Raw genomic sequence first — 57,671 nt, 5'->3', positions numbered from 1 at the left:
GGAGTCCAGAGTGTTGTATAGGAAATGGGGTTTGATCTGGGCTTGCAGCGTATTTAATTCCGCCTTGCGTAGCGTGCTCTGCTCTTCAATAATTCGCTTCAGCATTTGATCGATCTGTTCGATCATATCGTTATGTCCTTTGTATAATTGTTCGAATTCATAACTGTTTAGCTCCACATTTACTTTGCGGAGATTACCGCTTGGCGCTTTGTTCATCGAACGCAAAAGCTTGTGGATCGGTTTAATGATGCTGCGTGAGATGAAGAAGGAGCTCACAAAAAATATGGTTCCATTGATCACAAGCAGAATCAGCGCCAATAGAACCAGTGATTTATTTTTGAAATCGACGGTTCCATATGAATTCACACTGATAAACTTCCAGTTGTAATTTCCGCCTGTCAAATAAGAGACGGTATATTTTTGTGAGCCTGAGCTTAGGGTAAGCGAACCGGGGCGTCCCTGCCTGAACCTCTCTTCAAGCTTGTCTTTATTGGCTGTCACGATCTGCTGCAGAACTGCCCCCTGTTGTCCCAATGCAGTATTCGCAACAATCATTTGATTGTTCTCATCCAAAATGGCAATCTCAAAGGAGTCTTCATTCAGCAGATCAGAGTAGGCCTGAACAAAGGAATCCGCCTTAATGTTCATGATCAGAACACCAAGCGAAGACGTGTTGTCGATATCGCGGATCAATCGGATAACGGATATAAAATTCCCGTCGGCCGTTCCTTCGGAGAAGACTCCGCTCCCATTCAGTCTCAAGATGTACCTTCCTTCAATTTGGACCACCTGTTGATACCATGGAGCATCCTTTACGTTCGCCTCTTTAAACGTCGGCATTTCCTGAGTCCCAACGGAAAAACTATGACCTGTATTGTCAAAAATATAAACGGAATCAATCGTTGGAACTGCTTGCATGAGATTGTACAAATAGGCACTAACCTTAGACTGGGTATCCAAATTAGCATATACATTCCCTTGCCTTAGCAAGTTTTGAAGATTATGATCGGAAAAAATCATCTTGGAATAGTTGTTAACGTTTCCAACCATTAAGTCGACATTGGTCTGTATAGACGTAATCGTCTGTAGCGAAGCCTCACTAATTTTCTTCTGTGCTGAATTCGAGGATATTTGGTTGAGCACCAAATAACTGAACCCTACGGTGAATAAGATCACTAGAAAATAGGCAAACGGGATTTTAAAAGACAGTTTCCTTATTTTACTGCGAAATAAGGACCTAATGCTCTTGATATGCAAGTTCACAGCTTGACCCTCCGATTTCATGATTGCTGTCTCTCCAGATTACTCCCTCCTATTTATGCAGAACTTCACAATTTTTTCAAGTATCAATCTACAGTGTTGTTATCGAATGTTTATAGTGTCTTAATAGTTCAGAGGTTTGCATAGAAAAGAGGGAATATATGTATAAATCCAAACTATGCAACAGCTTGTAATTACATACCACGTAGTATAATTTTAGCCAATGCATCACTTTCATGTGAATAACGTCGTTGCTCCGACACGTTGATGTTCATCAGGCTGCTTCTCCTACATTCTAAAAATAGAAGCTGTTGGAATTAAGTTAAGTGCAACTTTCCTTATCAATGAAATTGGTGAACCCAAGTTTAAATCGGAAATAGTACCATGTTCTGGTCCATTTTCGGCTTAAATTAGAAAACCCGCGCTGGGCGCGGGCAATTATGGGACTATATTCTTGTCTTCCGACATACCGCCCCATTCGACGGTAGGACAAGAACATAGTAAGCTATGACTTTATCGCGTTGGAAGGCTCCTGCATATGCACTCACCAATCTCTCTTTTTGAACAAAAATGTTTCTAACAGCAGTTATTCTTATTTAGTGCATGGATTAACAACTCCAGGCTCTCCGCAACCTGCTCCCTTTTATCTTCTGGGATATCCTTCATAATCGTTTCGAAATATGAATTCAAAACAGATATAATTTGTTCATAGAGCATCTGCCCCTTTGGAGAAAGCGTCAATTTCACATAACGTCGGTTTTCCGGCGTACCTTCCAGAATCTTTCCGGCTTAGACCACTCTTCATGCTCCGATATAATGTTAATGGCTCCAGCTCTCTGTAACATATCATTCCATTCCTCGGGCTCCAAGGGTGTCGTTCCATACCTTTCAGACAGCTCCTCCTTTTCCATATCCGATATCTGCTTCTTCCAAATGGACTCATGAATCACTACTGAACCTCCTGGCTTTACTACACGCACCATTTCATTAAGCACTTGCTGGGAGTCATCAGGAATACCAACCGCGCATTCGTTAATGACTGCATCAAAAGTGTTGTCACTGAAAGGTAATGCTTGAGAGTCCCCCAGTTGAAAAGAAACACGCTCTGTATTGCCTGACTTTTGAGCGGTCTCTTTAGCAGATAGGATCATCTTTTCAGAAATATCGATCCCGTAGCGTTTCAATTCCGCTGATCTCAATTGCATCCTCAATCGTAGGCCTATGTATTCCTTTTGTTTTCATTATCATCCCTCCATAGAAAGAATGCATCAAACAACAGTTGTATATTGCAACTCAATAGCAAAAAAACTATCTCCATTAGGAAATAGTCTTTTTTACATATACGTTTTGCTTAGTTGGATGGATATAAGCCCTTTAACAAATCACGCATATCCTGCTTAATGTTGATATCCGGGCGCTTTTCTTTGGCCAAGGCTTCAGCCTCTTCTACATTCGCAGCATGGCCAAGTTCAAGCAGGACTCCTGTAGCCACAGTCCCTGTGCGATTCCGTCCGCCGGCGCAATGGAAATACACAGTTTTCCCATCATTTACTGCTGCCGTAACCGCCTGGATTGCCGCTTGAACAGAATCTTCCTGGCCGCCCTCATCCTCCACAATCGGAAAATGATGACGGGTTACATGGTCAGGAAAGCCCTCTGCCTTCGTGCCGGTATCTCTTAAGTCAAATACATCGGAAATTTCTTGCTCCTGAAGGGCTTCAAGTAGTGCGTTCTCCCCGCCAATGTATACTTTGCCTTCGATCAGTTCATGATAATTTGCCATTATAGTTCTCCCCTATCTCTTTAGCAGCAGCCGCTTCCGCCACTTATAGTTAGTCCTTCACCGTGTTCGTCTCGCACAAAATCCAAAGTAAGGTCGCTGGTTAGCTCTTTGAGCTGCATATATCCTGTTACTTCACTTTGCTTCCACGGGATAATTACCGCATGACCTTCAGCATTTTGCACCACGCTCCGAATCCAATCCAGTTCTGCATGAGCACGGCCGCTAAGCACCGGATCCGTCGTTCCTGCAGCAGCAAAGCTTTGATTGATCGCCCACCATTTTGTCGGAATACCTGCACGCTTCAAATCCTGCTCCAGACGGGAGGCTTCATAAACCGGCGTTGCCTCTGCCAGAGTGACAATAACGACGCTTGTTTCCTTGGGATCACGGAGTCTCGGCAATAATTGCTGCACGGAATCCGGTATGACGCCGGAGGAACGTGCAATCTCCTTATGGTATTCTTGAGTGGCATCCAGCAATAACAGCGTATGTCCGGTTGGTGCTGTATCTATAACCACGATCTCATCCTCAGAGCACTCTACCAAGTCAGCAAATGCCCGAAACACGGCTATCTCCTCAGTACATGGGGATCTTAAATCCTCTTCCAGAAAGGCAAGCCCCTCTTCATCAAGGGAATCTGCATTCTGGCGGATCACCTCTTGCTGATATTTCTCCAATTCCACCTTCGGATCCACCCGGCTGACGGATATCTGATCGGAATGATCACCGAATACATATTCCAGATGAGCTGCCGGATCTGTTGTACTGAGATGAACTCGGTGTCCCCGTTCGGCCAGACCAACAGCTATTGCAGAGGCTACAGTAGTTTTCCCCACACCGCCTTTACCCATCGTAAAAATCACCCGCACTCCACTTGTCTCCAGATCAGAAATCAAAGCTTCAAGTGTTAAAATTTGAGTTTCTATCTTTACCCGTTCTTCAGGAGCCGGAGTTACTGGGGCAGGTTTAAAGAATGCACGCAGGCTTTCAATGCCCGTAACATTAAACGGAACTAACGGAATATGATAACTTGCCAGAGATTGAAGTTCAGCTGGCATCTGTGATAAAGCTTTCTGCTGCCGCTCTACAAAGTTCTCTGCTACTGCATCATTGTTTATAGAGGAAGTGAGTACTCCATTAACCACAAGCAGCTGATTTTTTAGTCCAGTATCTTTCAGTTCAGTCGATGCTCTTGCGGCTTCTTTTAAGGGTGAATACTCCGGGCGGGTGACCAGGATCAGAGTTGTCAGAGCACCGTCCGACAAAGACTTAACTGCTTCATGATATAGATTTTTTTTAGCTTCTAGACCCGCTAATGGGCCTAGACACGAAGCTCCGTGTGTACTTGTATCCAGAAACCCACTCCAAGCTGAAGGCAGCTGTAACAGGCGCAGCGTGTGTCCTGTAGGTGCAGTGTCAAATAGAATATGATCGAACTGAGATTTCAGTTTTTGATCCGTCAAAAGGGTAGTAAACTCATCAAATGCCGCAATTTCTACCGTACATGCTCCTGATAGCTGCTCTTCCATCGAAGTAATAACTGAATCAGGTAACACTCCCCGGTAAGGAGCAACCAGTTTTGTTTTATACTCTGCCGCGGCTGTCTCCGGATCAAGATTAGCAGCAAAGAGATTAGGAACACGCTCAATTGCAGTCGGATGATTAGAAAGTTCTATTCCGAAAACATCCTGTAGATTTGAGGCTGGATCGGTGCTTACAAGCAGAACCCGTTTGCCGGAGTCTGCCAGAGCAATGGCTGCCGCACAGGCTGTTGAGGTTTTACCTACCCCACCTTTCCCTGTGAAGAACAGGAAAGGGGTCGGCAGCATAGTTAACGGATCAAACAGAGTAGTCATGATAAGCCTTCTTCCTTTATTGTTTTTTCGTCTTGATCTCAAGGCGAATTCGTGGCTTAGCTATCAACTCAGCTGCAGTAATTCCCGTCCATTGCTCTAACTCTTCATTCGAAGGGTATCCTTGTTTCTTAACCACTTTCCCATCCACAAAAGTAACAGGTAATACTTCAGGCCCTTCAGCAGCTAGCAATTGTCTGACTTCAGTATTCGAAACAAAAGCATCCGGTTCACTTGTTAAATTAAATCTGGATACAGTTACTTCCTTCTTCTTCAGGTTATGAATCACAGCTGATATTCGGATTAATTCAGGATCAGCTACAGGTCCACATACACCGGTGGAGCAGCACATTGCCGGATCGTATATTTCAATCTTTTTCATGAGCTTCTTCTCCTTTGTTTAAAAATACAGCCGGGATGCTCCCGGCTGTATTGCTTCATTATTTTCCTGTTTCTGCGAATTGTTTGATTCGCTCGCCCACTTGATCACGAACCCGCTGGAAGACTGCCCATTTCTCTTCATCTGTTCCTTGGGCTTTGGCCGGATCGTCAAATCCCCAATGTTCACGTTTTACTTGAGGTGGGGTAATCGGGCATTTATCTGCTGCATCTCCACACAATGTAATGACGAGATCAGAGCTGTTCAGCAGCTGTGGATCAATAATATCCGAAGTTTGACTCGAGATATCAATTCCCACTTCGCTCATGGCATGAACAGCTTTTGGGTTCAAACCGTGAGCTTCTATACCAGCACTGTATACATTCCATTCATCACCTAAGTATTTCTTGGCCCAGCCTTCAGCCATTTGGCTCCGGCAGGAGTTCCCTGTACACAAAAAGTAAATCGTTTTCTTATCCATGAGTCGCATTCTCCTTTGAGTTTAAAATAGGGTTAGTGTGATATAGAGGCCAAGCAGCGTTATAAACAATGTAGGGATCGTGAGAATAATACCTGTTTTGAAATACGTTCCCCAGGATATCTTCACGCCTTTGGTCGAAAGCACATGCAGCCACAACAAGGTTGCGAGTGAACCGATCGGTGTTATTTTCGGTCCTAAGTCAGACCCGATAACATTCGCATAAATCAAGGCTTCCCTGACCAGTCCAGAGGTTTGTGTAGCATCAATCGCCAGGGCATCAATCATAACCGTAGGCATATTGTTCATAACGGAAGAGATCACAGCGGCAATAAATCCCATCCCCATTGTTGCGGCAAACAGTCCTTGATCCGCAACAGCTTGAATGACATCAGCTAATACATCCGTAAGTCCAGCATTTCTCAGACCGTATACGACAACGTACATACCGATGGAAAAGAATACGATCGCCCAAGGTGCGCCCTTCACTACCTCCATGGTGGGTACAGCAGGACTTCTTCTTGCCATGAGCAGGAAAAAGATCGCGATGATACCGGCCACTACGGATACCGGAATGTTCAGGAATTCACTGACAAAGTATCCTACCAGCAGAACCGCAAGTACAAACCAGGACAGCTTAAACATCTGCTTGTCTTTAATAGCCTCTTCAGGCTTTTTCAGCTGGGAGCTATCAAAGGTTCTTGGAATACTCTTTCGGAAGAATAGATAGAGTACTAAGATGCTTGCCCCTAAGGAAAATAAGGTAGGTATTAACATCCGACCGGCATATTCCATAAAGGTGAGTCCGAAAAAGTCAGCCGATACGATATTCACCAGATTACTTACAACCAGCGGCAAAGACGTCGTATCTGCGATAAACCCGCTGGCAATGATGAATGGAAAAACCTTTTTCTCATCAAAATTGAGCGCACGGACCATAGCAAGCACAATCGGTGTTAGGATGAGTGCTGCTCCGTCGTTAGCAAAAAATGCAGCTACAATGGCACCAAGAATGATGACATAGATAAACATTCGGGTTCCATTCCCACTGGCAGCCTTGGCCATATGTAAAGCAGCCCATTCGAAGAACCCAATTTTATCAAGGATCAGTGAAATCAGAATGATGGCAACAAAGGCCAGGGTAGCATTCCATACAATCAGCGTAACATCCAGAACATCATTCAAGCTGACTACACCAACAAGTAAAGCGAGTAATGCTCCGCCGCATGCAGACCATCCAATGGACAGGTTTTTAGGCTGCCAAATGACAAAAATCAAGGTAACTAGGAATATAGAACTTGCTAGTAGCACCGAAACCAATCCGCCAACCTCCAATTAATCACATGAAATTCTTAAGCCTTTTTTATCTAGTTCTTCCAATTCATGATCTTGTGAAGGAACGAAGGCAATTAGATTTTGAATTAATTCATGCTGCATACTATCTGGATTGGCCGAGTAAAATATCCATTGGCCTTTCCGGTTTTCTTTGACCAGACCTGCATCTTTTAGTTTCCGCAGATGCTGACTTACAGCTGGCTGACTTGTCTTAAAAATTTCAACTAGCTCACATACGCAGCATTCTTGCTTCTCCAGAAGCTTCATCATCGTCAGTCTGGTTTTATCGCCTAAAAGCTTTAAAGTCTGCGACACTTCATCCAACTCATCCAAATCGAAGCTCATCTTTCGTGCCTCCTTCCTCCATCATTATATAAGCATAAGCTTATATAATCAAGCGCTAATATAATGTATTTATTTGCTTCTTCACTTACAATCACATGGCGTATATTCGCCTTTTAATAAAAACAAAAGCGATTCGGTATCCGGTAGTGCATCCAATATGGTCTGAATATAGGAATCCTTTTCAATATCCAAAGCATAATATACCCATTGTGCGCGCTTTGTTTCTTTAACCAGTCCTTGTGCCTTTAATTTTCTTAAATGTTGGCTCACACTTGGTTGAGACATATTTAGTATGTCCACTAAATCACAAACACACCATTCTTTATCTTTTAGCAATCCCATAATGGTGAGTCTGGTCTTATCACCTAGTAACTTTAACTTTTCAGCCATTTCAGTATTGAGCATATACACTGTCCCTTCAAAATCCTAAATCAAATCTCACATAATTATATACTTATATGATAATTATCATTTGAATGGAAAGCAAGGAAAGAGCATCAGATGTTCAATTTTTAAATATCTGCAACCGGTATGCTCATTTCCTTTAAAAGCCCTACCACTACAATAAAAAGTTGAATATTTTCCTGGCTGCTGTAGATTCGTAACCTCATACTTGCTTAATCATTCATCCATCATACTTTCTGCTAAGACTTCTCTCTTTATATGAGGATCGTAATTAGCGACAATCAGAATATCCATATGCCTTGCCGTACGCAGCAGCTTTTGAATAACTGTACCTTCCCGGAAACGCTCCCACCAGGGACGGTCACACTGCCCCATAATAAGCTGAGTAGCATGATATTCATTGGCCTTGGTAAGTATAACGTCAGCCAGCACTGCGGATTGTTGCTTCAATATGACTTCAAAGTGTCCTCCGAGACGTATAACCAGACTTTCAATATTGTGTTTTTTCTTTAGCTCCTCTTCAGACAAGGCCTTGGAGGATTGCACATAACTGACAATCCATTTTGCCTTTAGACGAAAGGCCGTTCTGAACCCTCTGCGGATTAACCGCTCTGCATTAGGGCTAAGCTTGACACATACAAAGATGACCTCTTGTTTATTCCACGGGCCACGCAAGGAGCTCTTACGCTCCCATGCTTCAAGACGCTCATCTACATCATCCGCAATTTCCCTGAGTGCCAGCTCCCTTAAGGCAATCAGATTACCAATTTTAAAAAAGTTACCCAGCGCCTGATCTATTTTTTCAGCAGCGTATATCTTCCCTTCGCGCATCCGTACCTGTAACGCCTGAGGGGCTACATCAATCAGCTCCACCTCATCAGCAAGTCTCAGTATGGAATCTGGCACCGTTTCTCGGACGCGCACTCCGGTTATTTGTTCCACGGCGTCATTTAAGCTCTCCAGATGCTGAACATTGACCGTTGTAATAACGGATATACCGGCATTCAGAATCTCCACGATATCCTCATATCTTTTCTTAAATTTGCTTCCAGGGACATTGGTATGAGCCAATTCGTCGACGAGAACGAGCTCGGGATTTCTTTCGATAATGGCTTTTGTGTCCATTTCTTCAAGCACTGTACCTGCATATTTGATTTTTTCCCTGTTAATAAGCGGTAATTCAGCAATCTGCTGTCCGGTTTCCTTCCGGCCATGCGTTTCAAGCAGACCGACTACAACATCAATTCCTTTCTTTAGCAAATGATTGCCCTCTCTTAGCATCGTATAGGTTTTACCTACTCCGGGCGCTGCACCAATCAGAACCTTAAACCTCCCCCGTCTGATTCGGCCAATTTTCTCATCTACCTCCTGAGGATCTAGTCGGTGATAAAGCGGATTTGTTGGCGTGGCGGCCATTTTTGCCGGCATGATCCGTTCACCTTGATGTTCGGCACGATCAGCAACTATAAAGATATCCATATTTCTGGATTTTTTGATAAGCTCGTTAACGATGGATCCTTGCCAGAATTCCTGCCAGCGTGACTGCCTGGAATGACCTAGCATAATTCTGGTAACGTTATGCTCAAGCGCATACCGGACAAGCCGATCTGGCAGTCGTCTGCGGGAATGGAAAGACAGCTCTTCAAATTCAGCCCCTACCTTAACTGCAAGCTTGACCAGTGATTGCTTAAAGGCAGTCTGCTCCTTACTGAGCGGCCGCTTTTTATTTACAAAGGTTACAACAATAAGCTCACCATTTAATCTTTTGGCCACCTGTTGTCCGCGACGTACGTATATAGAGCCGTTCCAATGGTATTGGGTAGAGACCAGTATGCGCTCTGCAGCACCGGAAGGTCCAAGCATCCCCATCTCTTCACGATGCTTCTCCAGCGAGTCATTAACCCCCTCGGCGACAAGCCTCAATGCCAGTTCACGCAAAACACCAAGGTTGCCTCGTTTGAATAAGCCCGCTGTTGTGCTGTTCCGCACATGACCTTCAGAGAAGCGCTGCAGTAAGGTTTCTGGAGTAACATCGATCAAGCGGATTTCGTCGGCAAGCTCCAGCGCATTTACTTCTACCGTTTCCTCTACTTCAATGCCCATGTACTTCTGCGCAAGCTCCCTAACCCCTTCCAGCTCATACACATTGACCGTAGTCATCACGCTAATTCCAAGGCTAAGCAAGCAATGTATATCTTCCAGTCTCGTCTTATACTTTGCTCCGGGCCGGTTCCGGTGTGCAAGACCGTCTACAAGGACAACCTCAGGATTTCTCTCCATTAATATCTCAATATTCAAATCCTTTTTTTCTACTCCCCTGTCTGTCCAATGAATACTTGGTATACGCTCCAATTCCCCCAGCTGTTCAATCGTTTCCGGCCGCTGGAGGGTTGAAACCGCACATATCACCACATCAATTCCCTGTTGTTGAAGTGAACTGCCCTCCCGGAGCATATGATAGGTCTTTCCTGAACCGCTTACTGCTCCGATAAAAATTTTTAATCTGCCGCGATGCAGCTTGGATATGGAGAGCAAAATCTCCTCAGGACTTTTTCGCTTGAAATGATCCATTTAGCCCTTCCTCCTGAAATACACGGATAACCGGCAGTCATCCTGCAGGTTTTTTCCGTTCATATGTTATTGTCCGCTTACTAGCTTTTGTACATCTATATTTAGCAGCAGAACGTTAACGGTCGGTTCGCCGAAAACACCCAGCTCTCTATCTTTAGTATGTTTATCGACAAGCTGCTGCAGCTGATCCGCCGATATCCCTGTACTGGTGCTGACGCGCGGAATTTGAACCTCGGCAGCTCTTATACTGATATGAGGATCTAATCCTGAGCCGGAATTGGTAATCAGGTCAACCGGCAGTTCTGATACAGGCACATCCGGATTCTCGGACTGCCAAGCTACCACTGAAGCTTGTGTGCGATCAAGCATATCCGGATTGGAGGGAGCATAGTTCGGTGTACCCGAGGATGCTCCGTTATAGTCAATGCTTGATACCCGGCTGTGAAAATAACCGGGGGAAGTGAAATTCTGACCGATCAGCTCGGAGCCGATAATTTCATTCCGATTATTGTATATCAGACTTCCGTTTGCTTTCTCGGGAGCAACGGCTTGTGCGATCCCTGTCACAGCCAACTGATATGCCAAAATGATGACCATCAGGACGACACTTGCTCTTAAGGTAACAGCTATTGTTTTCATTTCGTATTCACCCTTCTACACCCAGAATTGAACAATCAAGTCTATCAGCTTAATTCCGACAAACGGTACAATTACACCGCCTAACCCGTAAACAATCAGATTACGGCTTAGCAGCTGGGAAGAGCTCATCGGCTTATATTTTACACCCTTCATGGCCAGCGGAATGAGCAGCGGGATAATGACGGCATTGAAGATCAGCGCAGAGAGAATGGCTGATAACGGTGAATGCAGCCTCATCACATTCAGTACTTCCATTTCTGGGATGGCTACCATGAACATGGCCGGAATAATCGCAAAATATTTAGCGATGTCATTCGCGATACTGAAGGTGGTCAAGGCTCCGCGGGTCATTAGCAATTGTTTGCCAATGGAGACAACTTCAATAATTTTAGATGGGTCAGAATCAAGGTCGACCATATTCGCAGCTTCTTTAGCGGCGACGGTTCCGCTGTTCATCGCAATACCTACATCCGCTTGAGCAAGAGCAGGAGCATCATTTGTACCATCTCCTGTCATCGCAACCAGCTTGCCTTCCGCCTGTTCACGGCGAATAACCGCTATTTTGTCTTCAGGCTTGCTCTCTGCAATAAAATCATCTACACCCGCCTCAGCAGCAATGGTCGCAGCGGTAAGCGGGTTATCTCCGGTACACATAATGGTCTTAATCCCCATTTTCCGCATTTGCTCAAAACGCTCGCGCATGCCAGGCTTTACCGTATCCTTCAGATAAATCAAGCCATATATGGTCTGATCAACAGCTACAGCAAGCGGTGTTCCACCGGCCGAAGCAATAGCATTGCTGTTTGCCTGCAAATCGTCAGGAATGAATCCGCCTTGCCCGGAAACCCATTGCTTCACGGCATCTACTGCGCCTTTACGGATCTGTCGTCCGTCCGGCAAATCCATGCCGCTCATCCGAGTTTCTGCTTTGAATTCAACAAAGTCGGAACCATCAATAATAGCTTTATCATAGGTGATGCTCTGCTGATTAAGAAGTTCCAGGACAGAACGTCCTTCCGGCGTTTCATCCTGAACGGAGCTTAACGCCGCCCAGGCTGCCACATCCTGTTTTGAGTGTTTGCCTACCGGTATGAATTCGCTAGCCATACGGTTCCCGTAAGTAATTGTTCCTGTCTTGTCCAGAATAATCGTATTGATATCTCCGGATGCTTCAACCGCTTTTCCCGACATTGCCAGTACATTAAACTGCGTTACCCGGTCCATCCCCGCAATCCCGATGGCCGATAACAAGCCTCCAATTGTGGTCGGGATTAAGCAAACCAGCAGTGCGATCAGAACAGGTACCTCCAAGGTTATATCCAGATACTCGGCAAAGAACGGCAGGGCAATAACGACAATCAGAAAGATAATGGTTAAACTTACCAGCACGGTATTTAGAGCAATTTCATTAGGCGTTTTCTGTCGTTTGGCTCCTTCAACCAACGAAATCATCCGGTCAAGAAAGGACTCACCCGGATCACTGGTAATACGAACCTTAATCCGGTCACTGATTACCTTTGTTCCTCCGGTTACAGAGCTGAAATCGCCTCCGGCTTCTTTAATGACAGGTGCAGATTCTCCTGTGATGGCTGATTCGTCAACCGATGCTAGGCCTTCAATCACTTCTCCGTCACCCGGAATCATTTCTCCCTGGCTGACAATAACAAGATCTCCCTTACGCAAATCGGTGGAAGGAATTTGTTTAACCGTTGTTCCGCTGAGCTTGTTGGCTGTAATTTCTTTCTTGGACTTTTTCAGCGAGTCTGCTTGAGCCTTGCCCCGGCCTTCGGCCAGAGCTTCAGCAAAGTTGGCAAAAAGCACAGTAAACAGCAGGATAAACGCTACTGCGAGATTAAAGCCTGTCGATACTGCACCGCCAAATGCATCCGGTACAAAAACTAGAAATAAGGTAATGATAAAACCGATCTCTACCACAAACATGATCGGATTGCGTACCATAATCCGCGGATCTAGCTTGATAAAGGATTGTTTGGTAGCCTGTGTGATGATTTCACTGGTTAATGCGCTTTTCTTTGAACTCATTTCATTTTCCTCCATCCGTAGCCATCTATGGTTTCAGTGTCAAGAATTCAGCAATCGGACCCAGGGCAAGTGCCGGGAAGAATGTCAAAGCCCCGACAATCAGTACTGCTCCCAGGAAGACAGTACCGAACAAAGCATTATCCGTACGGAATGTTCCCGATGTTTCCGGCACTGGTTTCTTAACAGCAAGTGAACCGGCTACCGCCAGCATGGTGATCACTGAGAAATACCGGCCAATGAACATTACAATCCCCGTTGTAATATTCCAGAACGGCGTTGCATCGCCAAGCCCCTCGAATCCGGAACCGTTATTGGCGGCTGAGGAAGTGAATTCATATAAAGCCTGTGTAAGCCCGTGAAAACCAGGGTTTGAGATCGTATCGGACTGAGTCATCACTGCAAGTGCAGTCGGCAGCAGAATCAGCAGCGGATTGATAATCAGAGTAACCGCAATCAGCTTCATCTCCTTGCCTTCAATTTTTTTGCCGAGAAACTCCGGTGTCCGTCCTACCATGAGGCCGGACAGGAACACAGCAATCATGGCATACATCAATACATTGATAAAACCAGCACCGACACCGCCGAAGACCGTGTTCAACATCATGTTGCCGATGGTAATCAGCCCGCCGATCGGTGTTAATGTGTCATGCATCGTATTGACTGCTCCGGTCTCAGAAGCTGTGGTAACGACCGCATATAATGCGGATTGGGCCACACCGAATCGGGCTTCCTTGCCTTCCATAGAGCCTTGATCATGCTGAATACCGAGCGCATTCACTACCGGATTGCCGGCATTTTCAGAAGCTAGTGTTATCCCCAGAAAAACGATAAACATCATAGCCATGGATACGAATAGTACCCGTCCCTGCTTTTTATTACCGACCATTTTCCCGTATGTGAAGGGTAAAGACGTACAAAGAAGGAGCATTAGTAATATTTGCAGCAGGTTGCTGATGCCGCCTGGATTTTCAAACGGATGAGCTGAGTTAACACCGAAGAATCCTCCCCCGTTGTTCCCCAGCTCCTTAATCGACAGGAATGAAGCAACCGGTCCGCGTGCAATTTCTTGTGTAACACCTTCCAGTGTGGTTGCTGCAGCTGTAGGCTCCAGTGTTTGTGGTACGCCTAGTGCAACAAATACTAATGCCAGAACGAAGGCTATCGGCAGCAGAATACGGGTGATACAACGGATCAGATCGACGAAGAAATTACCAAGCGGTTTCCCAGCCAGGCCACGAATGAAGGCAATTAAAACGGCGAGGGCTGATGCAGGTGCTGTGAACATCATGAAAACGATACCTATCATCTGCGATAAATACGATAGTCCGCTTTCCCCGCTATAATGCTGCAGGTTTGTATTTGTCATAAAGCTTATTGCAGTGTTAAACGCCAGCGTTGGCTCCATGGAAGCAATCCCGCTTGGATTGAGCGGTAGTACACCCTGAAATCTGAAAATCAGATAGACCAGTAAGATCATTACTGAGTTACTGAGCACCACCGCCAACGCATATTGCTTCCAGGTTTGATTGTCCTTTTGTATCCCCCCGATTGCATAAATCGGTTTCTCCAGCCAGCCAAACCAGCGGTCTAGCACTGATTTCTCATAATTGAATGCCTGAGCCATATATAAACCTGTAGGGCGGGCAAGCAGTAAGGAGAGTAGTAAAGTTATTGCAATTGCGGTTAAAGAAATCATGGTCACTTGAGTCCCTCCTGAAATCATTCCTAAAATTTTTCCGGATTAATTAGTGCATAGGTTAAGTACACGAAAAGAGCTGCAACAATGAATGCAAGCACCCAAATCATCCCTGATCACTCCCTTTATCGATTGTTCCTGTAGCCCACTGGCCTAGCCCAAGCATTAGCAAAGTAAGGATTACTAATGCTCCAATCATATAAATATCCATCATGTGAAAGCCCCCTTAGATATTTTCCTTTTCAATAAGAAAGAATACATTCCCGCTCTTGGTCCGGATTACAAAATCAGCACCGAGCGCCTTATAAATCATTTGCGGATAATGCTTTCTTGTAATTACAAACAGGATCCCGTTTGTCCATTTCCGTGTGTATTCAATCACGCCACAGCATAAACCCAGTTCTTCCTCAAAAATGTATACTTTGCTGAACGCTTTTTCTGCTAAATGAATACTGTAATTTTCTGTGATATCAACATCTATAATGCTTTTTACTCCCAATTCTAGATAATGCTGCTTCTGAACAGAACTGCATGCCAAGACTGAGAATTCTTTTCTTTTACTCAAAGCTAGAATAAATTCGTCACCTGCAACATTAGGTGAAAATATTAAAATCCCGCCATGACCGAGATACATAACCTTTCCTTCTTTCCGAATTTACCTGCAGGTATCCGTTACACATTAAGATTCTGTATAGCTCTCTGAGTTATAAATCCGTGTTCCTAACACATGGTTTACAGCTCTGATAAGGGCCCCGTACCCTCCTTCACTAGAAGCATAGAACTGTCAGAACAACTGATAACAAATCTGCCGAAATCAGAAAATCCACCAATTTTCATGCAACTTCCTCTCTTTCTAAAGCAGCTGACGTAAATAAAAATGCTTGTTTTCATCACTGTTTCAGAGTATCATTTTCAGCGTTGATTTAGGATTAGGGTTTACTAGATCGTGTTAAGATTTACTTAAGAATTAATCTGGATACTGCATAAAAAAGCCACGCTCTAAAGGAGCGTGGCTGATAGGAATAAATACACTCATAGCCGGAACGTCATAGGTAAGGCTGCCCCAGATCTCATTCAGAATAAAGTTATGGCATCATTGTATGATATAGATACCCTTGTGTCTGCAATGTGGTCGTTATCAGTTTGCGGATGGGCTTGTCATCCTCCGCTAGCAGAATAAGAGGGATATTCATGCATATTGGCCTCCTCAATATGCAAGGTGAAATAAAAAATAGTTCCTTTCGGAGCATTATCCTTGACCCCGATTATGCCACCATGGGCATGAACAATAGATTGACAAAGGGAAAGCCCCAATCCTAGTCCGCGGCGGCCGTCTCCGCTAACGTTATTTGCCGTGTAAAACATGTCAAACAGCCTTTCTTTATCATCATCCGGGATACCTGAACCATCATCAGCAACCTCAACTCGAATCTGCTGATTTTCTTTACCTGCAGTAATGGTAATATGTGAGCCCGTGCCGGTATACTTAATCGCATTATCCACCAGATCAATGATAACCTGCACAATAAGGCGTGAATCCATTCTGGCCATTAACAGTTCATCTTTGACTATTGCTTTAACAATGTGGTTATCTCTGTTGCGGTTAACATGGAGCAGCGCTTCCGAAATAACCTCCTCAATCATTTCTGCCTGAAAATTCAGGTTCAGTGTATCATTTTCAATCCTGCTGATGGACAGTAGATTTTCCACCAGATTAATCAGCCAGATCGAATCGTCATAGATGTCTGAATATAGCCCTCGTCTCAACTCTTCGTTCAACACCCCGGAATTAGCAAGAAGTATGCCTGCATTGCCTGAGATACTTGTCAAAGGTGTCCTTAGATCGTGAGAGATGGACCTGAGCAAGTTTGCCCTTAACTGCTCCTGTTGAATCTGCATGGAAATCGTTTTTTGTTTTTCATTTAGTCTTTCTTTTTCAAGCGCCAATGCGCATTCTCCAAGCATAGCTATCATTAGGCTTTTCTCAAAAACCTCAAGAGGCTCTTCATTTTCCATTACAATTGAAGCCACTCCAAAAACAACATCGTCTACACGCACAGCATGATACAAACAGCTCGCTCCAAAAAAAGTATCTGTTGTTGCCCCTGCCTGCTTGTTATTTTTGAAGACCCAGTCAGCAACAGCTCCCTCATTACTACCTGTGTACATTACTGGAACTGAATCCGATTCCTGTTTAGGGAACCATTGAGGTTCTGCCAGCTTGTCAACTTCAGCCGGGTAAAAGATAACCGATTTATCCAGAAGTTTGACTAGTTGATGTGCTACTGCATCAATAATTTCTTTAGCATTCTTCGCTTGCTGCACTTTCCGGCTTGTTTCCAGTAATACCTCTGTGCGGTAATCCAGCAGGATAACATCCGGTTTTCTGTCCGCTATTTAAGAGTTCAAGTATAAACACAATCAAAAAAACAGCTAAACAAAGAAATCTGTCCGGCCATAATGCGAACCCTTCAATAATTCAAAAAAACAGCCATTTCTGTCGGCTTCACCGGCTGATGTCTCAGTACCTCTTAATATGATAAGACAGCCTTCACATATGGAAAGCTCCTAAGTTTGTTTATCCTCTTCATTTCTTTAATTACGGTCACGCAGGATACTCTTCATTCGGTAATATTCTTCCTCGCTGATCTCACCTCTTGCAAACCGCTCATCTAATATCCGCTCCGGATTATTATCGTTATACCGGGTATTCATATACCCATCTCCCCGCACCCATTTGATTACCAAATAAATCACGCCCACGATCAGCAGGAAGTTTATGATTAATCCAAACATACCGAAGCCAAATCCATAACCCATCATCATATGAAATTATCCTCTCATCGTATTATTGGCAGACGAACTAGAACGGTCGTCCCTATATCGAGCTTGCTATGCACTTCAATGGTGCCGGCATGGGCTTTAATTATCGCATTTACAACCGCAAGGCCGATGCCGGCTCCGCCAGTCTTCCGGTTTCTCGATTTGTCCCCACGGTAAAAGCGTTCAAATATATAAGGGAGCTCGGTTTCAGCAATCCCCAGACCGGTATCGGAAATGGTAACAAGCCCTTCCAACTGATTCTTTGTTATCTCTATATGAATATTACCCGAGGGAGTGTATTTAAAGGCATTGCTAAGCAGATTGTCGAAGACTTGAGCCAATCTCGACCGGTCTCCGGTGATCCACACTTCATTAACGTTAATCAAATCTACTTCAAGATCGTTATGAACATATTGACCGGATACCGTATTTAACGATTGCCGGACAATATCACTTAGAGAGATCATTTCCTTCTTCAACTGAACCATCGGGTTCTCGACAGCCGCCAAGTTTTCCAAATCATGAATCAAATGAACCAAACGCAGTACCTGGTCATGACACACCTCCAGCTTGTCCGGTGTGGGTTCCCAGATGCCATCCTGAAAGGCCTCCAAATGGCTTTGAATTGTCGTGAGTGGCGTACGAAGCTCATGTGCCACGTCGGCAGTCAGGACTTTTCTTAAATTGTCCTGTTTCTCCAGTCCTTCGGCCAAATGATTAAGTGCCTGCCCGACCTCTTCAATTTCCGTACCAGGAACTGTAACTTCTACACGGGCGCTGAGATCTCCCTCTCTCATCCGTGTAGCGGCATGCTTAATCCGTAATAGTGGCTGACTGAGACTCTTTGCCGTATACCGGCTGAATAAGTACGTACCGATCATTACGATTACCAGTGCTGCACCTAGCAGCGTGTTAAACATGCGAAGGAACTGCTGACTCAGGCTTTGGGAGGATTCATTTATCGGTTGATATTCCAATGTTCCCAGCAGCTGATTGTCTCTTTCTATATTTGTCAGGATGGCAGGAAGCGTAGTATCGGTATTCATTTGTCCGTGCATCCCCATCCGACTCGTATCCCAAAGCAGACGATGACCCTTATCATACACGCGAACGATATAACCTCCAACGATCGCTTGGTGGGAAACGAGCATCCAAACGCCGGATTCCCACCCGGAATAGGATTCATCAAAAGCGGCTACAAGCTCATCAACTATTTGCTGGACTTCCGCCTTCTGCTGCTTCTCCCGATACAGATTAAACGAGAAATTCATCACCAGATTGACAAGAAGGACGATGGACAGCAGCGCGGCAAGTGCAACGCCGACATGCGATACGAGAAGCTTATTGCGTATCCCGCTTTTATATCTCATCCGGGCTCACCAAAAATTTGTAGCCTACTCCAAAAACGGTGCCGACAAATACGGGATGTTTAGGGGCATCTCCGATTTTTTGTCTAATGTTCTTAATATGGACGTCGATGGTCCGCTCAAATCCCTCATAGGTATCACCTTGAGTTAGATTTACCAGTTCAAGACGGGAGAATACTCTTTTCGGATGCTTCGCCAAAACTTCAAGCAGTTTAAACTCCATGGGGGTAAGGGCAATCGGCTCCTCTTGAACTCTTACTTCGTACTGTTCCAAATCTATCGTTAAACGGCCCTGAGCAAATAACAGCTTGGAGGTATTGCCTAGTTCGGGCTGATTTGTTCGTCTTAATAAACTAATGACACGGGCGAGCAGCTCTCTTGGACTGAAAGGTTTGGTTATGTAATCGTCAGCTCCGATCATCAGACCATTCACCATATCGTCCTCGCTGCTTTTTGCAGTCAGCATCAAGATAGGAACGTTTGACGATTTGCGTATCCTTCTACATATTTCCTCTCCGTTCATATCCGGAAGCATCAAATCGAGTATGATCAGATCGGGATGTAAAGTTTCAAATAGATGAAGTGCCCCTCTTCCTGTATTAGCTTCAAACACAATGTAATGATTTTTAATCAGGTAAGCCTTGATCACCTGCAGGATATGTTCTTCGTCGTCTACCACTAGAATTTTCACTGATCGATCACCTTCATTCATTAATTAAAAATGAGACAGACCCCATTTTGTTTGAGGTCTAATCTTATCATGATCGGTCTAGAAGTTCATCATACCTTTGCCGAATGGAGAATCCTGCATCTTTTCTGACATTCCGCTCCGGTTTGAATCACTGCAGTGGTCAACCATCTTCTTTAACTGCTCATCTGACAGACTAGGGTGCATTTGTTTCGCAAAAGGCAGCATCTCTTTGAAAAAGCCGCTGTTGCTCCCTTCATTATTTACTGTTGACGCGTATGCGCCTGCGGCCCCAATTCCCATAACCAGTACAAGAGCCGATAATCCAATCCAAAGTTTCTTCATTTGTATCTCCTCCTTATATTTACACTTTAAAGGAGAGTTATGAAGATTGAATTTGCAACTTGTTAAGAAGTGATAAAGGCTTTAAAGATGCATGGCGTCTGCTTTGGTCTTATGCACAGTCCCATGAGGGTGTTCAGGAGGAGCATAAATGACATACACCTTAAGAGGTACATTCCCCAGATTAGTGAGGTTGTGCCACTTACCTGCAGGAATCAGAATGGCATCATCGGCTTTGGCAGTGACCTGGAAATTCAGCTGGTCACGGCGATCTCCCATTTGCACCAGACCTTGCCCCTGTTCAATACGGATAAATTGATCCGTATTCGGATGAACTTCAAGACCGATGTCCCCACCGACCTCAATACTCATAAGGGTCATTTGCAGATATTGTCCTGTCCAAAGTGTAGTACGGTAGTTATTGTTTTGTTTTGTAGCCGCTTCTATGTTAAATACAAGAGGGTTTGGTCCAAAATCTTTTAGAACATGCTGTTCTTGCTTTATTAAAGATGGTCTTTGGGATTGAACATAAGGGAGGTAGACATTTCCATAGTAAGAATTGCAGAATACTGGATATGGGCTTGAGCATAAAGTTTCTCCATAATATCTGGGCTGGTTATAAAACATAAAAAATCATTCCCTCCGAGTTTGATATATCCCAGCATATGCCCATATCAAGAAAACGTACTTCAAATTACAGGTGTGAATTTAGACATGGAATAGCTTCGATAGCCACCTGACACATTCTTCACTCGGTACCCCTTTTGTTTCAGAATCCGGGAGGCAATGTAACCCCTCATTCCAACTGCGCAGTAAGCGTAAATTTCTTTGTCCGGATCTAGTTCCTGGCTTCTTGTACGGAGCTCATCGACCGGAATATGCAGTGCTCCTTCAATATGACCTTGATCATATTCTGCTTTAGTTCTGACATCCAGCAGGATCTGTTGATCGGGATTAATGTTCTCTACATCCCTTAGCGTAACCACTTCGGCTTGCCCGCTTAATACATTTTGTGCCAGGTAGCCTGCCATATTGACCGGATCCTTAGCAGAAGAGAACGGAGGCGCATACGTCAGTTCAAGCTCAGCAAGATCATTAACTGTACCCTTTAACCGGAGAACGGTAGCAATAACGTCGATGCGTTTATCAACCCCTTTTTCCCCGAATGCTTGTGCGCCAAGAATAGTGCCTTCATCGTTAAATAAAAGCTTTAGCGCTATAGGTTTGGCACCGGGATAATAGGATGCATGGGAGCTTGGATGAACATATACCGTACGATACGGAATGTTCAGTTTCGTTAGCACCCGCTCGTTACTTCCCGTACTTGCTCCGGTTAATCCGAAAATTTTGATGATGGCTGTACCTTGAGTCCCTTTATAAGTCGATTGCAGTCCGCAAATGTGATCCGCTACGATTCGTCCCTGTTTGTTGGCTGGTCCTGCCAAAGGGACTGCTGATTGTTGACCGGAAACGAAGTCCGTAATTTCAACGGCATCACCTACCGCATATACACCGTCGCAATTCGTTTGCAGTGAGGCGTTCACCAGGATATGGCCTCTTGCTCCGAGTTTGATCCCAGAGTCTCTCAAGAAGCCTGTATCCGGTGCTACACCAATGGCTAGAATGACCATATCTGTAGTAGCTTTCTTTCCGCTTTGCAAGGAGACTGTAATTTTCCCGTCCTTCTCTTCAAAAGATTGAACGCCGTCGCCTAGCTGCAGCCGTACCCCATTGTCTTGAAGCTCCTTCTCGGCAAATGTAACCATATCTGAATCGAATGGTGCCAGGATATGCGGAGCCGCTTCAACTAAGGTCACATCCAATCCCCGGTGCCTAAGATTCTCGGCCATCTCCACACCAATATAACCGCCGCCTATGACAACCGCGTTTTGGATGTCTTCCCGGTCAACGTAAGATTTAATTCGGTCCGTATCGGGGATATTTCTGAGCGTGAAAATCAAGTTGCTATCTATACCGGGAATTGGCGGCTTTAGTGGCTTTGCACCGGGAGACAGGATTAAATAATCATAACTCTCTGTGTATACGCCATTATCTTTGCTATTTACGGTAACGGTTTTCTCGTTCACATGGATTTCTGTTACCTCACTATGAATTCGAACATCGAGGTTAAAACGGGACTTCATGCTCTCCGGAGTTTGTACCATCAGCTTAGAGCGATCTTGTATCGATTCACCAACATAATAGGGAAGGCCACAGTTCGCAAAAGAGATGTGCGCATCACGTTCAAACATGATGATTTCTGCATCTTCGTCCAAACGTCTAAGCCGGGCAGCTGCCGAAGCACCGCCTGCAACACCGCCAACAATCAACACTTTCTTTTTCATTAAGATCACCCTTTTTTTTGAATTGTGTATAACGCTCTATTTTTGCATCTGACCCTTCCAGGTTATAATTCCCCCCCTAAGCTCCGCTACATTAGAATACCCTTTTCGAACAAACAGCTTTGCGGCTTGTTTGCTACGCATCCCGCTCTGACAATACAGCAAAACCGTACGATCTTTGGGGATATCATCTATATACTGCTGAAGTTGGCTTAGGGGAAAATTTACTGCTCCCTTAATATGTCCACGATTATACTCATGTACTTCCCGGACATCGATCACCTGGTTACCCTTGGCTTCCCTTTGAAACTGTTCTGGAGTCAGTGAGCGCAAGCCTTTCAGTGGCGCGAACTGTTTGAATAAAATCCAGAGTACAAAGGAGCCTAGTATTAAATAAAAAACAGTATTCATTTGTTCTCCCCATTCTGTAATTCATTTTTAAACCCCTGAGCCCCGTATATGCCCCTCCCAGTACTCATTCGCATCCCTAACGTCAAGGGTTTTCGCGTTAGGCCATCGGTCATCCAGATGTCCTTTCCATTATTAAATTGCTTAGACTCCTTCATCAATCCCGGACAAGTTTACTGGTCCATTCATTTAACCCCCCCGTCATATTGACTACTTTATATCCCTTTTCATGCAGCAGCTCGCAAGCCAAACCGCTTCGATTTCCGCTGCGGCACATGATAATGATCTCCTGGTCAAGGTCTAATTCCTTAAGCCGTCCAACTAATTGACTCAGCGGAATATGCTTGGCTCCTTCAACATGCCCCTCTACCCACTCGGCTAATTCGCGGACATCCAATAAATTAAGTGACTTGCCTTCCTCTAATTGATCAGCAACTTCTTGTGGTGTGATTGTGAATGGGATTTTAAATGCCATTTGATTCCTCTCCTTTTATGATTAGAACTGAATTCCCATGATTATAATACATATACCCCTATGGGTATTATAACGCTACACTGATTTATTATCAATACTTCTCGATGGTAAACATCGCATATCCATGAAAGAATGGCAGCAACTGCTAATAACTACAGTTGCTGCTAATGATCAGCAGTTTGTTTATCTTTCCTCACTCATCTGCTTTTAACAAGCAACTCCACAGCTTCTTTGACCATTTTTTCTGTATCTGGATTACCGTTGGCTTGTTCTTCTAAAATACATTGCTGCAGATTCTCCGCCACAATCTGAGCGAGCGCTCTGTCGGAGGCATTGCGAATGGCAGACAACTGTGAAACGACCTCTTTGCAGGACTTGCCTTCATCCATTAACCGCAGCACTCCGCGAATCTGTCCTTCGATCCTGCGCAAACGGGTTTTAATTTCATTGGGATAATTGTATTCCATATCTGTTCATCTCCTCGTATAAGCGATACCTGTATAGGTATAGTATAGAGCAAAACCATTAAATATACACGCTATATAAACAAGTTGACTTTCGCGATTGGACATTTTGCAATCCACCTAACAGCCCCTCTTAAAGGATAGAGGACCAAATCTTAACAGAGGTTAAGGAAATAAGGATGATTAAAGCATATCTCAGCACCTTTACATTCATTTTGGCGCTTATTTTTGAACCGAGCGGTGCACCGATCAAGCTGCCAATGACTGTAAATAGTGTCGGCCATAATGGAATAGCGCCTCCGGTAATTTTACCAACCACTCCTCCAATGGCTGAAATAAAGACTATCGCCAGTGAGGAAGCAATGGTCGTACGTGCTGGAATGTGGAGCAGAGTAAGCATGACCGGAATCAGAATAAAAGCTCCTCCAGCGCCGACAATGCCCGAAACGATTCCCACTATAAAGGCGGATATACTTGCAATCAAGGCATTAAATTGAAGCTCAGCCCTATTCTCTTCCGTTCCATTGTTTGGGATGAGCATAAGAATAACAGCTAGAACAGCCAAAATACCATAAATGAGGTTAATGATGCCCCCTTCAAGCAGTCCTGAGACAAAACCTCCGATCAAACTGCCAGCGAGTATGCTGGTTCCCATATATAGAACGAGCCGTTTATTTACGAAAGATGGCCCTGTTGTACTCTTTTTCCGAAAAGCCAATACTCCTGCTAATGAAGCAAAAAAAACCTGGAACATACTGATCGATGACACCTCATGCGCATTAAATTGGGCCGCACCGAGAAGAGATGGCACATAGAGCAGCAGCGGGTAGTTAATAATTGCCCCTCCGATCCCAAGTAAGCCTGAAAAGAAAGAGCCGACCAATCCAAGCACAATCATGATGATCATTAGAAAGGGATCCATAATCTGCCTCCTTCCGGTCTGAATTTGTTGTATACGATCCGTAACAGTCAGGTTATAATTAAAACATAGTTACCACATAGGAAATGAGGTATAAAAATGCTGGTGGTATTAAAAAAATGGTTCACTGATACATGCCCTGTATGCCAGGAAAGACTTCAGGCAGAAAGCGATTTCGCGTGCACTACCAAATCCTGTCCCCAAGGTCATTATAGAGAAGAAGCCTACTGTACACTTGGAGTGAGGGTTACCTATAAAGCCTTGAAATAAGCGAACACATCGAGCGTGTTCGCTTATCCTACTCTTATTTGTCATGAACCGCGCAGCGATTGGGACCGACTTCCATCTCCCGCTGCTCGTCTTCGCTTGGTGTGATTTTCCCCATGTTGGTCTGGCGGATTTCCTGATAAGCATTCGGCTGCGGAGGCAGATTTTCGGTGACTGTCCGGCGGAATTCTTCCTCCTGCTGAATGTTCAAGCCAGGATTATTCTGATACAGATCCGACAATTTGGCCATCACCCGGCCGCCTGCCCCCAGTTCGGTAACCTTGCCAAAGTGTGCAGGCAGAACCATAAGATCTTGCGAAAGTTCTGCATAACGGCTATAGAGCGTATTGCGCAGATCTCCGACCCAGTCTTCCGCTTTACCGGCCAGATCGGGGCGTCCGATCGACTCGATGAACAGGATATCGCCTGTCAGCAAATATTGATCGTCTACAATAAAAGAGGTGCTCCCGATCGTATGACCGGGCGAATATACCGGCTGAATCTGGATGGTCGCAGACCCTACGGAAATATCACGGCCTTCCTCAAGCTTCTCATAAGTGAAGGTGACTTCTGTTGCATCTTTAGGCGGTAGCCAATACGTGGCGCCTGTTTGTTCCGCGAGTCTGCGTCCGCCGGAAATGTGGTCAGCATGCAAATGCGTATCGAGCGTATGTTTGATCACCGCTCCCTTTTCTTTCGCAAACTGTTCAAATACATCCGTCATCCGAAGGGTATCAATAACGGCCGCTTCCCCTTGGGATACGACCATATAAGACAGGCAGCCTTTACCAATCCGGACAAACTGATACAAAGAGCCGCCGGTTTTCAATTCACCAATTTCCACCGGTTCCAAATGCTCGCTCCAAGCTTTCATACCGCCTTCCAGATAGTGCACATTCGTCCGGCCGGCCTCTACAATCTGCTCAGCAACAAACTTGGAAGAACCCTCTTTTGCACAGACAACGAGCAGTTTTTTGCCATCCGGTATTTGATCAAGAGCTTCGTCTACACCATCCAGAAGATTAAAGTAGGGGATATTGATGATATCCACGCTCTCACCTTCGATTTTCCAATCATTAAAATCACTTTCGTTACGCACATCCAAAATAAACAATTCTTCTTTTGCCAGAACGATTCGAGTTAATTCTTTGGCATTCATGATTTTTAAATTTGGTGCTGCTTTCATGTTTGAATCCTCCTTTGGATTAGAATGTCAGACTTACGTTGGCATCTTTGGCAAAATCCAGGAAAGTTACGGCCCCGCCTACTTCAATGCCTTCGATAAAGTCCTCTTTCTTCAAGTTCATTACATCCATCGTCATCTGACAGGCAATGATTTTCACACCCAGCTCCTGCGCCATTTCTACAAGCTGGGGAATCGAAGGAATATTGGCATTCTTGAAGCCCTCTGCGAAGTGTTCGGCTCCCGCCGGGAGCGGCAGTTGATGATGCGCCTGTTTGTGAATAAGGTTCAGCCCTTCAAAAGTGAAGAAGATCGCTACTTCCGCATCCGTTGCCGCAGAAGCCGTTGCGATGTTAAAGACTTTATAAGCGTCAAACAAACCAGCATTGCTTGCAATAATCGCTACTTTTGTACTCATGTTAATAACCTCCGTGTAGTTTAATTTGTAGATCTGTATTAGATGTTTTACTTCTCTGCATTTTCCAGAGGACCCGTCCAACCCGACATCCCCGGCTCGACATTCTTCACTTGATTGAATCCTTTTTCGCTGAGCAGACGGCAAGCCATATCACTGCGGTTTCCGGTCCGGCAGACAACATAAATTTCATCTTCCGGGTTCAACTCGTGAACATGATCCTCAAGCTCTCCGAGTGGAATCGAAATGGAGCCGGGGATTCGGTTGAACGAATATTCAGCAGGCTCCCGGACATCAATGACGGTAATTTTATCGTTTGCTGCCAGTTTTTTGGCTAAATCTTCATTGGAAACACAATGAGGATGCTTTTTTTCTTCTTTTACTTCAGCGGGTCTGGATTTACGGATGTAGTGTCTAAGCACATCTCCATCTTCTACAGTACCGAGATAATGATGGCCTGTATTCTTAGCCCAACCTTGAATGTCTGCAAGAGATCCTTTATCTGTGGCTTGGACCTCAATGACTTGACCCTCCTCCAGCTGATCGATCGCCTTTTTGGTCTTTACAATAGGCATTGGACATGCGAGCCCTTTACAATCAAGGGTCATGTTTGTTTTAATTTCCGGCAATGTGGCTCCTCCTTGTACTGGGTTATAGATTTAAGTGCAGTCTTGTTAGTCAGTCCTAAACCGGATGATAACTAGCGACTTTTGAAATATCGGATGCGGCGATAATGATATGATTTTTATCGCAATACCGATACCCCTATGGGTATAATACAAGGTCGAGTGTTTATTGTCAACAGCTGGTCAAGCTTATACGGATAACAAAAATTGTATCGAAGAGTCTCAAAGCATGTAAAAAGAGAAAATTCGAAAGCTAACGAACCGGACCTGGTCCATCTCCATGGAAGGAATAAGCCGATTAAATCAATATCTAATGGGCTGGCGAATCTGTGAACTCCGAGCACTTGGAGTGCCCGACCGGGCATGTTTCAAGATGGCCAACTCACGGCGAGGCGCATGGGAAATGTCTCGGAACACCAATAATGCCCTTCCCACTTCCTGCTGGGAAGGGAAAGGGCTGAAAAGTTTGCTTTCATGCTACTTAGGTCCTGAGAAAAAGGGATAATTCGGCTTTACAGAACAATGTTCACCGGATTGTTGTCAAATATCTCAAATGGTCCGGGTGTTACATTTCTTTCGGGGCGCAGCTTATGAAAAAAGTCGTGGTCGAAACGGTAAGGGGATCCATCCGGTTCCTCATAGAGCATTTCAGCATGATGGCTTCTGCCTAGAAGGGCTGTTGTGACTACCGCAGGAGCTGCAGCACTTATGATTTCAGAATTATGAACATGCACTTGTACCTTGCAAGTAGCCGGATCGATGTCGATTTTGATACAACTGCTATCATAAACCTTAGCATAAGGCTCATGAACACTGGGTACCGCGCCTTTCATATACAGATTGCCCTGTATCGAAACGGGAAGTGCCATCTTATCAGGCTGAAATGGCTTTCCGGATTCCTTATAAGCCGCAATTTCTTCCTTGGAATATTCCCACCACTGCTTTTGAGAAGCGCTTGGGTAATCGTTATAGCCGCCCAATCCGGCAGGATGAAGATAACAGCGGGAGTTATCGGGTACCCCATCCATCACCGCGTCACCGCCGTAATCCATATTCTCCCTTGGAGGGAGCGGAAGATGCTCGAAAAAGGTCAGAGGCTGCGGCTCTTTGTCCGGATCGCCGTCACCTATAAAGATGTTATTGTAATACCTGTCGTCGCCCCCTGTAATGTTGCTGAATCCGGCAACCGCTGTCTCATGAGGCATATGGTAGGGAGTATAGCGGGTAAGCTCGGAGCGCATCACAAATCTGCCGGTAAACAGATTGTGAACAAACGCACCGCCTTGAGCCATATTGCGGAAGTTCATAGGCGACAAGAACAGGTTATGATCAACCGTATAAGGGCCATGGCAGACCTCCACAAAGAGATCCTCAGACAGATTGTCATAAAAGATATTCCGGCTGATTCGGGTGCCCTGCGCCTGCCAATCCAGCCAAAGGGCCCGGTAGGAGCTATAGATGACATTCCCGCAAATCTGGGTATCCAGTGCGGCGTGGAGTTTAATTCCCCCCACTTCTGCGCCGTGGAAGATTCGCTTGTGGTGGATATTGTAGATGCGGTTTTGATAAATTCGGCTAAAAGCAGCACCTAAATGTCCAACAATCCCTGCCTGTTCACAATCATGAATGACATTGTTGCGGACAATATGGCTCCCTATATGATCTTGCTGCCAATCCTTGCGCAATGCCCGAAAAATAACCTCCTGCTCCCGTTGCGTTCCGCCTTTGCTCCGATTATTCGAAAATTCGTTATGCCCGGTACTTCTTTCTTTGCCCAGGCTGATCCCCGTACATTTGGATTCGTTGATTAGATTATTCTCTATAATCCAGCCTTTACTCCAGTGGGGACCGATAAGCCCTTCCTGCAAAGCTGTTGGAGGAGCCCACTGGGGGGACGCCTGCCGGAGAGTAAAGCCTCTGACGGTAATATAACTGCAGCCGGTCTTTTCAGGCCAGAAGCAGTAAGGACGCACATTGATTTCCACGTTTTCTTGCCGTGGGTCCTTGCCTCCGAAGTTCGCCCAGATGGTAGTGGTTGTTGAGCTGACTTCCGCATACCATTGCAGCAATGAATCCTCCGAATACTTAGCCTGCGGCCAAACCTGGGGATTGCGCAGCTTGTTGACGTTTTCACATTCATATAGAGATTTTCCGTCAAGGTACACATCCCCAAGATGCGGTTCGAAAGTACCATCAAACAACCAATCACCGTATAGCTTTGTCTGATAGGGGTTGCGAACGGTAAACAGGCTGTTTGGCACCTCTGTCCTCCAGACACCGTCCCCTTCTTCTTCCCAGTCAGCCACAGGCTCTGCGCCTGTGATAACCACTTCCCCATCTCCAGAAGACTGGTATACAATTCGCTGTTCCTTTGTCCCTCCATTAGCAGGATTCACCCATTCCCTGTAAACACCTGTATGTACGGTTATACTATCTCCCGGCTTTGCTAGAGCCGCAGCGCGGGAAATCGTGCGGAACGGTTGTGTCTCCGTACCCGCCGATTGGTCGCTTCCTTGAATTGCAACATGATACTCCACTGGATAAACACCCCTTTATGCCCATTATAATCATATTACATTAGATTATAATGCAACACTGCAGCAACTCCATTGATATTTACATAACTTTTGTTGATCTATCCAGAGATTATGGATAAAAAGCCCGCCTGCTTTGGCAGACCGGCCTCTTGATTGATTTAACTCAGGTCAGAAAGCTACGCTGAGATCCCATTGTCCCAGCCCAAGAAAGAGCATGCTGTTATAGATGTAATTGATATAAAAATAAGCCGATCCTGTGAGGGACCGGCTTACTTCTGAAGCGTCGCTAAAATCAGTCTTGTCTGTTCTCCACAGACTTCATACGGTTTTGATCATCAGGCAGCCGGTCATTACTGAATTCCTGGCCTGCTTCCACCTCACCGTGTTCGCTGACACTGCGTGCAAAATTGGTGAACTGTCTCTTTTGCTCATCCAGTTCGTGTTTTTTCTTCAGAAGCTGCTTCGGGTCCTGAGTGGTCATTCTTTTCCCCCCTTAACAATCAAATCATGAAGCTTTTTGTTCTTTTGAAGTTTTCCATTAAATCCAAGTGCTTATTCAAGTCATTTAATGTTAGCTCAAGGGGTCTGTGCGTGCTCCTCGAGCAGACGTTTCAGCTTTTGACGTTGACGTTTTTCCTTTTGGCGACGTTCCTTATCTTCTGCCTGGAGGGCCTTGAGCAGCGAGAAGCACATCGCAATCAGGACAATGGCAAAAGGTAAAGCCGCTACGATGGAGGCAGTCTGCAGGCCGCTTAATCCGCCGCTAATCATCAGAACTACAGCTAAGGCAGATTGCAGGATTCCCCAGGTTAATTTCACTCTTGCACTGGGATTGAGCTTGCCGTCTGTGGTCAGCATGCCCAGCACAAAGGTTGCCGAATCGGCTGAAGTGACAAAAAAGATCATAATCAGGAGCGTAGCAATAAAGGCAATGACGGTACCTAAGGGCAGCTGCTCCAGTGTGATAAACAGGGCAGTAGTCGTATTTTCTTTAACGGAAACTGCCAGCTCGGCAGCATCGAACAATTCCAGATGAAGGCCTGTACCGCCAAATACCGAAAACCAGACAAAACCAAACAGGCTCGGAATAATCATGACGCAGATGACAAATTCCTTAATGGTCCTTCCCTTGGATACCCTCGCAATAAAGGTTCCGACAAAGGGAGACCAGGCAATCCACCAGGCCCAATAGAATAACGTCCACGCTCCGACCCAGGTTCCCCTTGAAAAAGGAGTTAACCTCAAGCTCATATTGATTAAGTTTTGCATGTAGCTGCCTAACGTGGTTGTAAAGGTCTCAAAAATAAAGGAGGTCGGACCTGTGGCCCACACGAACAGCATCAATAGAACGGCTGTAACTAAATTAGTGTTACTTAGGATTTTAATGCCTTTGTCGAGACCCGTAGTAGCGGAGATCAGGAAAAGCACGGTCACTGCTGCGATAATAACAATCTGAGAGATTGTCGTGTTAGGAACCCCGAATAAATAATGCAAACCTCCGTTGATCTGAAGAGCACCGAGTCCGAGCGAAGTGGCTACTCCAAAAATGGTGGCGATAACCGCCAAAATATCGATTACCTTGCCTAACCAGCCTGCGGCCCGCTTTTCTCCGATCAAAGGGATGAAAGTCGAACTAATCAAGCCTTTGTAACCTTTGCGGAACTGAAAGTAGGCAAGCGACAAGCCGATGACAGTATAAATAGCCCATGGATGCAGTCCCCAGTGAAAAAAGGAATAGCGCATGGAAATCCTTGCTGCTTCTGTTGTGCCCCCCTCTACGCCTTCCGGCGGAGATAAATAATGGGACAAAGGCTCAGCTACGCCCCAGAAAACAAGGCCGATTCCCATGCCTGCGCTAAAGAGCATCGACAGCCAGGATAGCGTGGAGTATTCCGGTTCATCGTCGTCATCTCCAAGCCGGATGCTGCCAAATCTGCTGAAGGCTAAATAGAACGTGAAGATTAAGAAGAACAGTGTAGCCAGCAAGTAAAACCAGCCAAAATTTTGAATGGAGAAATGGTACGCGGCGTTAGCCGAGTCAGCCAGCCGTTCAGGGGCTACAGCTCCCCAAATTGCAAAAATCGCAACAATGGTAATTGAAATAGTGAAAACCATAAATAAACCTCCATTGATGTCAAATGAATCAAATTTTCTTCAGTATGTGTTTATTCAGCCTGTAATATTTGGATAAAGTTAAAATAACCTGTTCTTAGATAAACCTATCAGGTGCTAAGCAGATAAAAAGCAAAAAGAGCCTGCTTGGCACAGACTCCTCCATTGACATGAATATAAAATTTTGATGTACCTATATGGCGAATTTATGATTCCTTCCAAGGGTCTTCCTGCAGTCTGCCGGTGGCAGCGCCAAGATTAGAGCCTTCCAATAGGCATGCCTTGATTTTTCTCTGCAGGGAGGTATCTTCCCTAAGTTCGCGTACAGGAATATCCGTTCTTCCGAATACCCATCTGATAAAGCTGTCGTTCGTTTCATCTACATGTACTAATTCGAAAGCCCTTTGAAAACCGAGTATGTTTGAACTCTCCGGCAGCAGCTTTGTAAGGTGTGGAGACAGCAGCCAGGAATCACACATCATATCCGACTGTCCATAATCCGGGAAGTATCGGGTGAAAAATGCTCTGGCATCCTCATAGGACTCCCGCAAACGTTCTCGCCCCATACTGGCATCAGCGGGGATATGTATGTTAATCCATTTCTTTTTTTCCCTTTCGATCATTTCATATTCAAGAGCACCAATCCGGAATTCGCGAAGTGAAAGCTGTCTTGGGAACCACCATGCCCACTTAAATGCATAGGTCCCGTATAGCTTATAATGTTCCTCTATGAATCGGGTGCAGAACTTCATCGTATCGGTAAAAATGGTATCATTAATTCCTCTTTTTTTGTATTCTTTATGGGAGTCAACTGCTCGAAGAAGCATAAAAGCAAGCATTTTGCTCCCATCCGGATCCTCTCCGAGGACACCGGCAATTTCTTTGACTCCATTGTCCCATTGGGATGGATCATCCAGAACAGCAGACAATGACTCTGTTGATTTTTCTTCGTAATCGCTTGCAAAGTCTAGTACTGATCTTGTCATTTGCTCGGGCAGGCATATCATTCCGCATAACTCAATTAAATTCATATTTTATTCCCTCCTTATTAAATAGTATCAAATTTTTCAGTCCCAAAGTGAGGATTTGATTAATCAGTTGTATTCTTTGTGAAAATAAAAAGACCGTCTCTCTTGAATAGAGACGATCTTCTAAATTCCGTTTGTATACGAACCTGTCATTAACGGCTCACCATATCAGAATAGCTGTTATCATTGACCACACGGCGGGCGGTTACATACCGGTCCTTATAGTACGATTCTGACAAGCTGCTGATTCTTACTCCCTTACTGCTGGAAGAGTGAGCGAATTTGTTGTCCCCTACATAAATGCCCGCATGGGAAACTCCGGAACCAACTGTGTTAAAAAACACAAGGTCACCCTCACGCAGATCATCCTTGGCTACAGGAGTGCCGGCTTTGGCTTGTGATTGAGAAGTGCGAGGAAGGTCATCCACATTGAACTTCTTAAGTACATAAAGAATAAATCCGGAGCAATCAAAGCCTGAAGTTGTGGTTCCTCCATAAAGATAAGGGGTTCCTACGACCTGATTCACAACACTGTCGAGTGTTACCTCGCTTGCGTATGTACCTGGTGCTGCAGAAGCAAATATAAATGAGGCTGCCAACATGGATACGATGAATTTCTTCAGATTCTTGTTCTCCCTTCAATGCCTACGGAGTTAGCTGAGGATTCGGTCAAAGGCAAATTATTAATATTTTGTAACTATTAACACTTTAATAGATGGTAGGCAGCCTGTCAATCCTTTTAAAATTTAATAGAATCATGAGTAACGTTTTTGTCATTTATTCAGTATCAATGTTTTTTACAGGCTCTGTAGACTTTCATAAGAACAATACTCAAAAATACGATAAAAAGGATACAGGCTGCCACCTTTATGATCCCGCTTATCTGGATTAAGGGATTGCTCTGAAAGGATACTGCGGATATCGTCATGCACGTTAAGCCCATACCGATAAAAAGAGCCGCTATGAGCCATTGTATTTTTTTCATTAGCCTGCCTCCTGACTTCATGGCTGCCGGTCAAACTGAATTTCGAATCGCGTGCCTTTACCTAACTGACTTGATACTGAAATCTGACCTCCCTGCAATTCCACCAGCTTTTTCACAATAGACAGTCCTAAGCCCGTTCCTCCAAATTGACGTGATCTGGACTTTTCTACCCGGTAAAAGCGTTCAAATATATACGGGAGCTCATCATTCGGAATCCCAATCCCTGTGTCTTCGATGACTAAAACAAACCCATTGCTGTAATAAGATACGGAGACCCCGATTGTTCCTTTTTCGGTATAACGGATTGCATTCTCCAGCAGATTGATCAGGATTTGCTCCATCCGTTTTTTGTCTGCACGAATATCCTTTATTGTTCCTTGTTCATGGTATAGCAGGCCGAGATTTTTTTCTCTTGCCTTGAGCTCCACTTTTCGCATCGCTTGCTGCGTCATTTCAGACATATTCACAGACTCCATTTCGAGACTGATCTTGCCTTCCTCCATCTTCGCCAGATCGAACAGATCCTCCACCAAATGCTGCAACCGTAATGCCTCATCATAGATGATTTCCAGATATTTGTTCTTTTCCTCTTCCGTTTCATAAAGCTCCTGCCGGAGCACCTGGGAATAACCTTCCAGATAGGTAATCGGTGTCCGCAGCTCATGAGAGATATTGGCGAAAAACTCTTGTCTGGTATCCCTGTAGCGCTGAAGATCCACTGCGAGATCGTTGATCGCATAAGCCAGGCTGCCTATTTCATCCTTGCTGTTGATGTCGAGCCGCGTTTCCAGATCACCTGCAGCAATTTTTCGGGTAGCCTGCTGCATTTTGAGTAGTGGCCGTGATAAATATTGAGCGATAATCCAAGTAATGCCAAGGGCCAACAGAAAGGCGCCTATACCTGACAATATCAACAGATAACGGACAGACGTTAAGGACTGCTCCATTTTCTCGGTAGAAGACATTACATAAAGTGCAGAGGTAGCCGCCCCATTTTCATAAATAGGCTGGCCGGATACAAAGTAACGGATTCCCGAAGGTCCGGAATATAAGAAATTGACTTTTTTTCCTGCAAAAATGTTGTCCAAATCGCTGTTCTGAATAATCTTCTGATCGGAAGAATCATGAGTTCCCGAGTGCAGAATGACTTCCCCATCCGATTTGACGTTGAAAATACTAACGTTAGAGAATTCAGCAAAGGTTTTCATCGTTTCATCAGACGTATTATCCGAATGGGCCATCACTGCAAAGTGGGAAGCCAGTTCCTCCGTCTCCGTGCGCATCCGGTCGCTATAAAAGCCCGTAAATAAACGGTCTACCGTAAAGCCCAGAAACACTAATACAATCAGAAACAGAGTAATAATAACAAATCCTAATTTAAAACCGATACGGTTATTTTTCATGGGTATCACCACAAACGTTAAATTTATAGCCAACCCCCCATACCGTTTGGATCGGGTTATACTTCAATCCGGAAATATGCATTTTCTCCCGTATATTTTTGATATGGGTATCAACTACCCGTGCTTCTCCTTCAAAATCATATCCCCATAAGCGCTCCACCAGCTCCTCTCTTGTAAAGGCCCGCTGAATGTTTTGCGCCAGAGTGGCCAGAAGGTCGAACTCCTTTTGCGTAAATTCGATCGGATGATCACAAATTCTGACTTCTCTGGCTTCCGGTATGATGATCAGATCAGGAAAACTGAGTCCACGGGCAGGCTGAACAGGCGTTGTCTGGTTCATGACTGATCTGCGGATCAAAGAAAACAATCTGGCCAGTAATTCTTCAGAATCAAAGGGTTTGGTTAAGTAATCGTCCGCTCCTATATCCAGGCCCTTGATCTTATCTCTGGTTTCTGTACGTGCCGATAAAAATAGTATGGGCGTATTCACTCGTTCCCGGATTTGCCTGCAAATCTGCCAGCCATCCATGTCGGGCAGCATCACATCCAGAATAATAACGTCAAACAAATGGACATGGACCAGAGCTAATGCTTCTTTCCCGGTGGATGCTTCCTTAATTTCAAAGCCTTCTTTCATTAAGTAAATCCGAAGCAGGTTTCTCATATTCCATTCATCATCTACAATTAACACCTTAAGTTTAGACACTGGATAACCACTCCCCTTCAACTGTATCTTATCGTTAGAATGCCGCAAGCGAATATCGCTTACGGCTCCATTTGAAATCCTCCTTATATATTTATAAGCTTAATGCCCTGAATGCGGGTTGTCACCTGATACGGGAGAAATCTCGAGCATATCATCGATTTCACTTTGTGCTTCTGCTGTAATTGCGTTGTTATCCCCTGTAATCCAGGCGTGGTTATACGGACCTTCTGCCGGAGAATCCTTAAACTTCGGCTGAATTTCAGCTGTGTATCCCATTACCGCTTCCGGCATATGATCCTTACTGGTGAAAATCAGAGGAGCATGTTTACCGAGATGTGAGAACGGGGCCGCTGCAACCGCTAGCAGTGTAGAGTCTGCAGGGAGGAAAGACAGGTTATGTCCCGGTGCAGTTATTCCCCAACCGAATCCTGTAGCTTCATCTTTGAATTTTGAAAAAGCGATAGCATTAGTAGCCGGATCATTCCCCGAGATTCGGGTTACTGATCCATAAGCTTTAAGCTTCTCTTCAACTCCGGATGAAACGGCGGACTCGGGTCCAAGCAGGTAAATCACTGCGTTCCCTCCGCGTTCGTTCAATGCCTGGACAGTCTGCTCAGGAACTTCATCCTTGGTTACGTACAGAAGGGGTTCCGGCATATGGGCTATCCAGTTTACAGCCGGAAGTGTGTATTCCGGACTATCCATCGATCCAATCACTACTGCTTGCGGGAGTTCGCCGGCAACCTTGGCATAGTAAGCATCAATGGCCCCGGCAACTGCAGCCGGCTCGTCCCCTCCAATTTGATCCAGCTTCATGTTTAACGTATCCAATTGTTTGACTACTGCATCGGAAGCCGGGCCCACGATAATGAGTTGAATCCCATCATTTCCTGCTGCACCCGCAGGCTTCAGCCGTTGTATTTCCGCGAGGGTTGCTTCAGGAACCTTGTCTTTCTCAAAGAAAAGGACAGGCCCGTTACTTGGGTGGTGTATAAGATCGGTACTTACCGCAGCAATTTGCCAGTTGCTGACGTCCGTAAGCACGACACTTGCAGGCCGGTTACTGTCGGATACGGCCGTCCAAAGGGTCCGGGACACCAGCACGGCTGCTTCAACAGGGTCAGAGGTGTTAATACGTGTCGTGTTCTTCGTACCTATCCAAGGTGTAGATACCGCGGAAGCCACTGCATTATTGTCTGGTCCCTGTTCAGCCTCTTTATTGCCAATTTGACAGCCTGCAAGGATTGTACTAAGCACAACTGTTAAGCTGACAATGACTATTCCTTTTCTCATAACATATCCTCCGTAGGTTTGTTTTCGTTTGTTTAACTGCTTCATACTTTACTTTAAATTTGTGTGGAATTTGTGTAGTGATAATATATTTAATCATTATTATCAAATTGGATTGATGTAAATCTATCCTGCTAAACTGCATAAAAAAACCATTTGAAACAAAGATTAACGATTATAAGCAAGTATTTAAGAAGGTGTGGCTCATGTTCATCAAATGGATGAAGCAGATTTTTAAACCAGCCAGAAGTGTCACAAAAAGACAAAAGCAACATCAGGGCGAGACTCCTGAAAAAAAGGACAGGCACGCTTTGCCTTCATCTTTTGAGCAGAATGTCGGAATGTTGAAGTCCAAGTTCGGAAAAAGTCCGGATTTTGTCCTCAATGAATTGGTGAACCCTAAGGGCCTCACTCTCTCGGCGGCTGTTTGTTATATAGACGGTTTGGTTGAGACGGTCTTGCTTCCTGATTTGATCAGTGCTGTTATTCATCTGCTGGATAATGAAGACAGCATTCAGGATGCGGCGAGAAGCGCATCGGAGTTCAGATCAATGATACCCATGGGCAATGTTCAGTCGCTGTCAACCGAAGAGGAGATTATGCGGGCGATCCTGGCCGGAAACGTGCTGATTCTGCTGAAAAATAATGATTGGATGCTAGGTGTCGGCATTTCCGGAGGTGTCCGCCGTTCAGTTGAAGAACCAACCTCGCAGACGGTTATCCGCGGCCCCAAGGAGGGCTTCACAGAAGAGCTGTCCACTAATCTTTCCCTGCTCAGACGTAAGCTAAAAACCCCGGCCCTGAAGTTTGAACAACATATCATCGGGACCTATACACAGACACGGGTTGTCGTTGCTTATTTGGATGGGATCGCAAGGCCTGAAGTAGTGGAAGAAGTAAATACCCGACTGAAGGCAATTGATACAGACAGCATTCTGGAAAGTGGTTACATAGAGGAATTTATACAGGATGCCGCGATAACACCCTTCCCGACCATACTCAATACGGAACGCCCTGACACCTTGGCCGGCAGCCTGCTGGACGGTATGGTAGGTATTCTGGTTGACGGTACACCGTTTGTATTGATAGCACCTGTCACCTTTTTTAACTTCTTTCATTCCAGTGAAGATTATTATCAGCGGTATGATATCTCAACCTTCCTGCGGGCCATCCGTTTCGTATCTTTTTTTGTAGCCCTGCTTCTGCCCTCTCTTTATATAGCTGTAACGACTTTTCAGCAGGAGATGATACCCACTACCCTGCTGATTACGCTTACAGGGCAACGGGAAGGTACGCCTCTTCCTGCATTATTTGAGGCTCTGGCAATGGAGCTGATCTTTGAGGTTATCCGGGAAGCGGGTGTCCGGATGCCACGGGTGATCGGACCTGCCATTTCGATTGTCGGCGCACTGGTGCTGGGTCAGGCTGCCGTTCAGGCAGGCTTGGTATCCAGTGCAATGGTTATTGTGGTTTCATTTACGGCAATAGCCAACTTTGTTATTCCGAGCATCAATATGGCCTCTGCGGTGCGGCTAATGCGTTTTGTCTTGATGCTCCTCGCCGGTACCTTCGGCCTGTTCGGCATTCTGGCAGGCCTTATACCATTGCTGGCTCATCTAGTCTCTTTACGGTCGTTTGGTGTGAATTATTTTATGCCCTATGCTCCTTACTTCAAATCCAATATGAAGGATTTGCTTCTGCGTGTACCTTGGTGGGCAATGAAGACCCGTCCCAACCAGAAGTCGGGACGCAATAAATTTAGGCAGGCTCCGAATCAATACCCGACAAGTTCGGATGAGGCCGGGGTTTATCAAGCAGAGGACAAGCCTCAGAACAAGGGGAACTAATCATGTCAGGAACTCTTCGAATAAGCTGCATCCTTCTTGCCGCAATGCTGCTGTTAAATGGCTGCGGCAAGGCTAACGAGCTGAACGATCTTAGTATCGTCACGGGATCGGGTGTAGACGGTACGGAAGGAAACTTTACGGTCACTTACCAGGTCAGCGTCGCATCTGCGAATGCATCGGCAGCCGGAGGAACGTCAGGCGGGAGCCAAAGCGGGGTTCATGTCTTTTCGACCAAAGGAAAAACGATACGGGATACCGTATTTATGAGTGCGGTGGAGCATCCGCGAAAGCTCTATTTTGCCCATAATAATGTACTGATTATCAGCAAGGAAACAGCTGAATCGGGGATTAGTTCAATTCTGGACTCCTACTTTCGTAATCCGGAATCCCGGGAGATGGTCAATGTTATGGTAACCAAGGGCAGCGCCCGAAACATCCTCAATAAAAACCTGCCGCCAGAAAAGCTGCCCGGACAGGCCATCGCCAAAATAGTTGAAACAGAACATATGTTGGTTTCCTTTTACCCTGCAACAACGATGTTTGATCTTGCCCTAGGAATAACATCTGAGTCTAAGGCGGCTAGTGTACCAGAAATCGGGATAGCCGGAGAAAATGCAGAATCGCTGGAGTCGGTAGAGTCAATAAACAGAACATCTCAAGATGCCAAGGTCAGAATGACGGGACTTGTCATCTTTAAAGGGGATCGTCTTGCAGGAAGAATGAATCTCAAGGAAAGCCTGGGCCTCTCCTGGTTAACCAATCGTGTTAAAGGTACTGTGCTTTCATTCCCGAACCCCGATGCTCCTGAAGGGGCAGACCAATCCGCCGTGAGGATATTCAAGGCCAAAGTCAAGGTTACTCCCGTGAAAGGACCGTTACACTATACCATTAAAGTGAAAGCTGAAGTCCAAGGTGAACTCGCTGAAACCACTACTGATGAGAACCTTACCGATACAGCCGGCATCAATAAACTCAAACATGCTATAGAAGAGGTTATTTTGAAGCAGATGCAAATGGGCTGGGAAGCAGCCAAGGCAATGAAGGTTGATATTCTGGGGATTGGCAACCGGATACATGAACGGAACCCGAAAGAATGGAACAGGCTAAAGCCCGTCTGGGATGAAGAATTGGCCAGGATGGATATGCAGGCAGAGGTAACAATGACGGTAGTCCGGACACGGATGTTCCTTGACTCATTCAGGCATTTGTTGAAGATAGCAGAGAAATAGCCCCATCCGTGGAACAGAAAGGAGCCGAAAATGAACAGCAAGTCTCCTACCCGGGCCTCCGAATTAGCAGCTACGTTTGCTTTGTTTGAGATAGGAAGTACAAGCTTATTCCTTATCGGTGGTGAAGTGAGGCAAGACGCGTGGTTGTCCATGCTGATCGCATCCGTGGCAGGTCTTCTGCTTCTTCTGATTCACTTAACCTTACACAGGATTGAGCCTCAACTAGATTTGTTTCAGATTATACAGCGTTATTCCGGTAAGTTCATCGGGGGTCTTATTAGTCTGGGTTTCATCGGCTATTTCACTTTGGAGGCGTCAAGAAACCTGCGGGATATCGCAGAAGTAACCATATTGACATTGCTTCCGGGTACTCCGCTCTGGTCAGTAATCCTGATTATAGTTCTTGTTGTAACTAACACGGTTCGATACGGTCCGGAAACGCTGTTTCTGATGTGCATCGTATTATTCCCAGTAATAGTCATCGGATATTTCGTCATCCTGATTCTGCTGGCAGCAACCGGCCTGCTGCAATTTCATTTTATGCTGCCCATTCTTGAACATGGATGGAAGCCAGTCTTCAAAGCGGCAATACCTGGTATTCTCTCTTTTCCCTTCGGCCAGGTCGTGGTCTTTCTGGTGTTTTATCCAATGGCAGCTACCAGACGCGGGATGAACAAAATGATTCTGCTGACGTACTGTGGAATCAGTCTGTTTCTTATCCTTTTTAATCAAATCAATATTCTGGTTCTTGGACCTGTTCTGGCCACAAACAGTTCTCTTCCTTTACTTCAAGCTGTTCAGTTGATTCAGATGTCAGAGGTGCTTGAGAGAATTGATCCTTTATTTACACTGATCCTGTTCCTGAGCCTTGGGGTTAAATTGGCTACTTTCCTAAACGCAGCGGTAATTGGCATCAGCAGGGTTATAGGAATAAAACACAAACCATCTTCGGCGCTGATCGGGGTGAGCACCTATTTTTTGGCTTTTATGTCGCCGACATATACGGAATTCATTAAAGTAGGCAGAGAAATCGCCGTAAAATATTGGTGGCCGATTTTTCAAATATTGTTGCCTGTCCTGCTGCTGATCGTGATGATTATCCGTAAACAAAGAAAAAAAGGTATTAACTGATGTATTCCATGAACTTGGATTGTTGTTGCATCGAGTCGCAGTGAAGTGTCCATACTAAGTGTCGAATATTATAAAGGGAGAGACTTGATATGGATCTGCAAAGTGGTAAATTGTACTGGCCGACAACAGTGGCTACCCCCCCAACGTATCCTACGCTTGAAGAGGACATATCGTGTGATGTACTGATCATTGGTGCTGGCAGCTCCGGTGCACAGTGTGCAAATCTCCTGTGTGAACAAGGAATGTCCGTCGTTGTAGTCGACAAAAGAAAAGCAGGAGAAGGCAGCACCAGCTCCAATACAGCATTAATTCAATATGCCGGAGAAAAAAGTTTTGTATCCCTTGCGCACTCTTTTGGTGAAGAAGCTGCTGCGCGTCATCTTAGATTATGCGAGCAGTCCATTAACGATATTGAGCGGATAAGCCGTCAGTTACCGATAGACCCGGATTTTATCAGACGGGACAGCCTGTATTATGCAAGCAATAAGGAAGATATTCCTGAATTGACTGAGGAACATGTGCTCCTGCGGAAACATGGGTTCAAAGTGGATTTTTGGGATGAAGGCAGATTGCCGGGCATTATCCTTTTCAAAAAGAGGCTGCTCTGTACTATCATGATGACGCGGAGATGAACCCGCTTAAATTTGTATACGGGCTGCTTGAGAAAGTGAAGTCACGCGGTGGATTGATTTTTGAGAATACAGAGATAACAGGCAAACGTTATGAACAGGATCATGCCCTGTTTTATACCAAAGAACACCGCGAAATCCGGGCCAGATATGTTATTATTGCAGCCGGTTATGAAGACAGCGACTTTAAAACAGAAAAAAATGCTACGCTGGCAAGCTCCTACGCCGTCATTACAAAGCCGGTCGCTGATTTTTCAGGCTGGTATAAAAGAACCCTGATATGGGAAACCGCACGCCCCTACGTATATATGCGTACGACTCCGGATAACCGGATTATTATCGGGGGCATGGATAAAGATACATCCTACGCAGAAACAAGAGATTCCAAAATCCTTGCAAGCAAGGATAAGCTCATTACAGCGTTTAACAGCCTCTTTCCGGATATTCAGGCCATACCGGAATATTATTTGGGGGCCTTTTACGGTGGAACGCATGACGGAATGCCCATCATCAGCCAGAACGAAGCTTATCCCAATTGCTATATGATTATGGCTTATGGGGATAACGGAACTGTATACAACGGTGTGTTAGCGAAGATTGTTGAAGACCAGATTCTGACGGGCGCAAGCCCGGATTTAAACCTTTACCTCCAGACCAGACCGCTTGCTGCCAAATAATAACACGCGGATAAGTTTCCGCATGTTAAAATGAAGTGGAATTTACTTTTGGGTAAATTTAACTTCAACCGGAAAAGAAGGGATATCCTTATGCGGCTATGCAGAGGCATTGCTCCGTGCAAAGTCTGAAACGGACGAAACTGCACGGAGCGGATCTGAGTTCGTCCGTTCGGCTTTGCACTTTCATTGAAGATTTAAGAATTCAATTGAAAGAGGAGCAAAGTCATGATAAAAAATTTCCAAAACACCTTCCGGGAGCTTCATATCTTCCTGATTTTATGGCTGACACAGTCATTTTCATCACTGGGCAGTGCAATGACTGCCTTCGCCCTGGTGATCTGGTCTTATCAGGAGCAGGGTTCAGCTCTAGTCACGTCGCTTTTGACCATCTGTTCCTATGCCCCCTATGTCCTGCTGAGCATCTTCGCAGGTGCACTCAGCGACAGATGGAATAAGAAGACCACTATTCTGCTCAGCGACAGCTTTGCGGCACTTTGTACCGTTTCGGTATTTATTCTGCTGAGCACGGATAAGCTCCAGATTTGGCATCTTTATTTAATCAACACCTTGAATGGACTAATGAACACAGTACAGCAGCCAGCCTCGGATGTATCCATCAGCCTGTTAGCTCCCGAAAAGCACTATCAGAAGGTAAGCGGGATGCGTTCCTTATCCAATTCGCTGGTCACTATATTAACGCCTGTTCTCGCCACTTCACTGCTTTCATTTACAAGTATTAGAGTTGTTATCCTGTTTGATTTCATTACCTTTGCCACAGCATTTGTTGCTTTGTTATTCTTTGTTAAAATCCCTCAAATCAAGAACCGGAGCAGTACCGGAAGAACGACGATATTACAGTCTGCAAAGAGCGGCCTACGGTATCTGATGGACAACCGCGGAATTCTGGATCTGATCCTTTTTTTGGCCGTGATCAATTTTACTGCCTCTATCTTCAATGCTGCCCTGCCCGCAATGATTCTTTCACGTGCCGGCGGCGGAGAGTTCGCACTCGGTATGGTCAATATGGTTACCGGGATAGCCATGATGACAGGAAGCATTCTGGTCGCCTTCCTGCCGCCGCCTAAGAGCCGGGTCCGGGTTATTTGCAATTGCCTGCTTTTTTCGATGAGTACCGAGAATTTCATGCTTGCCTTCGGCAGAAATACACCTGTGTGGTGCCTGGGTGCTATTCTTGGCTGGGTGTTTATCCCCGTTATGAGCGCTAATATGGATGTGCTATTTCGTACAATAATCCCTATTGAGATGCAGGGGCGTGTCTATTCGGCCAGAAACACCTTACAGTTCTTTACCATTCCATTGGGGTACCTGTGCGGCGGATTCCTGATAGACAAAGTGTTTGAACCGTTTATGGCCGTACAATCCCTGGATAGTGTGTATGTTACACTCGTGGGAGCCGGAAAAGGCTCAGGAGCAGCTCTGCTATTTCTTGTAATCGGAATCTTTGGTGCGCTATCCTGCCTTCCGTTTCTGGCTGACAGGAATATCTGGAAATTGGAAGAATAGCTGTATTATAAAAAGCGCAGGGAGCCTGTCAGCTTCCCGGCGCTTTTTGGCTGACTTGATTCTTATATATTTCCCCATCGGGAGAAGTACAGCAAAGGTTGTAGTTTTGATACCCAATGAACCCAATCCCTCCGTGTTGAGGAATCTCCGCTCTGGTCTCCTAACTGATCAGTTTCTTTACCTCAGATATAAACAATTCTGCATCAGTTTCTATAGTGTACGCGTATACCCCATGTTTTGTATGCAGATAGAGGACACCATGGCCTTGTCCGAGGTCTTTGAATGATATGTCAAAAATCTCATCAATCGGAAACTCTCGGTAAGCTGAAACAATCCGGTTAGAATATAGACATAATGAGCGTCTGTGGATTACTATCTCGAGATTGTCTGCAGTGACGGTCCGCTCAACTTTATAATAAGGCAGAATGGCAATAATCAAGGACATCCCCTCCTAGCTGCCGGATGCGGAATGATGAAAGCACCGCTGATCTTGTAAAAACTCAAGGAGTAACCGGTTGAAAAGCTGCGGCTGGCATAGGTGACTAGGGTACATGGCATCATTAATGATCGCTAAATGAGCCTGCGGAAATTTGGCCGCAGTCTTCTCAACCTGCTTCAGCATCCACTCATTTTCGTTGCCTGATACGACTAGAACAGGAATTGGCAGCCGAAGTGCCATTTCATTATTGCCGGATTGTATCAAGGCCAGCCGCTGCTTAATTTCTTCTGTCGTCCGTCTCTGCAAGAGCTCTTTCCTCAAAATATGGTAGGCCAACAGCCACTTGTTATAGGTGACACGCAATGGCCTGATGAACATTTCGGCAGGGAGATAATGGGAAGACCAGGCACAGAGCAGCAGCAGTTCCTTTACCTTGCTTCCTTTAGCCGTATACTCATCGTTAAAATAACTGTCAATCAATGCCATGGTAATGATCCGCTCAGGATATAGACAGGCAAATTTCTGGGCAAGTACTGCACCACTGGAGCACGCTACGATTACAGCCCTTTCTATGCCTAGTTTATCTAACAATCCCTTTAGATCTTCAACCTGTGTATCTACGATCCGGCTAATCTCAACATTCATTTTCCCCGATTGCCCATTTCCCCTTAAATCATACACAATCACTTTCGCTCGTTTGCTGAAATACTCTGCCTGAGGTTCAAAAAGATGATGGGAGGTTGAATAATCATGGATAAAAACAATAGGCAGACCACTGCCTGACATCTCATAATATAAGGTTGTTCCATTCACAGCCATATTTGGCATTACACCCTCCCCCTCTCATCAGCGCTTTTCCCTAGACTCCTCCGTCAGGGGTAGCAAATCATTTTGAACACTGTCCTTCCATAAGGGAACGCCCGAACGGTAGGCAGCACGGCCATTTAAATGGCCAGCCACCGGTGAAGTAATAAATACGAACAAAATGGCGAGCAACAGCTTGACGCTAACCGAACCGTCCTTAAACCAAAAATATAAAAATCCGCCGCCAAGCAGACACAATACGCCGAAGGTTGCACTTTTGGTAGCAGCATGCGAGCGCAGATAAACATCGGGCAGCCGGACTAATCCGAAAGCGCTGATGGCGCAGAAAACAGCACCGACTACCACCAGAATCGAACTGAATAATTCACCTGTCATGCGGTCTCTCCCCTTCCTCTACAACAACACCGCGTTCAATGTATCTGGCAAGTGCAGTTGTTCCAATAAACGTCAGTATACCGATAACCAGAATGACCTCCAGAAAATCCTGGGTATCCAGCAGCATACAAAGGACGGTAATCATAGCCAGTACATCAATCCCGATCGTATCCAGTGCAGCAACCCTGTCAGAACGGGTGGGCCCTTTCAGAAGACGGAACAGGCAGGCCAGCATCGCCAAGCCAAGAATGACCAATGATGCAGTCAACAGTGCGGATACCATCAACGGGTCACCTCCAATATCACTTGTTCAAAATTGTCTCTAATCTGCCTGGCCATCACCTCGGCATCTTTAATATCTATGGCATGAATGTATAACGTCTTTCCGTCGCTTGACACATCCAGCGTCAGCGTTCCTGGAGTCAAGCAGATCAGGCAGGACAGCAGCGTGACTTCCCAAGCCGAGGTTAAGGCAGTTTCGTAAGCAAATATACCGGGACGAATGGCCAGCTTCGGACGAAGAATGTGACCGATGACCACAAAATTGGATATGGTCAATTCGCGGATAAAGATCAGCAGAAGCTTCGTTATGGACCATAGACGTCTGATATAGAACGGCCGGGTCTGGGGTCTGGATTTTCTGAATAACAACAAAAGTACTATACCGAGCAAATAACCAATTATGAAACTGGATCCGGTATTATCGTTATTTATCGCCATCCACAGAAAAGCAATTAACAGATTAAACAGGAATTGTAAGGCCATCTCATCTACTCCTTCATCATTACGGCTTGAATGTACTCTGCCGGTGAGGCCAGAACATCACCAGCCTGCGATACAAAGGCATATAGAGGATCCGCCCCGATTCCCATCGCAATGACAAGCACCAGCAGTCCGGCAGCGACCGCCGTAGCTCCTTTAATGCTGACTGCGGGACTTTTTTTCCCCGGTTCACTTCCCCAGAAAGCCAGCCTGAAGACCTTGATTAAGGAATACAGCACCATAAAGCTTGATCCAAGACCTATAAGTGCCAACGTCAGCATACCTGCATCCAACGCTCCGCGGATGATTAGCAGCTTGCCGGCAAAACCGCTTAGCGGCGGAATACCCACCAAGGCAAGAGCCAGTATAAAGAACAGCCAGCCAAGGAGCGGATATTTCTTAATCATGCCGCCCATGCCGCTTAACTGGTCTGTTCCCGCTGCGGATATAATCAGCCCGCCAAGGATGAACAAGAGCGCTTTAGCCAGTATGTCGTGAAGCAGATAGAAGACGGCTCCGTTCAGCGAATCCTGTGTACCGGCAGCAAGCCCTAAGGCCACAAAGCCTACACTGATAATGACGTTATAATTAAAAATACGAGGAATGTCCTTGTAAGCAACAGCCCCCAAACTGCCCAAAATCATTGTAGCCGCAGCCATCCAGGCTATCAGATTATGCGTAAGGTCCGAATCGTTAACAAACAGCAGGGTGAACGTTCGGATAATCGCATAAAGTCCCACTTTGGTCAGCAGGGCACCGAACAATGCTCTGATTGCCGGCGGAGGTGCACTGTACGAGCCCGGAAGCCAGAAGAACAGAAACAATCCGGCTTTCAATGAAAACACAATTAAAAATAATACGGCTATTACGTTAATTATGCCGCCTTGACCCGCTTCGGTAATACGCTGGGATAAATGCGCCATGTTGAGCGTTCCTGCAGCAGCGTAGAGATAGGCTACTGCTGCTACAAACAAGGTTGAAGATACAATATTGATGAGCAGATATTTCGACGTTTCTCTTAGCTGAAGCTTAGTCCCTCCCAGCGAGATGAGCGCATAAGAAGAAATCAGCATGACCTCAAAGAAAACGAACAGGTTGAAGATATCTCCTGTGAGGAAAGAACCGTATACCCCTACCAGCAAAAAATGAAAAAACGTATAGTAATAATACTTTTCCCGCTTCTCTCCGATGCTGCTGAACGAATAGAGCAATATGGCGAAGCTGACAAGTGAAGCCGTCATTACAAGCAATAAAGCGAACATATCCCCAACAAAAACAATGCCGTAAGGAGGCGCCCAGCCCCCCATCTGTAAGGTGAGTATACCGTCAGCATGGACACGGGTAACCAAAAGGACTGTAACAAGAATAGTAAGCAGACTGCTGACTACACTGATCCACCGTTGAAGGCGTATCTTCTCCTTGAAGAAGATCAGTATAACCGCAGTGCTCAAGGGAATTAGGATCGGCAGCACCAACATATTGTTCATTCCTTAGCCTCCTTGATACTGTCTATATCATCAGTACCCAGGGACTGATAAGAGCGGTAAGCAAGCACAAAATAAAAGGCCGTTACCCCAAAGCTGATTACAATAGAGGTCAGGATCAGAGCCTGCGGCAGAGGATCAACATAAGTATCCTCTTTTCCCAGTACGGGAGCCGCCCCTTTTTTGAGTCCGGCCATGGTCAGAAGCAGCAGATGCACACCATGCGTGAGCAGAGAAGTTCCCAGTACGATTCGCAGCAGCGTTTTTGACAAGATCAGATAGACACCTATTGTAAAGAGAATTCCTATGGCCAGCGCCATTACGAGTTCCATCGTTTATCCCCTCCGATCGTTAAGATAATGTTCATCGCCACGCCAACCACTGCCAAATAGACGCCGAGGTCAAACAGAACGGCAGTTGCCAGCTCGACATCCCCAAGAATCGGAAAATGGAAGTGGCCGAATGCATGACTTAAAAAAGGAGCACCAAAAGGGAATGAACCTGAGGCCGTCAGAATAGCCAGCAGGAGTCCGGCTGCAGTGAGAGCCCGGTAATTGACAGGAAACGCCTTGCGGACCTGATCCATACCAAATGCAATGGTCATTAGAACAAGCGCGGCGGAAGTCATAAGTGCCCCGATAAAGCCTCCTCCCGGATGGTTATGCCCGGCAAAAAACAGATAAAATGAGAAGACCAGAATAATAATGATAATCCCCTTGGACATGGTCTTCAGGATGACATCATTGCTCCGTAAGGGAACAGCCAGTCGGGTATCCCTCTGCAGCGGCTGCCGCTGATCCTCTTCCATCCTCAAATTGATCAAACCGTATATGCCCAGCGAAGCGATGCCGAGAACCATGATTTCAAACAGAGTATCAAACCCGCGGAAATCTACAAGGATGACATTGACAACATTCTTCCCGCCTGCGAGGTTATAGCTTTCCTTTAAGAAGTACTCGGATATGGGTTCGAACGGACTGCTGCCCATTGCCGCCAGAGCAACCAGCGTTACGGTCACACCGACACCTAATGCAATTATCAGGTTTGGCAGCTTAAAGCTTAATTTTTCCTTCTGCTGTTTGAGCTTGGGCAAATACCGGAAGCATAACAGGAACAGGATGACTGATACGGTTTCAATAATCATTTGGGTGAGTGCAAGATCCGGCGCCCGGAAAAGAACAAACAGCAGGGTCACCATGTATCCGACTCCGCCGGTGAACAGAATGGCATTAACCCGTGACTTGGCAAAAGGAACGGCAAAGGCGGCCATAAGCATTACTGCTATTGCGGCCAATTCGTAAAAGGACAATTCCGCATATTGTGCCATGCCAAAGCGGATTCCCGGCTCCCGCAGGAGGACAGCAAGCAAAGAGACAATAATAAAACTGAAGATATACAGCAGATAATGGCGGTTGGAGCCGGTCATATATGCATCAGTTATGCGTCTTGATCCCCGTTCCAGCAGCTGGAGTGAAGCATCATAAACCCTGTTAAGAGTATTGCGTCCTCTGGCTTCCCGGTCCAGCACCCTTAACCGCGTATAGCCTTTATACAGCAGCAAGCCGGAAGCTATTACACCAAGAGTCATGAAGATCTCGGGTGTCCAGCCATGCCAGAAATGAATAGAAACCTCGAAGGGTGCCTCAGGAGCGAGAAGCCCGGTGTGAATGGATGCCATTGCCGGCTCGACAAGCGGGAGAGAAACCAGTTCCGGGAAAAAGGCAAATACCAGGGTTAGAGAAACAAGAATCACCGGCGACAATAAAAGACCAACGGGTGCTTCGTGCGGTACTTTATCCAGCTTGTCTTTTTGGAGCTTCCCGCCAAAGGTTTTGAATACGAGAATCATGCTGTATACAAAGGTAAACACACTGGCGATCCAGGCAACCACAGCAAAGAGCTGGAGCCAGAATCCGGCGTTCAGGATATCAAACTCACGGATATTCAGTACGGAAGTAAAAAACATTTCTTTACTGAGAAATCCGCTGAACGGCGGCAATCCTGCCATGGAGAATGCCCCCATAAGGGCAACTGAGAAGGTAACCGGCATGAGAGACATAAGTCCTCCCAGCTTGCGAAGATCGCGGGTCCCCGTCTCATGGTCAATGATGCCCACGACCATAAACAGGCTGCCTTTGAAAACAGCATGATTGATAAGGTGAAAAAGAGCGGCTGCAGTCGCCATGGTGTAAAAAACCGCATCCTGCCGGCCTGCAAAAAAGCCGGCTGCAGACCCTAGCCCAAACAAAGACATGATCAACCCCAGCTGGCTGATCGTGGAGTATGCGAGCAAGGCTTTGAGATCTGTCTGCCGTATCGCTTTGAATGACCCGTAGATGAGGGTAAACAGTCCTGTTACAGACACCAGCCAGAACCACTCCGATTGTCCGGCAAATACAGGAGTAAGCCGGGCCACCAGGTAAATCCCTGCTTTAACCATTGTCGCCGAGTGAAGATATGCACTTACGGGAGTCGGAGCCTCCATTGCATCCGGCAGCCAGATATGAAACGGAAACTGGGCCGATTTCGTAAAGGCTCCCAGCAGAATGAGCAGCATGGCGGGAATAAACATAGCGTTATCTGTGAAGGTCCCCGCAAGTTGAATAATCTCCCGGATACTGTAAGTGCCAGTCATTACATACAGCAGATTAAATCCGGCAAACATGGCCAGCCCGCCGAACACCGTGATGAGCATAGATTTTACTGCACCATAACCGGAGCGTTCCCGGCCGTACCAGAAGGCGATGAGTAAAAATGAGGATATGCTCGTGAGCTCCCAGAAACCGTAAAGGATGATCAGATTATCTGACAGAACAACCCCGAGCATTGCGCCCATAAACATAAGCAGATATACGTAAAACCGCCGGATTCCCTCAGTCTGTTTATCCAGATAATAAATGGAGTACAGCACCACGAGGGCCCCCATTCCGGTAATCAGCAGGACGAATATCAGGCTGAGGCCATCTAGAATCAGAGTAATATCCACTCCGAAGGACGGCATCCAGGCGATCGTGTCGATAATTGGCTCCCCCGCCCTGACCGCTGAAATCTTCAACAGGAAATACAGGAACAGAACCGCCGGAAGAGGCAGTACAAACCATCCGGGATGAAATCGCGTAGTTTGTCTAATTAACAGCATTAGCACTGACAGCAAAAATGGAAGCAGAATAACAATATGCAGCACGGCTCAGTACCCCTTTCTATTTCTCATCTATTGTTCTCACTGGGGCTTAACCCATTCATTTTGTACAATTTTCAGGTATTGTGCCTCGCCATTGTTCACAACTTTAAAAAGACCCGTATTGAAGTCCGTATCAAATTCCCGGAAGAAGGTGCCCTTCGTTCCTTCACTGCCGGCAGGCTCTTCCATAAGAATATAACGGTCACCTTTCTTTACCAGATACGCAGTGAATCCGCGTTCGTGGGTTTGCTCCAATAACTCGGGATATCGCTGCACTGCAACAATATGAAGATCAATCGTGCCGACCAGCTCCATCAGATCATTGATGAAATTGCCGCGTGTAATCTCCTGCCACAGCGTTTGGCTTGACTGTCCCAGCACAATTTGAGTCACTTTGTTCTCCTGGGCGGTTTCTACGATAACCTGTGCCGTCTTTTTACCATTGCATTTACGGTACAGAAACAGGCCCCCGGCATCCTTCGTCTGCTTCTCCCACCCTGAAAGGTACAGCTGCTTCTCCGGGTTATATTCATTTTCTCCCGCGGAGTCTACCGTAAGGACCACAAGCGGCGCCTGAAGCTTTCGGGCCAGCTCGCTTCCTCTCTGAATTAACCGTTGTCCATGCGGGCCATAATGCACACAGACCATAATACTCTCCTTAATTATCTCCATTCGAAACCCTCCTTAAGTTAATTATTTCCAGAAAAAGACGCAAAAAAAGCCCGCTGTTGGCAGGCTCCTCCGGTTAAATCAATATACAATTGGCTTTATTATATAGTCCTCATGAGAGAAAGTAAAGAAAACTTATTTACTTCATTAACCAGCCATCCAAGGCCTTAACGACACTCTGCAGCTGTTCATCCTCGGTAATCCCGGGCGTGTGATCGCCTTTTTGCATGCCATATGATCCAAACTGCCCGTGGTTGCCTCCTTCTATACTGACAAATGTCGTATCCCCGGGAAGATTGGCTTTGGTCTTCTCCCACTCCTCCCAGTTTAATACGCCGTCATCCGTTCCAGTAATTTGCAATGCGGATAAGCCGGCTGCGTTTAAGCTTCCGCCATCATCAGCGTAAGAAGCCAAGTAGAAAATTCCTTCAAGCTTCCCTGCATGCTCCGATGCATAACGGGATGCAAAAGCGCCGCCCAGTGAGTGGCCGCCAATCACGTAAGCTTCATCAGGATGTTCAGCAATGAAGGCATCGGCCCTGTTTTGGCCAAAAATAGCTAAATTCAGCGGCATCCTGGCAATGTATACCCGGTGGCCGCGCTCTGCCATTGCTCTGGCGAGAGGCGAGTAGCTTGCAGGTTCTACCAGTCCCCCGGGATAGAATATGATATTGGGCTCCACAGCCTCTGCCGCCTGCGGCTCAAACCGGTACCCCTCTTTAACTTTGGTAACACGGACTTGACTGTCGCTTTGCATGGCAGCTTCAGCGAGTTTGGACGGGCTGTATGTAACGGATGAGAGATAGATCAGCACTCCTGCCACAAGGGCAACGGCGATTACGCTTGTCCATATCAGTATCTTTTTCCATCTGCTCTTGCGTTTCACCGTTTTCAATGGTTAACCACCTTTACTCATAATAATTTTAAATATAAAATTAATTATATTTACCGGTAAGTAAAATTACAAGCAGGTTATGCTTAATGACAGGTTTTTGTCATAATATATTCATGAAGGAGCGTGTGCAATGCCAGAGAAATCAGCAAAACGCTTACCGGGGAGACCCAGGCAGGCAGACACGGATACCACTATTCATCAGACCATTATTTCGGCTGCTGCCGCATTATTCAAGGAATATGGCTATGAATCGGTCTCGCTGCAGCAAATCGGAAATCAATGCGGCGTGTCCAAACAAACCATCTATTATCATTTCGCGAGTAAACCCGAATTATTCAAGGTTTCCATGACAACCATGCTTCATAATATCCGGACAGTCACTGCCCGGTTGCTGGATGAAGCTGATCATCTTGAACAGGGTTTGTTGCGCTTGGCAGAAGCCAGATTGGCTAATCCCCATGCCGAGATTGTAACGATGATGAGAGAAGCTGAGAAGTTTCTTGAAGAAGGGCAAATCCGTTCCATCCGCGAGGCTGAGCAGGATATTCATGATTTGCTGGCAGACTATTTCAGGCTTGGCATGAATCAGCAGCAGCTCCGTGAGGAGGACCCGCTGTTTCTGGCGGAGACCTTTTCAACCTTGATGCTGATGGGTAATCGCGATAATGCCTCCGGGAAGTATGAATCTCCTCTCTTCCTCGGTCAGAAGCTGGTAGCCCTCTTTCTTCAGGGAGCAAAGGCTACTTGATCTCCTAACTGTAAAAAGACGCTCCCGTCTCCACAATGATCTGCGGATGGAAGCGTCATTTCTCAATGGAACTTTAGGTAATAAATTCACGGTTTAAATTACGCCTTCTCCTCCAATAGCAGCTGCTGTGAATGATATAGGTCCAAACAGTCTTATAGGCAGGATGCTGTCATTTTGAATGACCAGTTCATAGTTGTGGATTCCCAAATATGGACCGTCTACCCACTGAACATTCAGTTGAATATCAGTTATTGTAGTAAAACGGAAAAAGGATCGATAAATATCGACTCCGGCACGCCGGATTAAAACATAAAATTGACTATCAGCAAGTGCAGTAACACTAAAGCTGCCATTTAACTCGACTCTGCTGGAGAAGGAAGCAGGATTAGCCGGAGTAATATTTACTTGTGCTGTAGCCAGTCCCGCCCCTGCTCCAATGATTCCGGCAATCGTTGTAACATCGTTAAGAGGGTCTAACGGGATCAGTGCCTGAGAGCCATAGCTTATAATTGTTGCCATCTGTTCATCACTCCATTTCAGGTTTATACGTTATCATATTAGGAGTCTTCAAGGTTAGCTTGGACTTGTTCACCCAAAATGCTAGGATACAGGCTCAAATAATCAGGCTCCCGGACTCTGATAAGTCTGCAACCCCTTTTTCCATACGAATCTGCTAAGGAGAATGAGGATCAGCGCCACAACGGGAATGCACACAATAAATGGTTTGTTATCCTCAAAGCTGAAAAAATACTGGGAGGGATAAAAGCTGATAAATCCAAACGGCAAAATGGTGGTCAGAATGATTCTGATAGTCAAATTATAAATGTTCAGCGGATACTCAATCAGTCGTTCGATGCTTCCTACCAGTTCATGCAGGGCATTGCTCTTGATGATCCAGAAGGAGGCCGCAGATAAGAGAAACATAATGCAGGTATAGATCATGGTGCAAAAGATCAGGGTAAAAACCAGATAGAGCAGGCCCGCCATTCCGGGAATAATATCAATGTGACTCTCCGCGGCGATCATCAGTCCAAGACCGATCAGATATTCGTCCAGGGGAAGTTCGGTGTTATACCGGCCCGTGGACAGCAGCTGAAAGAAAGTGCCCAGCGGACGGGTGATGTAAATATCCAGGCTCCCTTGCCTTATCCAGTATCCGAGATGATCTTCCGCCTGTAGGTTTTGGTTAAATTACGGATTTCTACAATGGTATCCATTTGCGGATTGCTCCTCGCCACAATCGGTTATGAATTCATTTTCAATACGTTTTCTGTACACCATATTTATCCGTTTATGTATATGAAAAAAAGCAGCCCATTTAAGAATCGGCTGCACGGCTATCCCTATTAACCCAGCTTTTCTACATACAATTCATTCATGATGTGCTGGACACGATATTCACCCTTTGGTAATTCCGAGTCAATAAAGGCCTCCACTTTATCTTCGGCAAGCCCATACATCACTTCTATCTCTTTTGCAAAAAGCTTGTGTCCGCTCTTTAAAAGCCGGGATAGGCCAGGTCTCAGCTTTGGTGTAACCGGATGCGGGATTATTTGCTGCAGCGCCTGTACATAAGTATCCAAAGCCTTGGCTCCGACAACCTTCACCCCTTTATTCTCTTCATTAACCATAACAAGACTTGGAAATCCCCGTACTCCTAGACGCGCTGACACCCGGAAATCCTCATCCAACAGATCCTGGGCGGATTCAAGCTCAGCTTCTTCAACAATTTGCCGTCCGTCAAGGCCCAACTGGTCAACGATGGTGATCAGCACTTCCTCTTCACCAATGTTCAGGTTGGAGACGAATACGGCCTCCCGGGCGCTTCTGAGGAAATCACCTTCCCTGCCTTCATGCTTGCTTTGAATCACTTTAAATACTCTTGACGGCGGATAGGACGAAAGAACAGGATTAGTATGCCACAGCGAGCCGTCGATAGGCATACGCGACTGCTTCCCTACTTCTTTCCAGTGCCCGGCAACATCGGCCGGCTTCTGAATACCGTTACCTCCATCGGAAAAATCTTTCCAGCTCGGCAGTAATCCGCCCATTACGATTTTCAGATCAAAATATGGGCCGTATTCCTGAATAAAGCGGTTGAGTACAGGCTCCAAAGCCCAGCAATGGGAACAAATCGGGTCCGTCACATAATAGAGCGTCACTTTGGTCTCGACCTGATTCAGGTCAATGACTTGCATCGGATCTTCACCGGCAACGCCGCACACTCCTGTCTCCAGGTCACACATCATATTGGAATCAGTCATTTCTGCGTCCACCCTTCATTTACATTTTAGATGAGATCGTTTACTATCGTTTCCATAGTATGATTATATTTTGTATAAATTTTTTAACAAGTACTATTATTATTAATACCTAGTATAAAATATATACTATCGGAGGATATCCTATGAAATATGAAATGAGTATGGACCAGCTCTGTCCGGCAACCTTTGCTTTTCAGGTAATCGGCGGCAAATGGAATCTGCCCATTCTCGCTTGTTTAAGTGAGGAAGAGAGTATCCGGTATAACGAACTGAAAAGAAGGCTTAACGGGATTACTGGCACGACTCTGACCAACTGTCTCAAAGAGCTCATAGATAACGGAATTGTGAACCGTCAGCAATACAATGAAATCCCTCCCCGGGTAGAATACTCCCTTACTTCCTCCGGCAAGGAGTTAGTTCCTCTTATTCAGTCCATCGTGGCCTGGGGAGAAAGGAACATCCGTACGCTTGAGAAGTGAATCTTAACATCACAGCCTATATTGCTCAGAATTCTATATACTTGAGAAGGAAATTATTGTGAGGAGGCTGTGTAGTTGGACAAGCAGGCTAATTACAGGACTAATGTTATAGGCGGCGAAGCTGGTGTCGCGGTAACGGTGGAGATGGATAAGGAAGCTATACATCACACGAACAGCTTGTTCTGGGATACAAAAGGAAACGAGGTTTTAGGCGCAACAGCTCTTCCCTTATATGGAGCCTTTGTCTCTGAAGAAAATCACCAGCTGTTTGGCGAAGTCCGCGGCAAGAAAGTTCTGGAGATCGGCTGCGGAAGCGGACAATCCTTGCATTACATGGGCGAACGCCAGGCAGCAGAGCTGTGGGGTACGGATATTTCTGAGAACCAGATCGAAAAGACCCGGCAATTGCTTGCAGCGCATGGTCTGTCTGCCGAATTGATCTGTGCGCCTATGGAGGACAAATGCGGCTTGATCGAGGATTATTTTGACATCATATATTCCGTTTATGCGATTGGCTGGACTACTGATCTTGAAGGTACCTTTGCCCGGATCGCCTCTTATCTGAATAAAGACGGCGTGTTCATCTTCAGCTGGTCCCACCCGATACACAAATGCGTTGCTGCCGAGAAGGACATGCTTGTCTTCAAAAAGAATTATTTCGATGAATCCTGGTATTCCGTAGAGCTGGGCGGCAACACGTTATCTTTATCCGACCGCAAAATGTCCACCTATGTCAATGCACTGGCCAAAGCCGGCTTTATCATTGAGCAAATGGTTGAGGCGTCGGATGATCTTTTGCTCGGGGCTTACGGTGATGACAGTGATTTTGCGAAAAAAGCAAGAGCGCTGCCTGTAACGTTTGTAATTAAGGCAAGAAAGCTGTAGTTAAAATAAGGCTATGCTCTTACCCTTGGCGGTGAGCATAGCCTCTTTAAGCTGTCTGTCTGCTGCTTGCTTTTTGCGCACAAAAATCCCGCAATCCTAGTGATTACGGGATTTCAGGTTCAATGGAATCTAAGCCAGCTCTAAGGCAATTTCCATCATTTTGGTGAAGGAAGTCTGGCGTTCTTCAGAGGTTGTTTCCTCTGCGCGGAAAATGTGGTCACTGATCGTCAGGATGCACAGGGCGTTAACGCCGGCTTGGGCAGCATTTAAATACAGCGCTGCTGCTTCCATCTCGATACACAGGACACCCATATCCTTCCACTTTCCTGCGGCAGACTTGTCCGCATTATAGAAAGTATCACTGGTCAGAATGTTGCCGATGTGAACCTTCTGTCCCTTTTCATCAGCCGTTTTCTTGGCCTTTTCTAACAATTCATAGGAAGCAGTAACGGCATATTGTC

57 protein-coding genes and 2 pseudogenes (2 of these 59 cut by a window edge) are annotated in these 57,671 nt (G+C 45.8%); 8 read left to right on the top strand and 51 right to left on the bottom strand.

The genetic code is table 11. From position 1 onward, the window contains the following. The 38 genes and pseudogenes from BLR64_RS02190 to BLR64_RS02000 form a co-directional block, all read right to left on the bottom strand. Positions 1-1,284: the 5' portion of a sensor histidine kinase gene (locus tag BLR64_RS02190; protein ID WP_244157587.1), read on the bottom strand. Its footprint begins 564 nt before the window's first position; the window shows 1,284 of its 1,848 coding nt (coding positions 1-1,284); it begins with the start codon at positions 1,282-1,284; the stop codon falls past the left edge of the window. Positions 1,285-2,003: 719 nt separating this feature from the next. Beyond that, positions 2,004-2,459 carry a class I SAM-dependent methyltransferase gene (locus BLR64_RS02185; RefSeq protein ID WP_167360577.1) on the bottom strand — a complete coding sequence of 152 codons (456 nt, stop codon included), beginning with the start codon at positions 2,457-2,459 and terminating at the stop codon, positions 2,004-2,006. Between the two features lie 152 nt (positions 2,460-2,611). Further along, a complete protein-coding gene (locus BLR64_RS02180) occupies positions 2,612-3,043 on the bottom strand; it encodes a protein-tyrosine phosphatase family protein (RefSeq protein ID WP_090711776.1) in 432 nt (143 codons plus the stop codon). 20 nt (positions 3,044-3,063) lie between these two features. Beyond that, complete coding sequence (gene arsA / locus BLR64_RS02175; RefSeq protein WP_090711774.1) at positions 3,064-4,899, bottom strand: arsenical pump-driving ATPase; 1,836 nt, start codon at positions 4,897-4,899, stop codon at positions 3,064-3,066. A 16-nt stretch (positions 4,900-4,915) separates the two neighbouring features. Continuing rightward, positions 4,916-5,278, bottom strand: a complete 363-nt coding sequence (arsD, locus tag BLR64_RS02170; protein WP_090711772.1) for an arsenite efflux transporter metallochaperone ArsD — start codon at positions 5,276-5,278, stop codon at positions 4,916-4,918. Between the two features lie 58 nt (positions 5,279-5,336). Then, positions 5,337-5,756 (bottom strand): arsenate reductase (thioredoxin), encoded by a 420-nt coding sequence (arsC, locus tag BLR64_RS02165; RefSeq protein ID WP_090711769.1) that lies wholly within the window; start codon positions 5,754-5,756, stop codon positions 5,337-5,339. 21 nt (positions 5,757-5,777) lie between these two features. Next, positions 5,778-7,073 (bottom strand): arsenic transporter, encoded by a 1,296-nt coding sequence (locus BLR64_RS02160; RefSeq protein WP_090711767.1) that lies wholly within the window; start codon positions 7,071-7,073, stop codon positions 5,778-5,780. A 15-nt stretch (positions 7,074-7,088) separates the two neighbouring features. Beyond that, positions 7,089-7,433 carry an ArsR/SmtB family transcription factor gene (locus BLR64_RS02155; protein ID WP_090711765.1) on the bottom strand — a complete coding sequence of 115 codons (345 nt, stop codon included), beginning with the start codon at positions 7,431-7,433 and terminating at the stop codon, positions 7,089-7,091. Positions 7,434-7,514: 81 nt separating this feature from the next. Continuing rightward, on the bottom strand, positions 7,515-7,838 hold the full coding sequence (locus BLR64_RS02150) for an ArsR/SmtB family transcription factor (RefSeq protein WP_090711763.1): 324 nt from the start codon (positions 7,836-7,838) through the stop codon (positions 7,515-7,517). A 216-nt stretch (positions 7,839-8,054) separates the two neighbouring features. Further along, positions 8,055-10,409: a universal stress protein gene (locus tag BLR64_RS02145; RefSeq protein ID WP_090711761.1), complete on the bottom strand. Its 2,355-nt coding sequence runs from the start codon at positions 10,407-10,409 to the stop codon at positions 8,055-8,057. A gap of 66 nt (positions 10,410-10,475) precedes the next feature. Further along, complete coding sequence (kdpC, locus tag BLR64_RS02140) at positions 10,476-11,048, bottom strand: potassium-transporting ATPase subunit KdpC (RefSeq protein ID WP_090711759.1); 573 nt, start codon at positions 11,046-11,048, stop codon at positions 10,476-10,478. 15 nt (positions 11,049-11,063) lie between these two features. Continuing rightward, positions 11,064-13,091: a potassium-transporting ATPase subunit KdpB gene (kdpB, locus tag BLR64_RS02135; RefSeq protein ID WP_090711757.1), complete on the bottom strand. Its 2,028-nt coding sequence runs from the start codon at positions 13,089-13,091 to the stop codon at positions 11,064-11,066. 25 nt (positions 13,092-13,116) lie between these two features. After that, the gene (gene kdpA / locus BLR64_RS02130; RefSeq protein WP_090712209.1) at positions 13,117-14,787 is read right to left on the bottom strand and encodes a potassium-transporting ATPase subunit KdpA; all 1,671 of its coding nucleotides are present in this window, start codon (positions 14,785-14,787) and stop codon (positions 13,117-13,119) included. A 29-nt stretch (positions 14,788-14,816) separates the two neighbouring features. After that, entirely contained in the window at positions 14,817-14,897 is an 81-nt protein-coding gene (kdpF, locus tag BLR64_RS31175) for a K(+)-transporting ATPase subunit F (protein WP_090711755.1), read from the bottom strand. Between the two features lie 116 nt (positions 14,898-15,013). After that, positions 15,014-15,421, bottom strand: coding sequence for a hypothetical protein (locus tag BLR64_RS02120; protein WP_090711753.1), 408 nt, complete (start codon positions 15,419-15,421; stop codon positions 15,014-15,016). Positions 15,422-15,945: 524 nt separating this feature from the next. Continuing rightward, positions 15,946-17,112, bottom strand: a complete 1,167-nt coding sequence (locus BLR64_RS02115) for a sensor histidine kinase (protein WP_244157586.1) — start codon at positions 17,110-17,112, stop codon at positions 15,946-15,948. Between the two features lie 270 nt (positions 17,113-17,382). Further along, entirely contained in the window at positions 17,383-17,613 is a 231-nt protein-coding gene (locus BLR64_RS02110) for an SHOCT domain-containing protein (RefSeq protein ID WP_090711750.1), read from the bottom strand. A gap of 14 nt (positions 17,614-17,627) precedes the next feature. Further along, on the bottom strand, positions 17,628-18,980 hold the full coding sequence (locus BLR64_RS02105; RefSeq protein WP_090711748.1) for a sensor histidine kinase: 1,353 nt from the start codon (positions 18,978-18,980) through the stop codon (positions 17,628-17,630). Next, a complete protein-coding gene (locus tag BLR64_RS02100) occupies positions 18,970-19,668 on the bottom strand; it encodes a response regulator transcription factor (protein WP_415841049.1) in 699 nt (232 codons plus the stop codon). Before BLR64_RS02100 ends, BLR64_RS02105 begins: the two co-directional genes overlap by 11 nt. A gap of 78 nt (positions 19,669-19,746) precedes the next feature. Further along, complete coding sequence (locus BLR64_RS02095; protein ID WP_090711744.1) at positions 19,747-20,010, bottom strand: FAD/FMN-containing dehydrogenase; 264 nt, start codon at positions 20,008-20,010, stop codon at positions 19,747-19,749. Between the two features lie 81 nt (positions 20,011-20,091). Then, positions 20,092-20,634 carry a cupin domain-containing protein gene (locus BLR64_RS02090; protein ID WP_090711743.1) on the bottom strand — a complete coding sequence of 181 codons (543 nt, stop codon included), beginning with the start codon at positions 20,632-20,634 and terminating at the stop codon, positions 20,092-20,094. Between the two features lie 62 nt (positions 20,635-20,696). After that, positions 20,697-22,352, bottom strand: coding sequence for a CoA-disulfide reductase (locus BLR64_RS02085; RefSeq protein ID WP_090711741.1), 1,656 nt, complete (start codon positions 22,350-22,352; stop codon positions 20,697-20,699). 36 nt (positions 22,353-22,388) lie between these two features. Continuing rightward, on the bottom strand, positions 22,389-22,760 hold the full coding sequence (locus BLR64_RS02080; protein ID WP_090711739.1) for a rhodanese-like domain-containing protein: 372 nt from the start codon (positions 22,758-22,760) through the stop codon (positions 22,389-22,391). A gap of 154 nt (positions 22,761-22,914) precedes the next feature. Continuing rightward, complete coding sequence (locus tag BLR64_RS02075) at positions 22,915-23,232, bottom strand: rhodanese-like domain-containing protein (protein ID WP_090711737.1); 318 nt, start codon at positions 23,230-23,232, stop codon at positions 22,915-22,917. 197 nt (positions 23,233-23,429) lie between these two features. Then, positions 23,430-23,699 (bottom strand): metal-sensitive transcriptional regulator, encoded by a 270-nt coding sequence (locus tag BLR64_RS02070; RefSeq protein ID WP_090711735.1) that lies wholly within the window; start codon positions 23,697-23,699, stop codon positions 23,430-23,432. Between the two features lie 130 nt (positions 23,700-23,829). Further along, positions 23,830-24,618 carry a sulfite exporter TauE/SafE family protein gene (locus BLR64_RS02065; protein WP_090711733.1) on the bottom strand — a complete coding sequence of 263 codons (789 nt, stop codon included), beginning with the start codon at positions 24,616-24,618 and terminating at the stop codon, positions 23,830-23,832. Between the two features lie 301 nt (positions 24,619-24,919). Further along, a complete protein-coding gene (locus BLR64_RS02060; RefSeq protein WP_090711731.1) occupies positions 24,920-26,068 on the bottom strand; it encodes an MBL fold metallo-hydrolase in 1,149 nt (382 codons plus the stop codon). Positions 26,069-26,087: 19 nt separating this feature from the next. Further along, complete coding sequence (locus BLR64_RS02055) at positions 26,088-26,483, bottom strand: DsrE/DsrF/DrsH-like family protein (RefSeq protein WP_090711728.1); 396 nt, start codon at positions 26,481-26,483, stop codon at positions 26,088-26,090. Between the two features lie 47 nt (positions 26,484-26,530). Then, positions 26,531-27,088 (bottom strand): sulfurtransferase TusA family protein, encoded by a 558-nt coding sequence (locus BLR64_RS02050; protein ID WP_090712207.1) that lies wholly within the window; start codon positions 27,086-27,088, stop codon positions 26,531-26,533. A 530-nt stretch (positions 27,089-27,618) separates the two neighbouring features. Beyond that, positions 27,619-29,412, bottom strand: a complete 1,794-nt coding sequence (locus BLR64_RS02040) for a right-handed parallel beta-helix repeat-containing protein (protein ID WP_244157585.1) — start codon at positions 29,410-29,412, stop codon at positions 27,619-27,621. A gap of 105 nt (positions 29,413-29,517) precedes the next feature. Beyond that, positions 29,518-29,643 (bottom strand): annotated as a pseudogene (locus BLR64_RS31170) (DUF1565 domain-containing protein); the annotation flags it as partial. Between the two features lie 292 nt (positions 29,644-29,935). Then, complete coding sequence (locus BLR64_RS02035; RefSeq protein WP_090711724.1) at positions 29,936-30,124, bottom strand: hypothetical protein; 189 nt, start codon at positions 30,122-30,124, stop codon at positions 29,936-29,938. A 95-nt stretch (positions 30,125-30,219) separates the two neighbouring features. Continuing rightward, positions 30,220-31,758: a glycine betaine uptake BCCT transporter gene (locus tag BLR64_RS02030; protein ID WP_090711722.1), complete on the bottom strand. Its 1,539-nt coding sequence runs from the start codon at positions 31,756-31,758 to the stop codon at positions 30,220-30,222. Positions 31,759-31,961: 203 nt separating this feature from the next. Continuing rightward, the gene (locus BLR64_RS02025; RefSeq protein ID WP_090711720.1) at positions 31,962-32,786 is read right to left on the bottom strand and encodes an acyltransferase domain-containing protein; all 825 of its coding nucleotides are present in this window, start codon (positions 32,784-32,786) and stop codon (positions 31,962-31,964) included. Positions 32,787-32,935: 149 nt separating this feature from the next. Continuing rightward, positions 32,936-33,406 (bottom strand): C40 family peptidase, encoded by a 471-nt coding sequence (locus BLR64_RS02020; protein WP_090711718.1) that lies wholly within the window; start codon positions 33,404-33,406, stop codon positions 32,936-32,938. A gap of 379 nt (positions 33,407-33,785) precedes the next feature. Further along, complete coding sequence (locus BLR64_RS02010) at positions 33,786-35,204, bottom strand: sensor histidine kinase (RefSeq protein ID WP_244157584.1); 1,419 nt, start codon at positions 35,202-35,204, stop codon at positions 33,786-33,788. Then, on the bottom strand, positions 35,161-35,877 hold the full coding sequence (locus BLR64_RS02005) for a response regulator transcription factor (RefSeq protein ID WP_090712205.1): 717 nt from the start codon (positions 35,875-35,877) through the stop codon (positions 35,161-35,163). Before BLR64_RS02005 ends, BLR64_RS02010 begins: the two co-directional genes overlap by 44 nt. A 99-nt stretch (positions 35,878-35,976) precedes the next feature. After that, positions 35,977-37,170 carry an ArsR family transcriptional regulator gene (locus BLR64_RS02000; protein WP_090711713.1) on the bottom strand — a complete coding sequence of 398 codons (1,194 nt, stop codon included), beginning with the start codon at positions 37,168-37,170 and terminating at the stop codon, positions 35,977-35,979. Positions 37,171-37,373: 203 nt separating this feature from the next. On the opposite strand from BLR64_RS02000, the gene BLR64_RS01995 reads away from it, so the two are divergent. The 5 genes and pseudogenes from BLR64_RS01995 to BLR64_RS01975 all read left to right on the top strand — a co-directional run bounded on the left by BLR64_RS01995 (position 37,374) and on the right by BLR64_RS01975 (position 44,204). Continuing rightward, positions 37,374-39,014, top strand: coding sequence for a spore germination protein (locus BLR64_RS01995; RefSeq protein ID WP_090711711.1), 1,641 nt, complete (start codon positions 37,374-37,376; stop codon positions 39,012-39,014). Positions 39,015-39,016: 2 nt separating this feature from the next. Beyond that, positions 39,017-40,243 carry a Ger(x)C family spore germination protein gene (locus tag BLR64_RS01990; RefSeq protein ID WP_090711709.1) on the top strand — a complete coding sequence of 409 codons (1,227 nt, stop codon included), beginning with the start codon at positions 39,017-39,019 and terminating at the stop codon, positions 40,241-40,243. A gap of 30 nt (positions 40,244-40,273) precedes the next feature. Next, positions 40,274-41,374 carry a GerAB/ArcD/ProY family transporter gene (locus BLR64_RS01985; RefSeq protein WP_090711707.1) on the top strand — a complete coding sequence of 367 codons (1,101 nt, stop codon included), beginning with the start codon at positions 40,274-40,276 and terminating at the stop codon, positions 41,372-41,374. An 89-nt stretch (positions 41,375-41,463) separates the two neighbouring features. Further along, positions 41,464-42,680, top strand: a pseudogene (locus BLR64_RS01980) (NAD(P)/FAD-dependent oxidoreductase). A gap of 225 nt (positions 42,681-42,905) precedes the next feature. Next, positions 42,906-44,204: an MFS transporter gene (locus tag BLR64_RS01975; RefSeq protein ID WP_090711705.1), complete on the top strand. Its 1,299-nt coding sequence runs from the start codon at positions 42,906-42,908 to the stop codon at positions 44,202-44,204. Positions 44,205-44,655: 451 nt separating this feature from the next. Here the strand turns inward: BLR64_RS01975 and BLR64_RS01965 are convergent, their stop codons facing one another. The 9 genes from BLR64_RS01965 to BLR64_RS01925 form a co-directional block, all read right to left on the bottom strand. Then, positions 44,656-45,471: an alpha/beta fold hydrolase gene (locus BLR64_RS01965; RefSeq protein ID WP_090711701.1), complete on the bottom strand. Its 816-nt coding sequence runs from the start codon at positions 45,469-45,471 to the stop codon at positions 44,656-44,658. Between the two features lie 18 nt (positions 45,472-45,489). Further along, entirely contained in the window at positions 45,490-45,843 is a 354-nt protein-coding gene (gene mnhG, locus BLR64_RS01960) for a monovalent cation/H(+) antiporter subunit G (protein ID WP_090711699.1), read from the bottom strand. Then, a complete protein-coding gene (locus BLR64_RS01955; protein ID WP_090711697.1) occupies positions 45,833-46,126 on the bottom strand; it encodes a Na(+)/H(+) antiporter subunit F1 in 294 nt (97 codons plus the stop codon). The genes mnhG and BLR64_RS01955 overlap by 11 nt, the downstream gene beginning before the upstream one ends. Beyond that, complete coding sequence (locus tag BLR64_RS01950; protein ID WP_090711695.1) at positions 46,126-46,608, bottom strand: Na+/H+ antiporter subunit E; 483 nt, start codon at positions 46,606-46,608, stop codon at positions 46,126-46,128. Before BLR64_RS01950 ends, BLR64_RS01955 begins: the two co-directional genes overlap by 1 nt. A gap of 5 nt (positions 46,609-46,613) precedes the next feature. Continuing rightward, positions 46,614-48,092: a Na+/H+ antiporter subunit D gene (locus tag BLR64_RS01945; RefSeq protein WP_090711692.1), complete on the bottom strand. Its 1,479-nt coding sequence runs from the start codon at positions 48,090-48,092 to the stop codon at positions 46,614-46,616. Beyond that, entirely contained in the window at positions 48,089-48,421 is a 333-nt protein-coding gene (locus BLR64_RS01940; protein WP_068724183.1) for a Na(+)/H(+) antiporter subunit C, read from the bottom strand. The genes BLR64_RS01945 and BLR64_RS01940 overlap by 4 nt, the downstream gene beginning before the upstream one ends. Continuing rightward, on the bottom strand, positions 48,409-51,273 hold the full coding sequence (locus BLR64_RS01935; protein WP_279615453.1) for a Na+/H+ antiporter subunit A: 2,865 nt from the start codon (positions 51,271-51,273) through the stop codon (positions 48,409-48,411). Before BLR64_RS01935 ends, BLR64_RS01940 begins: the two co-directional genes overlap by 13 nt. A gap of 36 nt (positions 51,274-51,309) precedes the next feature. Continuing rightward, positions 51,310-51,942 (bottom strand): universal stress protein, encoded by a 633-nt coding sequence (locus BLR64_RS01930; protein WP_090711690.1) that lies wholly within the window; start codon positions 51,940-51,942, stop codon positions 51,310-51,312. 136 nt (positions 51,943-52,078) lie between these two features. Continuing rightward, the gene (locus BLR64_RS01925) at positions 52,079-52,825 is read right to left on the bottom strand and encodes an alpha/beta hydrolase (protein ID WP_341833371.1); all 747 of its coding nucleotides are present in this window, start codon (positions 52,823-52,825) and stop codon (positions 52,079-52,081) included. A gap of 139 nt (positions 52,826-52,964) precedes the next feature. On the opposite strand from BLR64_RS01925, the gene BLR64_RS01920 reads away from it, so the two are divergent. Continuing rightward, complete coding sequence (locus tag BLR64_RS01920) at positions 52,965-53,582, top strand: TetR/AcrR family transcriptional regulator (protein ID WP_090711686.1); 618 nt, start codon at positions 52,965-52,967, stop codon at positions 53,580-53,582. Between the two features lie 93 nt (positions 53,583-53,675). Here BLR64_RS01920 and BLR64_RS01915 read toward each other — a convergent pair whose 3' ends face one another. The 3 genes from BLR64_RS01915 to BLR64_RS01905 all read right to left on the bottom strand — a co-directional run bounded on the left by BLR64_RS01915 (position 53,676) and on the right by BLR64_RS01905 (position 55,846). Continuing rightward, positions 53,676-54,101 carry a hypothetical protein gene (locus tag BLR64_RS01915; protein ID WP_090711684.1) on the bottom strand — a complete coding sequence of 142 codons (426 nt, stop codon included), beginning with the start codon at positions 54,099-54,101 and terminating at the stop codon, positions 53,676-53,678. Positions 54,102-54,203: 102 nt separating this feature from the next. Then, positions 54,204-54,731: an ABC-2 family transporter protein gene (locus tag BLR64_RS01910; protein ID WP_090711682.1), complete on the bottom strand. Its 528-nt coding sequence runs from the start codon at positions 54,729-54,731 to the stop codon at positions 54,204-54,206. A gap of 197 nt (positions 54,732-54,928) precedes the next feature. Beyond that, positions 54,929-55,846 carry a DsbA family protein gene (locus BLR64_RS01905; protein ID WP_090711680.1) on the bottom strand — a complete coding sequence of 306 codons (918 nt, stop codon included), beginning with the start codon at positions 55,844-55,846 and terminating at the stop codon, positions 54,929-54,931. A gap of 143 nt (positions 55,847-55,989) precedes the next feature. Between BLR64_RS01905 and BLR64_RS01900 the strand changes: the two genes are divergently transcribed. Further along, complete coding sequence (locus BLR64_RS01900; protein ID WP_090711678.1) at positions 55,990-56,325, top strand: winged helix-turn-helix transcriptional regulator; 336 nt, start codon at positions 55,990-55,992, stop codon at positions 56,323-56,325. 75 nt (positions 56,326-56,400) lie between these two features. After that, complete coding sequence (locus tag BLR64_RS01895; protein WP_208607114.1) at positions 56,401-57,210, top strand: class I SAM-dependent methyltransferase; 810 nt, start codon at positions 56,401-56,403, stop codon at positions 57,208-57,210. 129 nt (positions 57,211-57,339) lie between these two features. On the opposite strand, the gene deoD is transcribed toward BLR64_RS01895, so the two are convergent. Then, a protein-coding gene (deoD, locus tag BLR64_RS01890; RefSeq protein ID WP_090711676.1) for a purine-nucleoside phosphorylase crosses the window boundary here: on the bottom strand, positions 57,340-57,671 show its end. It continues 388 nt past the right edge of the window; 332 of the gene's 720 nt are visible here — the last part of the coding sequence; its start codon lies off the right edge, out of view; its stop codon occupies positions 57,340-57,342.

The sequence above is a fragment of the Paenibacillus typhae genome, from assembly GCF_900099765.1.
GTDB classification, from domain to species: Bacteria; Bacillota; Bacilli; order Paenibacillales; family Paenibacillaceae; genus Paenibacillus_AQ; species Paenibacillus_AQ typhae.
This window is presented reverse-complemented; position numbering and strand designations above follow the sequence as displayed.

Bases quoted from the DNA above. Each gene is read 5' to 3' on its own strand.
- BLR64_RS02180 (WP_090711776.1), bottom strand. From the start codon at position 3,043: ATGGCAAATTATCATGAACTGATCGAAGGCAAAGTATACATTGGCGGG.
- arsA (WP_090711774.1), bottom strand. From the start codon at position 4,899: ATGACTACTCTGTTTGATCCGTTAACTATGCTGCCGACCCCTTTCCTG.
- arsD (WP_090711772.1), bottom strand. From the start codon at position 5,278: ATGAAAAAGATTGAAATATACGATCCGGCAATGTGCTGCTCCACCGGT.
- arsC (WP_090711769.1), bottom strand. From the start codon at position 5,756: ATGGATAAGAAAACGATTTACTTTTTGTGTACAGGGAACTCCTGCCGG.
- BLR64_RS02155 (WP_090711765.1), bottom strand. From the start codon at position 7,433: ATGAGCTTCGATTTGGATGAGTTGGATGAAGTGTCGCAGACTTTAAAG.
- BLR64_RS02150 (WP_090711763.1), bottom strand. From the start codon at position 7,838: ATGCTCAATACTGAAATGGCTGAAAAGTTAAAGTTACTAGGTGATAAG.
- BLR64_RS02145 (WP_090711761.1), bottom strand. From the start codon at position 10,409: ATGGATCATTTCAAGCGAAAAAGTCCTGAGGAGATTTTGCTCTCCATA.
- kdpC (WP_090711759.1), bottom strand. From the start codon at position 11,048: ATGAAAACAATAGCTGTTACCTTAAGAGCAAGTGTCGTCCTGATGGTC.
- kdpB (WP_090711757.1), bottom strand. From the start codon at position 13,091: ATGAGTTCAAAGAAAAGCGCATTAACCAGTGAAATCATCACACAGGCT.
- kdpA (WP_090712209.1), bottom strand. From the start codon at position 14,787: ATGATTTCTTTAACCGCAATTGCAATAACTTTACTACTCTCCTTACTG.
- kdpF (WP_090711755.1), bottom strand. From the start codon at position 14,897: ATGATTTGGGTGCTTGCATTCATTGTTGCAGCTCTTTTCGTGTACTTA.
- BLR64_RS02120 (WP_090711753.1), bottom strand. From the start codon at position 15,421: ATGTATCTCGGTCATGGCGGGATTTTAATATTTTCACCTAATGTTGCA.
- BLR64_RS02110 (WP_090711750.1), bottom strand. From the start codon at position 17,613: ATGATGATGGGTTATGGATTTGGCTTCGGTATGTTTGGATTAATCATA.
- BLR64_RS02105 (WP_090711748.1), bottom strand. From the start codon at position 18,980: ATGAGATATAAAAGCGGGATACGCAATAAGCTTCTCGTATCGCATGTC.
- BLR64_RS02095 (WP_090711744.1), bottom strand. From the start codon at position 20,010: ATGAAGAAACTTTGGATTGGATTATCGGCTCTTGTACTGGTTATGGGA.
- BLR64_RS02090 (WP_090711743.1), bottom strand. From the start codon at position 20,634: ATGTTTTATAACCAGCCCAGATATTATGGAGAAACTTTATGCTCAAGC.
- BLR64_RS02085 (WP_090711741.1), bottom strand. From the start codon at position 22,352: ATGAAAAAGAAAGTGTTGATTGTTGGCGGTGTTGCAGGCGGTGCTTCG.
- BLR64_RS02080 (WP_090711739.1), bottom strand. From the start codon at position 22,760: ATGAATACTGTTTTTTATTTAATACTAGGCTCCTTTGTACTCTGGATT.
- BLR64_RS02075 (WP_090711737.1), bottom strand. From the start codon at position 23,232: ATGGCATTTAAAATCCCATTCACAATCACACCACAAGAAGTTGCTGAT.
- BLR64_RS02070 (WP_090711735.1), bottom strand. From the start codon at position 23,699: ATGGAATACAATTATCCCAATGAAATTAAAACCCGTTTGCGCAGGATC.
- BLR64_RS02065 (WP_090711733.1), bottom strand. From the start codon at position 24,618: ATGGATCCCTTTCTAATGATCATCATGATTGTGCTTGGATTGGTCGGC.
- BLR64_RS02060 (WP_090711731.1), bottom strand. From the start codon at position 26,068: ATGAAAGCAGCACCAAATTTAAAAATCATGAATGCCAAAGAATTAACT.
- BLR64_RS02055 (WP_090711728.1), bottom strand. From the start codon at position 26,483: ATGAGTACAAAAGTAGCGATTATTGCAAGCAATGCTGGTTTGTTTGAC.
- BLR64_RS02050 (WP_090712207.1), bottom strand. From the start codon at position 27,088: ATGACCCTTGATTGTAAAGGGCTCGCATGTCCAATGCCTATTGTAAAG.
- BLR64_RS02035 (WP_090711724.1), bottom strand. From the start codon at position 30,124: ATGACCACTCAGGACCCGAAGCAGCTTCTGAAGAAAAAACACGAACTG.
- BLR64_RS02030 (WP_090711722.1), bottom strand. From the start codon at position 31,758: ATGGTTTTCACTATTTCAATTACCATTGTTGCGATTTTTGCAATTTGG.
- BLR64_RS02025 (WP_090711720.1), bottom strand. From the start codon at position 32,786: ATGAATTTAATTGAGTTATGCGGAATGATATGCCTGCCCGAGCAAATG.
- BLR64_RS02000 (WP_090711713.1), bottom strand. From the start codon at position 37,170: ATGAGAAAAGGAATAGTCATTGTCAGCTTAACAGTTGTGCTTAGTACA.
- BLR64_RS01995 (WP_090711711.1), top strand. From the start codon at position 37,374: ATGTTCATCAAATGGATGAAGCAGATTTTTAAACCAGCCAGAAGTGTC.
- BLR64_RS01990 (WP_090711709.1), top strand. From the start codon at position 39,017: ATGTCAGGAACTCTTCGAATAAGCTGCATCCTTCTTGCCGCAATGCTG.
- BLR64_RS01985 (WP_090711707.1), top strand. From the start codon at position 40,274: ATGAACAGCAAGTCTCCTACCCGGGCCTCCGAATTAGCAGCTACGTTT.
- BLR64_RS01975 (WP_090711705.1), top strand. From the start codon at position 42,906: ATGATAAAAAATTTCCAAAACACCTTCCGGGAGCTTCATATCTTCCTG.
- BLR64_RS01965 (WP_090711701.1), bottom strand. From the start codon at position 45,471: ATGCCAAATATGGCTGTGAATGGAACAACCTTATATTATGAGATGTCA.
- mnhG (WP_090711699.1), bottom strand. From the start codon at position 45,843: ATGACAGGTGAATTATTCAGTTCGATTCTGGTGGTAGTCGGTGCTGTT.
- BLR64_RS01955 (WP_090711697.1), bottom strand. From the start codon at position 46,126: ATGGTATCCGCACTGTTGACTGCATCATTGGTCATTCTTGGCTTGGCG.
- BLR64_RS01950 (WP_090711695.1), bottom strand. From the start codon at position 46,608: ATGGCCTTACAATTCCTGTTTAATCTGTTAATTGCTTTTCTGTGGATG.
- BLR64_RS01945 (WP_090711692.1), bottom strand. From the start codon at position 48,092: ATGAACAATATGTTGGTGCTGCCGATCCTAATTCCCTTGAGCACTGCG.
- BLR64_RS01940 (WP_068724183.1), bottom strand. From the start codon at position 48,421: ATGGAACTCGTAATGGCGCTGGCCATAGGAATTCTCTTTACAATAGGT.
- BLR64_RS01930 (WP_090711690.1), bottom strand. From the start codon at position 51,942: ATGGAGATAATTAAGGAGAGTATTATGGTCTGTGTGCATTATGGCCCG.
- BLR64_RS01920 (WP_090711686.1), top strand. From the start codon at position 52,965: ATGCCAGAGAAATCAGCAAAACGCTTACCGGGGAGACCCAGGCAGGCA.
- BLR64_RS01915 (WP_090711684.1), bottom strand. From the start codon at position 54,101: ATGGCAACAATTATAAGCTATGGCTCTCAGGCACTGATCCCGTTAGAC.
- BLR64_RS01905 (WP_090711680.1), bottom strand. From the start codon at position 55,846: ATGACTGATTCCAATATGATGTGTGACCTGGAGACAGGAGTGTGCGGC.
- BLR64_RS01900 (WP_090711678.1), top strand. From the start codon at position 55,990: ATGAAATATGAAATGAGTATGGACCAGCTCTGTCCGGCAACCTTTGCT.